General features: G+C 36.3%; 57 protein-coding genes, 1 tRNA gene and 1 other annotated feature. Of the genes, 46 read left to right on the top strand and 12 right to left on the bottom strand.

Going from position 1 to position 57,671, the window contains the following annotated elements; genetic code table 11:
- Positions 1-263 precede the first annotated feature (263 nt).
- Complete coding sequence (locus tag IGK81_RS08075; RefSeq protein ID WP_010737815.1) at positions 264-482, top strand: hypothetical protein; 219 nt, start codon at positions 264-266, stop codon at positions 480-482.
- 224 nt (positions 483-706) lie between these two features.
- Here IGK81_RS08075 and IGK81_RS08070 read toward each other — a convergent pair whose 3' ends face one another.
- From IGK81_RS08070 to IGK81_RS08055, 4 genes are all read right to left on the bottom strand, one after another.
- Positions 707-2,509, bottom strand: coding sequence for a glycerophosphoryl diester phosphodiesterase membrane domain-containing protein (locus IGK81_RS08070; RefSeq protein WP_034698405.1), 1,803 nt, complete (start codon positions 2,507-2,509; stop codon positions 707-709).
- Between the two features lie 92 nt (positions 2,510-2,601).
- On the bottom strand, positions 2,602-3,198 hold the full coding sequence (locus IGK81_RS08065) for a TVP38/TMEM64 family protein (RefSeq protein WP_034698402.1): 597 nt from the start codon (positions 3,196-3,198) through the stop codon (positions 2,602-2,604).
- Between the two features lie 413 nt (positions 3,199-3,611).
- Entirely contained in the window at positions 3,612-3,947 is a 336-nt protein-coding gene (locus tag IGK81_RS08060) for a hypothetical protein (protein WP_025480148.1), read from the bottom strand.
- The gene (locus IGK81_RS08055) at positions 3,916-5,244 is read right to left on the bottom strand and encodes a DUF1576 domain-containing protein (RefSeq protein WP_034698395.1); all 1,329 of its coding nucleotides are present in this window, start codon (positions 5,242-5,244) and stop codon (positions 3,916-3,918) included. The genes IGK81_RS08060 and IGK81_RS08055 overlap by 32 nt, the downstream gene beginning before the upstream one ends.
- A gap of 254 nt (positions 5,245-5,498) precedes the next feature.
- Between IGK81_RS08055 and IGK81_RS08050 the strand changes: the two genes are divergently transcribed.
- The 3 genes from IGK81_RS08050 (at position 5,499) to IGK81_RS08040 (ending at position 8,326) form a co-directional block, all read left to right on the top strand.
- Positions 5,499-6,065 (top strand): TetR/AcrR family transcriptional regulator, encoded by a 567-nt coding sequence (locus tag IGK81_RS08050; protein ID WP_010737811.1) that lies wholly within the window; start codon positions 5,499-5,501, stop codon positions 6,063-6,065.
- 196 nt (positions 6,066-6,261) lie between these two features.
- Positions 6,262-6,349, top strand: a tRNA-Ser gene (locus IGK81_RS08045).
- Between the two features lie 612 nt (positions 6,350-6,961).
- Positions 6,962-8,326 (top strand): DUF6056 family protein, encoded by a 1,365-nt coding sequence (locus IGK81_RS08040; RefSeq protein ID WP_034698384.1) that lies wholly within the window; start codon positions 6,962-6,964, stop codon positions 8,324-8,326.
- A 78-nt stretch (positions 8,327-8,404) separates the two neighbouring features.
- Here IGK81_RS08040 and IGK81_RS08035 read toward each other — a convergent pair whose 3' ends face one another.
- Complete coding sequence (locus IGK81_RS08035; protein WP_431393297.1) at positions 8,405-9,352, bottom strand: glycosyltransferase family 2 protein; 948 nt, start codon at positions 9,350-9,352, stop codon at positions 8,405-8,407.
- Positions 9,353-9,941: 589 nt separating this feature from the next.
- Between IGK81_RS08035 and asnB the strand changes: the two genes are divergently transcribed.
- On the top strand, positions 9,942-11,837 hold the full coding sequence (gene asnB, locus IGK81_RS08030; RefSeq protein WP_034698382.1) for an asparagine synthase (glutamine-hydrolyzing): 1,896 nt from the start codon (positions 9,942-9,944) through the stop codon (positions 11,835-11,837).
- Positions 11,838-11,945: 108 nt separating this feature from the next.
- Here asnB and IGK81_RS08025 read toward each other — a convergent pair whose 3' ends face one another.
- The gene (locus IGK81_RS08025) at positions 11,946-12,392 is read right to left on the bottom strand and encodes a DUF2188 domain-containing protein (RefSeq protein ID WP_034698380.1); all 447 of its coding nucleotides are present in this window, start codon (positions 12,390-12,392) and stop codon (positions 11,946-11,948) included.
- Positions 12,393-12,598: 206 nt separating this feature from the next.
- Between IGK81_RS08025 and rpmG the strand changes: the two genes are divergently transcribed.
- The gene (rpmG, locus tag IGK81_RS08020; RefSeq protein ID WP_002320810.1) at positions 12,599-12,763 is read left to right on the top strand and encodes a 50S ribosomal protein L33; all 165 of its coding nucleotides are present in this window, start codon (positions 12,599-12,601) and stop codon (positions 12,761-12,763) included.
- 168 nt (positions 12,764-12,931) lie between these two features.
- Complete coding sequence (locus tag IGK81_RS08015; protein WP_010737807.1) at positions 12,932-13,435, top strand: dihydrofolate reductase; 504 nt, start codon at positions 12,932-12,934, stop codon at positions 13,433-13,435.
- A 78-nt stretch (positions 13,436-13,513) separates the two neighbouring features.
- Here IGK81_RS08015 and IGK81_RS08010 read toward each other — a convergent pair whose 3' ends face one another.
- The gene (locus IGK81_RS08010) at positions 13,514-14,470 is read right to left on the bottom strand and encodes an ABC transporter substrate-binding protein (protein WP_034698376.1); all 957 of its coding nucleotides are present in this window, start codon (positions 14,468-14,470) and stop codon (positions 13,514-13,516) included.
- Between the two features lie 142 nt (positions 14,471-14,612).
- On the opposite strand from IGK81_RS08010, the gene IGK81_RS08005 reads away from it, so the two are divergent.
- The 11 genes from IGK81_RS08005 (at position 14,613) to IGK81_RS07955 (ending at position 24,131) form a co-directional block, all read left to right on the top strand.
- Positions 14,613-15,446, top strand: a complete 834-nt coding sequence (locus tag IGK81_RS08005; protein WP_172595703.1) for an ABC transporter ATP-binding protein — start codon at positions 14,613-14,615, stop codon at positions 15,444-15,446.
- Complete coding sequence (locus IGK81_RS08000; protein WP_034698373.1) at positions 15,443-16,432, top strand: FecCD family ABC transporter permease; 990 nt, start codon at positions 15,443-15,445, stop codon at positions 16,430-16,432. Before IGK81_RS08005 ends, IGK81_RS08000 begins: the two co-directional genes overlap by 4 nt.
- On the top strand, positions 16,429-17,424 hold the full coding sequence (locus IGK81_RS07995; RefSeq protein ID WP_034698369.1) for a FecCD family ABC transporter permease: 996 nt from the start codon (positions 16,429-16,431) through the stop codon (positions 17,422-17,424). The genes IGK81_RS08000 and IGK81_RS07995 overlap by 4 nt, the downstream gene beginning before the upstream one ends.
- Before the next feature lie 362 nt (positions 17,425-17,786).
- Entirely contained in the window at positions 17,787-18,332 is a 546-nt protein-coding gene (locus IGK81_RS07990) for a 5-formyltetrahydrofolate cyclo-ligase (RefSeq protein ID WP_010737802.1), read from the top strand.
- Between the two features lie 13 nt (positions 18,333-18,345).
- Entirely contained in the window at positions 18,346-19,044 is a 699-nt protein-coding gene (locus IGK81_RS07985) for a rhomboid family intramembrane serine protease (RefSeq protein ID WP_010737801.1), read from the top strand.
- 20 nt (positions 19,045-19,064) lie between these two features.
- A complete protein-coding gene (locus tag IGK81_RS07980) occupies positions 19,065-19,277 on the top strand; it encodes a YqgQ family protein (RefSeq protein ID WP_010718842.1) in 213 nt (70 codons plus the stop codon).
- Positions 19,277-20,242 (top strand): ROK family glucokinase, encoded by a 966-nt coding sequence (locus IGK81_RS07975; RefSeq protein ID WP_010718843.1) that lies wholly within the window; start codon positions 19,277-19,279, stop codon positions 20,240-20,242. The genes IGK81_RS07980 and IGK81_RS07975 overlap by 1 nt, the downstream gene beginning before the upstream one ends.
- Before the next feature lie 14 nt (positions 20,243-20,256).
- Positions 20,257-20,652 (top strand): rhodanese-like domain-containing protein, encoded by a 396-nt coding sequence (locus IGK81_RS07970; RefSeq protein WP_010737800.1) that lies wholly within the window; start codon positions 20,257-20,259, stop codon positions 20,650-20,652.
- 438 nt (positions 20,653-21,090) lie between these two features.
- Positions 21,091-21,801 carry a hypothetical protein gene (locus IGK81_RS07965; RefSeq protein WP_034698366.1) on the top strand — a complete coding sequence of 237 codons (711 nt, stop codon included), beginning with the start codon at positions 21,091-21,093 and terminating at the stop codon, positions 21,799-21,801.
- 150 nt (positions 21,802-21,951) lie between these two features.
- Positions 21,952-22,317, top strand: coding sequence for a DUF488 domain-containing protein (locus IGK81_RS07960; RefSeq protein WP_010737798.1), 366 nt, complete (start codon positions 21,952-21,954; stop codon positions 22,315-22,317).
- A complete protein-coding gene (locus IGK81_RS07955) occupies positions 22,314-24,131 on the top strand; it encodes an FAD/NAD(P)-binding protein (RefSeq protein WP_034698363.1) in 1,818 nt (605 codons plus the stop codon). The genes IGK81_RS07960 and IGK81_RS07955 overlap by 4 nt, the downstream gene beginning before the upstream one ends.
- A 126-nt stretch (positions 24,132-24,257) precedes the next feature.
- Here IGK81_RS07955 and IGK81_RS07950 read toward each other — a convergent pair whose 3' ends face one another.
- The gene (locus tag IGK81_RS07950) at positions 24,258-24,425 is read right to left on the bottom strand and encodes a DUF3042 family protein (RefSeq protein ID WP_010718848.1); all 168 of its coding nucleotides are present in this window, start codon (positions 24,423-24,425) and stop codon (positions 24,258-24,260) included.
- Positions 24,426-24,658: 233 nt separating this feature from the next.
- Between IGK81_RS07950 and galE the strand changes: the two genes are divergently transcribed.
- The 16 genes from galE (at position 24,659) to IGK81_RS07870 (ending at position 39,445) form a co-directional block, all read left to right on the top strand.
- The gene (gene galE / locus IGK81_RS07945) at positions 24,659-25,648 is read left to right on the top strand and encodes a UDP-glucose 4-epimerase GalE (protein ID WP_034698360.1); all 990 of its coding nucleotides are present in this window, start codon (positions 24,659-24,661) and stop codon (positions 25,646-25,648) included.
- 7 nt (positions 25,649-25,655) lie between these two features.
- The gene (galT, locus tag IGK81_RS07940) at positions 25,656-27,140 is read left to right on the top strand and encodes a UDP-glucose--hexose-1-phosphate uridylyltransferase (protein WP_034698357.1); all 1,485 of its coding nucleotides are present in this window, start codon (positions 25,656-25,658) and stop codon (positions 27,138-27,140) included.
- Positions 27,141-27,178: 38 nt separating this feature from the next.
- Positions 27,179-28,159 (top strand): LacI family DNA-binding transcriptional regulator, encoded by a 981-nt coding sequence (locus tag IGK81_RS07935; RefSeq protein WP_010718851.1) that lies wholly within the window; start codon positions 27,179-27,181, stop codon positions 28,157-28,159.
- Positions 28,160-28,290: 131 nt separating this feature from the next.
- Entirely contained in the window at positions 28,291-29,013 is a 723-nt protein-coding gene (gene tsaB, locus IGK81_RS07930; RefSeq protein WP_010718852.1) for a tRNA (adenosine(37)-N6)-threonylcarbamoyltransferase complex dimerization subunit type 1 TsaB, read from the top strand.
- A complete protein-coding gene (rimI, locus tag IGK81_RS07925) occupies positions 28,997-29,536 on the top strand; it encodes a ribosomal protein S18-alanine N-acetyltransferase (protein ID WP_010737793.1) in 540 nt (179 codons plus the stop codon). The genes tsaB and rimI (IGK81_RS07925) overlap by 17 nt, the downstream gene beginning before the upstream one ends.
- A gap of 9 nt (positions 29,537-29,545) precedes the next feature.
- A complete protein-coding gene (gene rimI, locus IGK81_RS07920) occupies positions 29,546-30,013 on the top strand; it encodes a ribosomal protein S18-alanine N-acetyltransferase (RefSeq protein ID WP_010737792.1) in 468 nt (155 codons plus the stop codon).
- On the top strand, positions 30,010-31,038 hold the full coding sequence (gene tsaD, locus IGK81_RS07915) for a tRNA (adenosine(37)-N6)-threonylcarbamoyltransferase complex transferase subunit TsaD (RefSeq protein ID WP_010718855.1): 1,029 nt from the start codon (positions 30,010-30,012) through the stop codon (positions 31,036-31,038). The genes rimI (IGK81_RS07920) and tsaD overlap by 4 nt, the downstream gene beginning before the upstream one ends.
- Before the next feature lie 493 nt (positions 31,039-31,531).
- A complete protein-coding gene (locus IGK81_RS07910; RefSeq protein ID WP_431393301.1) occupies positions 31,532-32,113 on the top strand; it encodes a hypothetical protein in 582 nt (193 codons plus the stop codon).
- A 31-nt stretch (positions 32,114-32,144) separates the two neighbouring features.
- Positions 32,145-32,813: a class D sortase gene (locus IGK81_RS07905; RefSeq protein ID WP_034698559.1), complete on the top strand. Its 669-nt coding sequence runs from the start codon at positions 32,145-32,147 to the stop codon at positions 32,811-32,813.
- 212 nt (positions 32,814-33,025) lie between these two features.
- Positions 33,026-33,880 carry a hypothetical protein gene (locus tag IGK81_RS07900; protein WP_051641758.1) on the top strand — a complete coding sequence of 285 codons (855 nt, stop codon included), beginning with the start codon at positions 33,026-33,028 and terminating at the stop codon, positions 33,878-33,880.
- 19 nt (positions 33,881-33,899) lie between these two features.
- Complete coding sequence (locus IGK81_RS07895) at positions 33,900-34,697, top strand: YveK family protein (protein ID WP_034698350.1); 798 nt, start codon at positions 33,900-33,902, stop codon at positions 34,695-34,697.
- Positions 34,698-34,725: 28 nt separating this feature from the next.
- Entirely contained in the window at positions 34,726-35,394 is a 669-nt protein-coding gene (locus IGK81_RS07890; protein WP_025480509.1) for a CpsD/CapB family tyrosine-protein kinase, read from the top strand.
- Between the two features lie 81 nt (positions 35,395-35,475).
- On the top strand, positions 35,476-37,305 hold the full coding sequence (locus tag IGK81_RS07885; protein WP_431393303.1) for a polysaccharide biosynthesis protein: 1,830 nt from the start codon (positions 35,476-35,478) through the stop codon (positions 37,303-37,305).
- Positions 37,306-37,384: 79 nt separating this feature from the next.
- Positions 37,385-37,843: a hypothetical protein gene (locus IGK81_RS07880; RefSeq protein WP_412003864.1), complete on the top strand. Its 459-nt coding sequence runs from the start codon at positions 37,385-37,387 to the stop codon at positions 37,841-37,843.
- Positions 37,828-38,664 (top strand): O-antigen ligase family protein, encoded by an 837-nt coding sequence (locus IGK81_RS07875; protein ID WP_228022436.1) that lies wholly within the window; start codon positions 37,828-37,830, stop codon positions 38,662-38,664. The genes IGK81_RS07880 and IGK81_RS07875 overlap by 16 nt, the downstream gene beginning before the upstream one ends.
- A complete protein-coding gene (locus tag IGK81_RS07870) occupies positions 38,657-39,445 on the top strand; it encodes a glycosyltransferase family 2 protein (RefSeq protein ID WP_034698341.1) in 789 nt (262 codons plus the stop codon). The genes IGK81_RS07875 and IGK81_RS07870 overlap by 8 nt, the downstream gene beginning before the upstream one ends.
- A 92-nt stretch (positions 39,446-39,537) precedes the next feature.
- Here IGK81_RS07870 and IGK81_RS07865 read toward each other — a convergent pair whose 3' ends face one another.
- On the bottom strand, positions 39,538-40,239 hold the full coding sequence (locus tag IGK81_RS07865) for a Crp/Fnr family transcriptional regulator (protein ID WP_010718864.1): 702 nt from the start codon (positions 40,237-40,239) through the stop codon (positions 39,538-39,540).
- A 474-nt stretch (positions 40,240-40,713) separates the two neighbouring features.
- Between IGK81_RS07865 and arcA the strand changes: the two genes are divergently transcribed.
- From arcA to argS, 4 genes are all read left to right on the top strand, one after another.
- A complete protein-coding gene (arcA, locus tag IGK81_RS07860) occupies positions 40,714-41,943 on the top strand; it encodes an arginine deiminase (RefSeq protein ID WP_010718865.1) in 1,230 nt (409 codons plus the stop codon).
- An 88-nt stretch (positions 41,944-42,031) separates the two neighbouring features.
- Complete coding sequence (gene argF / locus IGK81_RS07855; protein WP_010718866.1) at positions 42,032-43,051, top strand: ornithine carbamoyltransferase; 1,020 nt, start codon at positions 42,032-42,034, stop codon at positions 43,049-43,051.
- 116 nt (positions 43,052-43,167) lie between these two features.
- Positions 43,168-44,118, top strand: coding sequence for a carbamate kinase (arcC, locus tag IGK81_RS07850; protein ID WP_010718867.1), 951 nt, complete (start codon positions 43,168-43,170; stop codon positions 44,116-44,118).
- Positions 44,119-44,261: 143 nt separating this feature from the next.
- Positions 44,262-44,461, top strand: a binding site (T-box leader).
- 73 nt (positions 44,462-44,534) lie between these two features.
- Positions 44,535-46,226, top strand: a complete 1,692-nt coding sequence (argS, locus tag IGK81_RS07845) for an arginine--tRNA ligase (RefSeq protein ID WP_034698338.1) — start codon at positions 44,535-44,537, stop codon at positions 46,224-46,226.
- Positions 46,227-46,376: 150 nt separating this feature from the next.
- On the opposite strand, the gene IGK81_RS07840 is transcribed toward argS, so the two are convergent.
- Positions 46,377-46,856, bottom strand: coding sequence for an arginine repressor (locus IGK81_RS07840; protein WP_010737782.1), 480 nt, complete (start codon positions 46,854-46,856; stop codon positions 46,377-46,379).
- 387 nt (positions 46,857-47,243) lie between these two features.
- On the opposite strand from IGK81_RS07840, the gene rpsB reads away from it, so the two are divergent.
- The 8 genes from rpsB to IGK81_RS07800 all read left to right on the top strand — a co-directional run bounded on the left by rpsB (position 47,244) and on the right by IGK81_RS07800 (position 55,771).
- On the top strand, positions 47,244-48,026 hold the full coding sequence (rpsB, locus tag IGK81_RS07835; protein ID WP_010718870.1) for a 30S ribosomal protein S2: 783 nt from the start codon (positions 47,244-47,246) through the stop codon (positions 48,024-48,026).
- 96 nt (positions 48,027-48,122) lie between these two features.
- The gene (gene tsf, locus IGK81_RS07830; protein ID WP_010718871.1) at positions 48,123-49,004 is read left to right on the top strand and encodes a translation elongation factor Ts; all 882 of its coding nucleotides are present in this window, start codon (positions 48,123-48,125) and stop codon (positions 49,002-49,004) included.
- 221 nt (positions 49,005-49,225) lie between these two features.
- Positions 49,226-49,948: a UMP kinase gene (gene pyrH / locus IGK81_RS07825; RefSeq protein WP_010718872.1), complete on the top strand. Its 723-nt coding sequence runs from the start codon at positions 49,226-49,228 to the stop codon at positions 49,946-49,948.
- A 3-nt stretch (positions 49,949-49,951) separates the two neighbouring features.
- Positions 49,952-50,509, top strand: a complete 558-nt coding sequence (frr, locus tag IGK81_RS07820) for a ribosome recycling factor (RefSeq protein ID WP_010718873.1) — start codon at positions 49,952-49,954, stop codon at positions 50,507-50,509.
- 229 nt (positions 50,510-50,738) lie between these two features.
- Positions 50,739-51,548, top strand: a complete 810-nt coding sequence (locus tag IGK81_RS07815; protein WP_010718874.1) for an isoprenyl transferase — start codon at positions 50,739-50,741, stop codon at positions 51,546-51,548.
- Positions 51,545-52,345 (top strand): phosphatidate cytidylyltransferase, encoded by an 801-nt coding sequence (locus IGK81_RS07810; RefSeq protein WP_010718875.1) that lies wholly within the window; start codon positions 51,545-51,547, stop codon positions 52,343-52,345. Before IGK81_RS07815 ends, IGK81_RS07810 begins: the two co-directional genes overlap by 4 nt.
- A 384-nt stretch (positions 52,346-52,729) precedes the next feature.
- On the top strand, positions 52,730-53,998 hold the full coding sequence (rseP, locus tag IGK81_RS07805) for an RIP metalloprotease RseP (RefSeq protein WP_010718876.1): 1,269 nt from the start codon (positions 52,730-52,732) through the stop codon (positions 53,996-53,998).
- Between the two features lie 69 nt (positions 53,999-54,067).
- On the top strand, positions 54,068-55,771 hold the full coding sequence (locus IGK81_RS07800; RefSeq protein WP_010718877.1) for a proline--tRNA ligase: 1,704 nt from the start codon (positions 54,068-54,070) through the stop codon (positions 55,769-55,771).
- Between the two features lie 196 nt (positions 55,772-55,967).
- On the opposite strand, the gene IGK81_RS07795 is transcribed toward IGK81_RS07800, so the two are convergent.
- Together IGK81_RS07795 and IGK81_RS07790 are read right to left on the bottom strand one after the other, a co-directional pair.
- The gene (locus IGK81_RS07795) at positions 55,968-56,762 is read right to left on the bottom strand and encodes an SDR family NAD(P)-dependent oxidoreductase (RefSeq protein WP_034698335.1); all 795 of its coding nucleotides are present in this window, start codon (positions 56,760-56,762) and stop codon (positions 55,968-55,970) included.
- Positions 56,763-56,778: 16 nt separating this feature from the next.
- Positions 56,779-57,621, bottom strand: a complete 843-nt coding sequence (locus tag IGK81_RS07790; RefSeq protein ID WP_034698333.1) for an aldo/keto reductase — start codon at positions 57,619-57,621, stop codon at positions 56,779-56,781.
- Between the last annotated feature and the right edge of the window lie 50 nt (positions 57,622-57,671).

Below are 57,671 nucleotides of genomic sequence, written 5' to 3'. Positions count from 1 at the left end.
ATCATGAAATTCCCTCCTCACAGAATAGTTTAGATGCTTTTTCGGAGGTTTACACGAACAAAAGGCTAACAGTTTCAAACAAATCTGTCACTTATAAATTACAATTATATCTTGGTATTAGTTATGTGAGAAAAAGGGGAAACTAGATTGAAATCGTGTAATTCTAAGAAAAAATATAAAAAAATTCAATAAATCGTTTTCAAATCTTCTTTTTTTTGTTATTATAAATTAAAGATTAACAAAATAAAGGAGGGAATTGAGAAATGTTAAAATTAGAAATAGGCAAGTCATACATATGCAAACCGATTGGAGTGAACTATGAAGTGATTGGTTGCGTGGAACGTACATATACTAATACGGCTGTTATTTTTGTAGAAAGCTATGATCAGAGAGATCGGTTGGCTGTTTACGATAGTAAGTTTCGTCTACTAGTTAAACTGGACGAAATTTATACAGTAGCAGAATCTGCTTTGGTTTCATAAACACTTTTTTTGAGAAATATCGTAAACTTCTCTATAATTAGAGGAGAGAGAAGGGAGCGAAAAAACATGCAAAAAAGAAAGAGTTCAGGTAAAATGGGCATTATCTTAGCAGTTATTTCTGCTATTCCGGCAATCTTAGCAGTGGTTCGTGCGGTGAAAAGCGCGAGAGAAAGATAAAGTAATTGAAAAAGAACCCCATGGATTCAATCCATGGGGCTCTTTTTTTAACCAACACCTAAAACGAAATTCAATAATTTATCTGAATAGGTGATCTCTTCATCCATTGCTTTGATATTTTCATTTAAGATAGTCATTTGATCAGTAATGATCCCATCAACACCATAAAACATCATACGACTGATTCCATCTGAGTCGTTAACCGTCCAGACATACACTTTTTTACCATCTTGATGAGCTGAATCAATAAAATTCCGATTGATCGTACTATACTCCATCGTCAAAAAGTCGGCCGGAGTAACTGGTGGTCCAACAATATTGAATGGTAGGATGTAGCCTACATAAAAATTAGGATTGGCATTTTTCAGATCAGATACCGTCTGATACGTAAGACTTTGTAGAATATGCTGATGAGTTAAAATGTTTTCTTCATATTTTTTGACAAAGCGATCAACGATATCTTTAGAATCATTTTTTGAATTTTTGATTTCGATTAAAAGTTTTTGATTTAATTCATTGGCTCTCTTTAAATAAGTATCAAAGGAAACGACAGGTTCTTTCGCACCGTTTTCAGTTACTTTTAACTTTTCTAATTCTTTCAAGGTTAGATCTTGTGGTGCTTTATTTATCCCTGTTAATTTTTTTAAGTTAAAATCATGCATGACAACGAATTGACCATCTTTGGTTTCTTGTACATCCATCTCCACATAATCAGGATGGTAGGTACGACTTGTTTTTTCTAAAGCAGCTAAAGTATTTTGGGCACTGTTACCTCCACTGACACCACGATGAGAAATCGTTACAGGTTTCGTTTGAGAAGCAGAAGTCAAATAATCCATATTGTAGAGACAAACACCTACACCAAAAAATACAGCAAATAAAACTAAGCTTGTATTTTTAAGAACAGAAAAACGTTTGTTAGGAGATTCTAAACGAAACCAGTTAGGAGTCTCAGGAAGAAAACCTTCATCATCCATGAAATCAATAATAATGTAAAAAATTCCGACTGTTGACATAACGATGTTGAATAAAAGGATAGCTTGAAGAATCGTCATTGCAAAAACAGCGCTAATCAATGAATAATTAGGGAAAAATTGTTCTACAATTATTTGTGCGAGGAGCACAATTAAATAGCCGGCAAATGAAATGAGTAAAATACTACCACCAATAATGATGAACTGTCCAAGGATTGCAAAAAAACGTGATTTGGTTAAATACCAACTTTCTTTAACCGCTTGTTTAAATGGTCGATCACGTAGAATCATTTCTGGTAAGGCAAAAATGAGACGGATACCAATGTAAGCTAAAAAGATATAAAACAGAATGAAGCTGCTAACCACGATCCAACGATTAGTAAAAATAAAATCCATGATAAAAGCTGGGATTTTAACTTTAGATAGTAAATCAGAATTAAAACTTAACCCACTAATCGGTAAAATAAGTACGAAATAAGCTAAGAAAAAAAGAAAAGTCAATGGGCGTATTTTTTTTAATTGACGAAACGTTGCTTGAAGTAACTGTTTCAACGAGATAGGTGTTTGTTTCTTAATAAAGTAAACACTCATCAATAAAAAAGTAAACTCAAAATAAACTAGGAGTAAGATAGTTAATAAGACAGCAGTCAAAGACAATAAGACACCTGGGTGCTGTGAAAGGATCGTAGAGATATTATCACTAGATATATAATCAATGGCTCCTCGATTCAAGATGAATCTGGTCGTACTATTCAATAAGGGTAAACAAATAAATAAAATAAATAAATGCATAATCAAAACATCACGAAAATATGCTTGAGTTCCTTTAAGAAAGTCCCAAGCATTTCCTAAACTTCTTTTTAAATAAATTAACATTCAATCACCTACCATAAATATTATAACGTAAAAATAAAAATAAGTGGACAGATTGCGCAAATACTTAACGCAGTACGCCCACTTATAATAAACTATCCTAGTAATCCACTTAAGAAATGTCCACCATAAATCAAAGCCATGCTGTATAAGAAAATCGAGAGGGGTTTCGCCAATAAAATGATCCAAGTATATTTTTTTACAGAAATATTTGTTAGACCAGCCATTAAACAAAGCGCATCATCAGGGGCCACTGGTAGAAAAATTGCTAAAGCAAATAACTTTTCAAAGCGATTCTGGTTATCGAGCCAACCAACATACTTGTTATACGTCTTGTCACTGACCATAGATAAAATAAATGGTTTACCATACCGCCGACCAAGTAAAAAGATGATGATCGAACCGATACAAATCCCTACATAATTATAAATAAAACCAGCATAAGGTCCAAAAATTAATACACCGGCTGCTGTACTTATCCCTCCAGGAATGATTGGAATAACAACTTGCAGGATTTGGATTAAGATGAAAATAATAGGACCTAAGATAATTGAATCTCCAACTAATCCTCTTAAAGAATTTAAATCTTTAAATACACCCAAATTGATAAAATAAATCGTTAAGGCTATCGAAATTACTAATCCAATGATAGATATAAAATTGATCAATTTCCGTGATGCCGCAATGTTCAACGTCTATCAACTCCTTTGATACGTTTTCTTATATTACTAATGTACTTTATTAGTGACTCTTTGTGCCACTATTTTAAATGACAGTTATCAAACAATTTTGTAAGTTGTAATAAGTATAATTTAAAAACGATTCAAAAACATCCAACTAAAGATGTATTTGAAGTATTATTTTTGTGCCTGTAGTTTTAGGAAAAATATCCTCTATTAAATGAAAAATCGGCGTTCAAGTATTAAATCTTTAAAATAAGCTGAGGAAACTAAAAGAAGAAGTTTTTGCTTTACCTCTGATGCGTTTCTAGCTTACTTACGTGGATAGAATACTCTGAACGCCATAACTATATGAAAGCTAAAGGGAATATCTCAGGGGAGTGAAAATCAGTGTCTCATTTTGTCTTTTCACTAAGCCTGTTGAATCAAAGGATTCGTCTAAATACTTTTATATTTAAGATGGGAAGTTCGTACATGAGTTCCACATCATCAATCAGACTTCCAAGTAATCGGAAATCTGATTGATCCAGAAAAACATTTCCAAGCTCTTGGTAATATAGATCCATAGTAGGATTTCTTGGTTCATTGAGCATTTCCGCTAACTCATGCAAATCAGAAGGAGGTGAATAACAAGTTCCTTGAATTTCAATATATAATCCTTCGGGTGTTGATTCTAGCCCAATCCTTATTTCAGTGATCTCGTGAGAATAAAGATAGGTTAAAAATTCACTAATGATTCTTTTTGATAATTCTTTTTCCAATGCCATCCTTTTCCTTTCTGCCAACAGTCAGGCTGTCTAAGATCGGTACAAGAAAACCTGCAACGAATCCAGTTGAAAATCCACTATTATATAGGCTTAATCCGCCATGTAATGCACTGACGTTATGGACTAAGACAATATGCAAAAATCCAGCTAAAATACCAAAAATACTACCATAAAAACCACTAATAGGAGCAAGTGCAGTACCAAATATCGCTGCTACGATCATTGTTGTTTGAGAGGCATCATGGATAGTAGCCAGATATGAAGCAAGATAAATCCCTATAAGTATGGGGAAACTGTTCTTTAGATGACAACCGAAGGCACTGAATCCAACTGAAGATAGGATTGCCCCAATAATCGGGCCGTTGAATTCACCACCAATAAGAAGAACATAGATGGAAAGCATTAGCCCTACTAACCCCATGTTTAGTAAGGTGGCACCGATACTTGAGATCGCCATAAAATCAGTAGTTACTTTTCCTGAAGTTTGAAAAATGTCATGTAAACCAGTGAGCTTCCATGAATTAATAAAAAAACCAAATAGCGTAGTTAAACTAAAAAAAAGAAAAATGACTAATGTAAGTTCTTGATGGTAGCCTGTTGAAACGAACGATTGAACTTCAATTGAAAAATCAAATAACCGAAGGATACCAGCCACGACCATGGCGATCAATCCAGAAGTAAAACCAATATTATACAAATTGAATCCACGATGAAAAATAAGGGTATGCGATGCCAAAGGAGGGAGTAAAAAACCAACGAGTATACCAGTCAGATTACCAAATAAAATACCTAAGCCCAATGGTAAGTTCATACCGAAAGTGATATAACTAACTACAGGTGACAAGGCGCTAGCAAATAAGCCAACCATAATATACTGTGAAAATGGTTTATGTACAAAACGTGCATAGAGATAGACACCCAAAATAATGGAAAGAGAGTTATACAGATTTTTTCCAAAAAAAGAAAAGCCTGTGATGGTTAATACAGAAGCAAAGATTAGTCCATTTAGATAGACTTTATGATGATAGCAAAGAAGTACGGACAACAAAGTCAGAACACCAACATTGATAAATGCGCTTCCAAAACCACCTATTGCCAAATAATCGGTCATCAGATTACTAGGAGAAGTGAGGATATTGTTGAGTCCCTCAATAGTTTCAACCGGATGTCCAGAAACAAGCCCGATTATTAGAAAAAACAAGCCAGTAAATGTTAAATAAAAATACTTATTTTTTTGAGATGGCTTTTTTTTGATGGGGTGAATATAAATAACGTCGTTTTTATTAACCATTACATACCTTCTTTGTCGTTTTCTTTAACTATAACGTGAAAGAAATCTTTTGGTCAACTAACAGTTACAGAAAAATCAATTTTTGTAAGGGGAAACAGTATTTTTGTTTATTCTTAAATAATATTGTATCATTGTTAAAAATAAATAAGAAAAAAACTTAAAATATAACGTTTTGAGTAAATTATTTGCCAAAAACTGTGTATATCGGTTACAATAAAACAACATATACTGCAGTAAGAAGTGGGGGAGTTTTAATGAGAAGAAAAGTCTATACTAAAGATCAAATTCTAAAAGCTGCTTATGATGTTGTTGCAAAGGAAGGTTTTAAAGGGTTTACTGCGAGAAATATTGCTAAAAAAATGGGTATATCCACACAACCTATTTATTTAGAGTTCAAAAACATGGAGGATCTAAAAAATACTTTATTAGACTCAATTTTTGAACAACTCAAAGAAAATGTTTTTCCAGTTGAACGTACTGGAGATAAAATTATTGACCTAGGATTAAACTATATCTACTTTGCAAAAAAACATCATAGTCTTTACATGGCATTATATATCGACGAACATGGCGACGGACAAAAAATGCATGATTTTTCTTATAACTATTTCCGTGAAATCGTCAAACAAGATCATCGATACAACCAGTTGTCAGATGAATACGTTGATGCATTACACACTGGAACCTGGGTTGCAGTTACCGGAATTGCATCTTTAATGTCTTCAAACATCATGCACCCAACTGAAGAACAAATTATTTCGTTCATCAAGCGAACGATTGATTCTATTCTTTCTTTAGAAAATCCTGAAACAATTAGTTAGATCTACTTATGAAGTGTGATAACACAAGGTTCATTCCAATACTCTTTCTTACTTCAAATTGGGCACTATTTAAGAAGGAGCAGAAAATGATTCTTGTGTTTTTTTGTCTCCTCATAAAATAAATATGCCGGTTTTTGATTTCTATCGGGAAATAGGCTTGACTTTTTACTAAAAAAAGTTTAAAAATAATAGGTATGGAAGGTTGGCAGAGTGGTAATGCACCGGACTCGAAATCCGGCGAACCGGCTAATACCGGCGCGCAGGTTCAAATCCTGTACCTTCCTTTATATCAACAGTTAGACACGATTTAGGTCGTGTCTTTTTTGTTGTGTTTTTTAATCTGAATTATTTTTTGACTCCCCCGAAAGACTATTCTGATGGTGCGACATTAAACCCACACTTTACTCAAAAAATAAATCAATAGTGTTTAAGCTGCAGCTTCTTGGAATAAGCTTGAATTTTTCAAACATGGAAAGATGTTTAAAAAATTCTTTCTTATTGTCATTGGAGCTACCCAAAGTTTTCATAACCTCTTTTTGTATTCCGAATTTCCGTCAGATGCCTATCGATAGTTATTGTAACTTTTGTCTCTTCATGAACGATATCATTTAGAATGGAGAATTTATGAATGTTTCAAAAATTATGCGGTGTTATTTGTTTGGAGTACTTATTTTTCTTGTAAAGTTTTATTAACAAGTAATGAATCTTCTTTTAGCCGAATATGGTTGATCAAACGCTTTGGAAAACCAATGAATGAAACCTGTTAATTGTTATGTTTATTTTTGATAAAGTGACCATTTTATTCATTATTTAAAAATAAAAGGATGAAAAAAATATAGGAAACAGAAGCCTCTGTGTTATAATTGCTGGGATAAATTATAAAAAGGAGTTTAATAATGTACTGGAATAAAAAAAGAATTAATAAAGAATTATTTTTTTTGCTTTTAGTTATTTGGCTTGTTTTTTTATTTTTCAATCTATATATGCCATCATTTAGAGCAGACGATTTAGTTTACTCAAATAGATTAGACCAACTAGGGTATTTAGGAGCTTCGATCGAACATTATAAAACTTGGAGTTCGAGAATTATCATAGAGCTGTTTATGATGTTTTTCTCTAAACATTTTCTGCTGTGGAAATTTATCAATTCAATCATCATGTTGGGCACGGTCCTGATGATTTGTAAGTATGTTTTTGAAAAATTGGATGGTAAGAACGTGTTGCTAGTTACATCTGTCTACTGCTTAGTCCCACTTACCGTGATGGGGGAAACAGGCTGGGAGTCGACAACTTTGAATTATCAATGGTCCGTTTCATTTTGCTTATTCGCTTTTTTCCCATTCTTCCAACGCTTGAAAGGAAGAGCTATCACTCCTAGTATTTATTGGTTTAGTTTGCCTTTCCTGATATTTGCTGCTAACCAAGAACAAGTGAATGCGTGCTTTTTTACTTTAACGGCCATTATAACTGGCTATTTATTATATAAAAGAGCATATCATCGCTTATTGATTCTCCCATTGCTCATAAGTTTTATTGAGTTACTATTTTCGTTGACAACACCGGGGAATGCCATCAGGACATCTCAAGAAATTAGTAAGTGGTTTCCTCAATATGATCAATTTGGGTTTATTACTAAATTGGATTTGGGTATTTCTTCTTTTGGAAAGCCTTTTTTTCTAGATACAAATGTATTGTTCTTAATTTTGTTCTTATTTGTTTTTTTACTTTCTTATAACAAGTGCAAAAATTATTATGGCCGCTTATTATCTGCTATACCTTTTTTCTTGAATCTGATTATCTACCTAGGGAATACGATGGGTGAAAGTTTTATACACATACGTGGCAATAGTCGTGCACAAATATGGGATAGCAGTCACTTAACAAAGCTATTTACCGATACTGGAACGAATCTGTCACTTACTCGTCCTGGATCATGGATAGCGACTTTACTTGTTTTAGGTTTATTGGCTTGTTTACTCCTAGGGATTTACTTAAGTTTTGAAAATAAAAAAACAGCATCTTTTCTTATGTTGTTAATGATGATGGGCGCTTGTTCAAGAATAATTATGGGATTTTCTCCTACGATCTGGGCTTCAGGAATGAGAACTTATTATATTTTATATATTGTTGTAGGAATTTTAGTGTTAATGCTGGTAAAAGAATTGTTGAAAACCTGGAATCCGCAAAAAGCAGAACTCGTACAATTTAGTTTGACTATGCTGGGGATTGGGACCATTGTTTTGACCATCATAAATAGATGAAAATAAAAAAAGACTCAAGTTGTAGGAAATCCAACAGTTAGATCACTAACTATTGAGATCGTTACAACTTGAGTTTTTTTATTTCTCGCTTTGATAGTTTTTTGGAATAATTTTTTCAGTCTCTCTGATAATATACACTGGACGTTGTTTGGTTTCTAAAAAGATTTTTCCAATGTATTTGCCAATTATTCCAAGACACAATAATTGGATACCTCCGATAAACAAGAAAATCGAGACCATGGAAGGCCAGCCAGCTGTAGGATCACCATACAACAGGGCACGTAAAATAATAAATAAAATAGCAAGACCTGAACCAATACATGATAATGCCCCCACGAATGAAGCAATTGTTAATGGTGCATCTGAAAAGTTGACGATTCCATCAATAGAGTAATTAAATAATTTCCAAAAAGACCAAGAGGTTTCACCAGCTACTCGTTCACGGTTTTCAAAGGAAATATACTTGGTTTTAAAACCAACCCAACTGAACAAGCCTTTCGAAAAGCGGTTGTATTCAGTTAATTCCAAGATAGCATCAACCATTTGGCGAGTCATTAAACGGAAATCTCTCGCTCCGTCAACCATTTCAGTATCACTGATTTTATTGATTAGCTGATAAAATTTCTTAGCAAAAAAACTACGGATCGGTGGTTCACCGTCACGAGTCGAACGACGAGTACCGACGCAATCAATATCAGATTGCATAATTGTTTCAATCATTTCTGGTAATAGATCAGGTGGATCTTGTAGATCAACATCCATTACAGAGACAAGGTCGCCAGTAGAAGCTTGTAAACCAGCATATAAAGCAGCTTCTTTCCCAAAATTTCGAGAAAAGGAAATAAAGCGTACATATTCATGGTCATTAGCTAATGCTTTGATTGCTTGTAATGTATTATCTCTTGAACCATCATCAATAAACAAATATTCAAATTCATGTATTCCCTTAAATTTTTCGACCTCGTTAAAAAAAAGAGGAACTGTTTTTTCTTCGTTATAGCATGGAACCACAATTGATACTTTCATAACATTACCCTTTCCAATAAAGATCCTTCATAATAATAACATGAATGAATCAAAAAAAATATAGTTTTAGAGATAAGTAAACGAACAAAGTCTTCTTAGCTATGTTCGAAGAAATAGAAAAGAAAATATAAACCAGATACTATGCGAGATGAGGTCAGATCTAGTTAGGTTTATTTGTAAGTGGAAAATATATTCTTGTTTTTAAACGAGATTGTTCCAACGGAATTTCTTTCACGACAAGAAGGTTTAAGAGTAAAATCAAACAAGTCTTATTGGAAATCGCTCGTAACTTAATTAGAGCGGATTATTTAGTAAGGACTAAATTTTGATTGGTTAAATGATAGAGATGATTAAATAATAATGAATATTTTTCAAGTCTTTGCTAAACAAAATAGCTTCCTTAGTCAAAACATGTTAAATTAATTAATAGGACTACTTTTTTTATAGTAGAACTCAAAAATATTCACTGTTATTTCATGTGACGAAACTGTAAGAGAGCTATTATTTCAAGATTTAATAGCCTCTATGATAAGATGCTTATGGACGAAACAAAGTAATAGTAATTATTATCTAGGATGTGAAAAATAAAATGTGTGGAATTGTAGGATTTATTAACGACAAAGACAATAAAAAAGCAATCGTAAACGACATGATGGATCGAATCGTTCATCGGGGACCGAATAGTTCGGGTGATTATATTGACCAGCATGTTGCTTTAGGATTTAGAAGATTAAGTATTATCGACTTAGAGGGTGGAAAACAACCTATCTATAATGAAGATCGAACAAAAGTCATCATTTTTAATGGGGAAATCTATAATTACCAACCTCTTAGAGAAGAGCTGATTGCAGCTGGACATATTTTTCAAACACATGCGGATACAGAAGTATTGTTGCATGGTTATGAAGAATGGGGAACTGATCTATTACAAAAGGTTCGGGGTATGTTTGCCTTTGCAATCTGGGACAATAAACGCAATGAATTATTTGGTGCTCGGGATCATTTTGGAATCAAACCATATTATTATGCGGAAATGAACGGCACATTTATGTTCGGATCAGAAATCAAAAGCTTTTTACCACATCCAGATTTTCATAAAGAATTGAATAAAGAAGCCTTGAAACCTTATATGACATTTCAATATTCACCATTAAATGGAGAAACCTTTTTTAAAGGGGTTCACCGTTTGCCAGAAGGTCATTATTTCACTTACAAAGATAATAAGTTAGCGATTCATCAATATTGGGATGCTAATTTTGAAGAAAAACAAAACTATTCACGGAAAGAATGGATCGATAAGATTGATGAAACAGTTGAAGCATCGATTAAAGCACATACGATCAGCGATGTAGAAGTTGGCTCATTCTTATCTAGTGGGGTAGATTCAAGCTATGTGACTTCTGTATTAAAACCTGATCATTCTTTTTCAATTGGGTTTGATGATAAAACATATAATGAAGCTATTGAAGCTAGAAAGTTAACAGAACTTTTGGACTTAGATAATACAGCAGCTGTCATCGATGGAGATATGTCATTTAAAGCTTTTCCTTTGATTCAATACCATTTGGATGAGCCAGATTCGAATCCTTCATGTGTCCCACTTTATTTCTTAGCAAACTTGGCTTCGCAAAGTGTTCGAGTTGTCCAATCAGGTGAAGGGGCAGATGAACTATTTGCGGGATACCAAACTTATGGGTTCCATACGAATTCAAAAGTTATTCGTGTCATTGCTCAAGGGTTGAAGAAACTACCAAAAGGAACACGTTATAACTTGGGACGAAAAATTGGCAAGATGAAAAACTTCCACGGTAGAATCCACTTATATGAATCTTTAGCTCCTGCGAAAGAATATTTTATTGGTCATGCCCGAGTGTTTGAAGAAAACGAAGCGTCAGATATTTTAAAACAAGAATACCAAAAGGCTCCTTCCGTTCAGGAGATTATGGCAGTCCATTATGCTAAAACTGAAAAAATCGAAGATGAAGTGAACAAAATGCAATACGTTGACCTTCATCAATGGATGCCAAAAGATATTTTATTAAAAGCGGATAAATTATCAATGGCCAGCTCACTTGAAGTACGCGTACCGTTACTTGACATCGAAGTGATGAGATTGGCAGAACAGATCCCAAGTAAGTATCTGTTAAATCAAAATAATACCAAAGATATTTTCCGACAAGCAGCAAATAAACATTTGCCAGAAGAATGGTCTAACCGTGTAAAACTTGGTTTCCCAGTACCAATCAAAGCTTGGTTGAAAGAAGACCATGGCTATCAACAAGTCAAAGAATTATTTGAGGCTGATTTTGCCAAAGAATTCTTTGATCAAGAAAAAATTATGAAGTTGTTAAATGACCATCATGAAGGGCGTCATGAAGAACAACGAAAAATTTGGACGATTTTCAGCTTTTTAACTTGGTATAAAGTTTTCTTCGTTGACGAAGAAATCCCTAAGGCTGAAGCAATCGATTATGTAACAGTCTAAAAAGTAATCAGTTAGCGAAGCAAAAGAACATCCCGCTTCGAGTGGATTGATTTTATTCCTTTTTAACAGTGAACAACTCCTCCTTTATTGTGGAGGAGTTGTTTTTTATTAATAGTTTATTTCTCTTTCTTTCGTTCCGTCTTTTTTGTAGATAATTAATGATGTGTTTTTGTTTTGAGCAATTTCTTTCCCTTTTTCAATCGCTTTTTCTTTCGTATCAAAATGATTACTTGCTTTTTTAGCTCCTTCTGATTGGACAATCCACTTATCTTCTTCAAATTTTACGATCACGTTGGCTGTCAATAATTTAGAAGCTCTTGGATTTGTGTCGTGAGAATCATGCTTTGTTGGATTTTTTTCTTGAGAAAACTCTTTTTTTTCAGTAGAAGTAGCATCTTCTGACCATTCTTTGGCTTGTTTGATAGCAATCGGAATAGCACGATCATCAGGATAGCCTTCTGCAAGCAAGGCGTTACCGATATCGATTGCTTTCTTTCGTGTTAACTCTTCTAAATTTTTCATTGCAGGCGGATAATCTTTCATATTCCAAGGCATAAAATCTTCCTCCTCAAAAATTATTTATATTTCAAGTGTAAGCGCAATAGTTGGAAAAGGAAAAGATTTTGTTTAGCAAGTAGTTATTTAGATAACTTTCGTCAAGTAGTTTTACTTAACAAATTTTGTAAAAAGGCTAGCAATCTAGTGGAAATCATGGTAAGATAATCAAGTCTGAGAGTCATCTTAGAGGATTCTAGTAAAAAATGGGAGGGAAAAACATGCGCGTAAACATTACTTTAGAGTGTACTTCTTGTAAAGAACGTAACTACCTAACAAGCAAAAACAAACGTAACAACCCTGATCGTTTGGAAAAACAAAAATATTGCCCACGCGAACGTAAAGTTACTTTACACCGTGAAACTAAATAATTAGTTCAGCGTAAGTCTAGAATCCTTTTTAGGAAGCTAGACTTTTTTTAATAGTGAAGGTTGAATGAAACCATAAACCTGACAAGCGACTCTTTTTCTTGTAACAGGGTCGTTTTTCTTGTATGATTGAAATCGTTTGTTCAAATTCAGTTTGAGAGGATGAAACACATGTTTATTTCAATGTGGGCACAAGACAAGAATGGTTTGATTGGAAAAGATGGCCTGCTTCCTTGGAGGTTACCAAACGATATGCGTTTTTTTCGGGAACATACGATGGATAAAATATTAGTGATGGGGAGAAAGACATATGAAGGCATGGGCAAATTGTCTCTTCCTTATCGGCATATCATTGTGTTAACTACTCAAAAAGATTTTAAAGTAGAAAAAAATGCGGAAGTCCTTCATTCGATTGATGAACTTTTGGCATATGCCAAGGATATACCTGAAGATATCTATGTGTCAGGAGGAAGTCGAATTTTTCAAGCTTTGTTACCAGAAACAAAAATCATCTGGCGAACATTAATTGATGCAGAGTTTGAGGGGGATACATTTATTGGAGAAATCGATTTTACAAGTTTTGAATTAGTGGAAGAACATGAAGGAATTGTCAACCAAGAAAATCAATACCCTCATCGATTTCAGAAATGGCAAAAAATGAGCAAAGTGGTTTAGCACATAGTTAAATAAAAAAAGACGTTCACTCCAATTTGTAAAGAAAGGAAGGTGAACGTCTATTCTTGTTCAGATGATTTATTTCAAATTATTTTTGATATCATTGACCATATTTTGACTAGCTATTGGACCATTATAGAGCCAACTAGATTCAGGACCAAATTCTAAGACATGATTTTCTTTGACCGCTTTTAAATTTTGCCAAGTTGCTTCATTAAACATCGCAGCTTTTTCATCACTGTTGACTAAGATGAGATAGTCTGCATCTAACTCTGCTAATTTTTCTGCAGAGACAGCTGACCAATCTGAAGTTGCACTTTTAGAGATTTCAGTAACTAGATTTGGCACACCAAATTTTAGATCACCGTAAATGATTCTTCCACTTGAACGTGTTTCACTAACCATAAATGCTGAGTTATTCGTTACCCATAAAACAGCAGCCGTTTTGCCGTTGATTTTATCTGCGAGTTCTTGTCTAGTGGCTTTCACCTTTTTTTGGTAATCAGTAATGATTTTTTCTGCTGCTTGTTCTTTATTTAATGCTTTTCCGATATCTTTTAGTTGGGTTTCCCAAGTGACATCATTCCCATTTTTTACGACATAGGTTGGCGCAATTTTGTTGTATTGCTCGTATTTACCTCCTTCAACTGTAGCCGAAGAAGAGATCAATAAAAGATCGGGTTCATAACTTAAGACTTTTTCATACGGAAGATCATAAGAGATCGTGGGAACATCTTTTAATTCTTTTTGTAAATAATGTTGAATCGATCCACTACCAACTGTCCATTGAGCAACAGGTTTTTCACCTAAAGCGATAAGATAGTCTTCGAGGTAACTCCCGATGATTCGTTTTGGTTGATTAGGGATCTCGACTTTATGACCCAAGGCATCAGTCACTAGGTGAGTTTTTGCAGTTGTTTCATTACCTGCTGTGTCAGTTGAATTGGATGAATTATTTGAAGAAGAGCAGGCGCTAAGTAAACCAAGCAGCAACACTGTGGCCCCAATGGTAAAGATATTCTTTTTTAGTTTCATTTTTTCCTCCTGTAGGGATTTTCATTGATAATCATTCTCAATTGATATTATTCCTGACAATAGTGGTCATGTCAACTATTTTCGGGAATGAGCCATTTAGAGTAAAACTTGACGAATTTGTGAAGGAGCTTCATAATTGAGAATGATTTTCAGGGAAAGGATGAAAAATTTGACGACGATTGAAGCTGTTGATATTACAACGGGTTACTTAAATAAACAAGTGATTGAAAAAATGTCTATCAAGATACCAGAAGGAAAAGTGACAAGTTTGATTGGTCCTAATGGCAGTGGTAAATCAACTTTATTAAAAAGTTTTACTCGACTGTTACCTGTCAAAGAAGGAAAGATTATCGTAGATGGATCTGAAATTTCTACATATAGTCCTAAGATGTTAGCGCAAAAAATTGCACTGTTAGCCCAAAGTAGTGAACACCCTTTAGGCATGACTGTCGAAGAGGTGGTCTCTTATGGTCGTTATCCTTATCAAAAATTTTTTAGTGGATTAAATGAAGAAGATCTACATGCTATCCAATGGGCGTTGGAAGCGACGCAACTAACTAAGTTGAAAGAAAGAGAGCTTTCGAGTCTATCAGGTGGACAAGCGCAACGAGTTTGGATTGCGATGGCTTTAGCCCAAGAAGCGGATATTTTGATTTTAGATGAGCCAACCACTTTTTTAGATCCTGCGCATCAATTGGAAATCTTACATTTACTGAAAGAGATCAATCATATCAAACAGACAACCATTTTAATGTCGATCCATGACATCAATCACGCTTCTCGCTTTTCTGACTATTTAATTGGGATGAAAGCAGGACAAATAGTGGTTCAAGGCACACCTGATGAAGTAATCACAACGTCATGGATGAGGGAAATCTATGAAATTGAAGCGCAGATCATCGAATTGCCTGAAACGAATAAACCCGTTGTTTTGTCTTACGATTTAATCAATGATCGTAAGGAGGATGAACAATGAAGACAAAGAGGAAACGAATGATTCTTTCCCTATTGTTGCTAGGAGTAGTTAGTATATTTTTCTTTGCGTTAGCCAATGGAGCGGCGGTTGTCGACTTTTCTAATTTGTGGCAAGCGATTTTTAAATTTGACGACTCAGTTCAATCGCAGTTGATTATCCGAACGATTCGGTTGCCTCGAGTGCTGGGGGCTTTCTTAGTCGGAAGCTGTTTTGCTCTTAGTGGCGCATTGATGCAAGGGGTGACGCGGAATCCTTTAGCTGATTCAGGGTTATTAGGAATTAATGCAGGAGCATCACTTGCAATGGCTCTTTGTTTTGCGTTTTGGCCACATGCTTCTGCTTTTTCTGTTTTTTTACTGTCATTACTTGGTTCGTTGGTAGTTACATTATTTGTTTTTGGTTTCTTACGTTTTTCAAAAATGGGGATGAATCCACTTCAATTGATTTTAGCAGGTGTTGCGATCAGTACTTTTTTTACAGCTATTAGTCAAGCGCTGACACAACTATTCAATTTGCAACAAGACTTGGCGTTTTGGTTCGTGGGAGGCGCTGCGAACGTCACATGGCATCAATTGGAAATTTTGGCTCCAATTTACCTGTTGACAGTTAGTGGCTCCTTTTTGTTAGGTCGCTCCATCTCGTTGGTCAACTTAAGTGAGTCACATGCCTTGGCATTAGGAGGCAACCCTGGACGGATCAGATTTTTTGCATTTGTATTAGTGGCGGGGTTAGCTGCAATGGCGGTGTCGTTAGTTGGACCAGTTTCATTTATTGGATTGATGGTTCCACCAATCGTCCGAGGAATTATTGGTTCCGATTATCGGTATGTTTTACCAGCCTCTTTTTTAGCAGGTGGAGGATTAGTGATGTTGGCGGATTATGTTGCACGAATGATCAATCCGCCATTTGAAACGCCATTCGGCTTAATAATTTCCTTGATCGGTGTACCGTTTTTACTACTCCAAGTAAGGAGGGAACAAGGATGAAAAGAAGTTACCAATCACTAGTTGTTTTATTTCTTTTATTAGTTGTTAGTATAGTTGCAAGTTTAATGATTGGCACACCATTTATTCCATTTGATCAATTAGCTGAGGTGTTTCAAGGGAATGGTTCGGCAATCCAAGAGTTGATTGTTTATGAATTTCGTGCCCCTCGTCTATTAATCAGTCTTCTTGCTGGTATGTGTTTAGGTATTTCAGGCTTTATCTTGCAGGGAGTTACCAGAAATAGACTAGCTGATGCTGGCATATTGGGCATTAACGCTGGAGCAGGTTTTTTCGTTATGATTTATTTGGGCTTTTATGCCAACCAAACTTTTCCGTTTTTACTATTGATCGTGGCTTTTCTAGGCGGCTTGCTTGCAGCTTTACTTGTGTACTTGTTTGCTTATACGAGAAATAGTTTTTTAGGGATGAACCGGCTTTTACTATCAGGAATTGCAGTCAATGCTGGATTGTCGGCATTGATGCTTTTATTTACGATTAAATTGTCGAAAGAAAACTATGGTTTTGTTAATGCCTGGTTAGCAGGTTCACTTTGGGGAGCTAGTTGGCCATATGTTTTCTCATTGTTACCTTGGGCAGTCATTTTGCTTCCTTTCGTGCTGATTTACAGTCGACGAATTGGTTTATTATCTTTTGGTCAAGAAAGAGCGCAAAGTCTAGGATTAGACGTGCAGAAAAGTCAAAAAATCCTATTGATACTCGCTGTTGCTTTAGCCTGCGGAAGCGTTGCGGTAGCTGGCAGCTTATCTTTTGTCGGTTTGTTAGCTCCTCATTTGGCTAAATTTGTCGTCAGAAGAGAAAATCAACTGTCCTTGATCTTGAGTGGATTATTTGGGGCATTTTTTGTAACGATTGCAGATGTTCTTACACGAGTGATTCTACCAAGTGGTGAGATTCCTACTGGGATTTTAATTGCGGTCCTAGGAGCTCCATATTTCTTATATTTATTATTTTCCAAACAAACGATTGCTTAGAAAATAAATACGGGGAAGAAACGATTGTGTTGAGTAAGCAGTGTTTCCCAAAGTAGTTTCTCGTTATTTTGAGACTACGATTATTCTGTCTATTCAAATGAAAAGAGTGAATCAGAGGTCGTGAAGGCATCGGAAAGCTCCAATGACAATAAGAAAGAATTTTTTTTTAACAGCTTCTCATGTTTTGAAAAATTCAGGCTTATTTCAAAGAGCTGATGCGTGAACACCGTTTACTCGTTTTTAGAATAAAGAGTGAGAGTGATGTCTTAAATTCTGTTTATAAAACTCTTTTTATTTAAAAAGTTAAATTGCTATTTTTACTATTTTCCGCTACCATTTTAACGAGAGGTGGATTGATACGTTTGAGTCATATTAAAGAAAAACTTAGAAAACTTGGCATTGAAAATTTACAAAAGATTGCTAGAAGTGAACAGAAGCAGCAAAAAGAGCAAAAAATTTACCAACAACTCTTTCAAAGTAATGAATGGCAGCAAGCAAAAGTGGTTGGTTTGACGATGGCAAATGAGATAGAAGTGGCTACGACCCCAATTATTGAAAAGGCATGGGAAGAGGGTAAAACCATACTTGTTCCTAAGACATTGCCTGAACGTCAAATGTGTTTTTTTAAAATTGATCCGGATACCCGATTTGAACGCACCGCTTTTGGCGTACTGGAGCCATTATCTGATCATTCTTTTTCACCGGACGCTATCGATTTGCTGATCGTTCCAGGGGTTGTTTATCATCAAAATGGTTATCGGATTGGTTTTGGTGGAGGCTACTATGATCGCTATCTAGCCAATTATCCGAACCAGACATGTAGTCTGGTTTTTCAAGAACAAATAAACAATCAATGGGTACCAGAAAGTTTTGATAAAAAAGTGCAACACTTGTTTATCGATAAATAATAAGGAGGGTTACATGAATTATCAACAGAAATTAAAATTAAACGCTTGGCTAAGAAGACCAATTTTGACTTATTTGTTTTTAGCGATACAAACCATCGTGTTTGCAATGATGGAGTTCTTTCCATTTTTAAATATTCCAGCATATTTAGGCATGTTTGGGCCGTCTATTGTAGTTGGAAATGAATGGTGGCGGTTTATTACACCGATTTTCATTCACTTTGGACTGGTGCATTTTGTCATGAATTCTTTGATTTTATATTTTATGGGAGACCAAATTGAAACACTCTACGGTCATTGGCGTTTTTTCTTGATCTACTTGTTTAGTGGTATCCTTGGGAATGCAGCGAGTTTTGCATTCAACGATCTTGGCGTTCTATCTGGTGGAGCAAGTACTTCTTTGTTTGGTTTGTTTGGTGCGTTATTCGTTCTTGGATTTCATTTCAAAAATAACTCTCAGGTTCGCCAATTGATTCGTCATTACATGTTGTTTATTGTTATCAGTTTTGTATTTGGTTTGACGGATACCTCAGTCGATATCTGGGGGCATCTCGGTGGGATTGTTGGTGGCTTGCTTATAGGAAATATCATCGGCCTACCACAGAAAGTGACCAATTACTCGATTCATCAAAAAATCCTATCTACGCTTGTTTTTGGATTTCTTTTGATAATATGTGTTTTATTGGGTTTAAAAAACTACGGATTACTTGTATAATGTGAAGGAAGTGCTTTGAGATGGAGAGCTTATATGACGTGCAACAACTGCTCAAACGATTTGGCATCTTTGTCTATGTTGGGTCACGTATCTATGATATTGAATTAATGACGATTGAATTGAAGAATCTTCATGACAGTCGTTTGATCGATCATGATACATACATGACAGCGTGGCGCATACTAAAACGAGAGCACCGAGTGGAAGAAAGCCGAAAGAAAGGAAACTTGTAATGGACAAAAAAATTATTGGGATTGATTTAGGTGGAACAACAGCAAAATTTGCAATTCTAACACCAGAAGGAGAGATTCAACAAAAATGGAGCATCGATACCAATATATTGGATGACGGTAAACATATTATTCCGGAAATTATCGAGTCAGTAAATCATCGTATCAAATTATATAACATGAATGCTGAAAATTTCATCGGAATCGGTATGGGAACACCAGGAAGTGTCGATAGTGAAGCAGGTACAGTGATCGGAGCCTACAATTTAAATTGGACTGAACTTCAATACGTAAAAAAACAAATTGAAGAAGGAACTGGAATCAAATTTGCTATTGATAACGATGCGAACGTTGCTGCTTTAGGTGAGCGCTGGAAAGGTGCAGGGGAAAATGATCCTGACGTTATTTTTGTTACCTTAGGAACGGGTGTCGGTGGCGGAATCGTTGCTGCTGGGAACTTGATCCACGGCGTTGCTGGTGCAGGTGGCGAGATTGGACACATTACAGTGGACCCAGAAGGTTTTGAATGTACATGCGGTAAAAGAGGGTGCTTAGAAACAGTTTCAAGTGCAACAGGTGTAGTTCGCTTAGCACGTTTCTTAGCAGAAGAGTATGCCGGAGATTCAAAATTAAAAGCAATGCTTGACAATGGAGAAGAAGTAACAAGTAAAGATATTTTTGAAATGGCACAAGCAGACGATCCATTTGGTCTGATGGTCGTTGATCGTGTTTGTTTCTACTTAGGATTAGCTTGCGGTAATCTAGGGAACACTATGAACCCATCAAGTATTGTTTTAGGCGGCGGAGTATCTGCTGCCGGGGAATTTTTACGTAGTCGTGTTGAAAAATATTTCAACCAATTTACGTTCCCTCAAGTACAACAATCAACAAAAATCAAATTAGCAGAATTAGGAAATGAAGCTGGCGTGATCGGTGCTGCTTCATTAGCCTTGAAATTTGCGGAATAACGTGGAGGAATGACATGGTTTTATGGGTAATTAACATCATTTTGCTATTGATTATTCTTGCTATTGTGTTTTGGGAAGTTTATCTACGAGTAATGGCAAAACGTTCTGCAAAAACACTGGAAGAAGAAGAATTTCGTGATGGGATGCGTAAGGCACAAGTCATTGATGTTCGTGAAAAAGACGTGTTTGATGCAGGACATATTTTAGGGGCAAGAAATATCCCTTATACTGTTTTAAAAGATTCATTAGGATCTATCCGAAAAGATCAACCGGTGTATATCTACGACCAAAAGAAAAGCTTAAGTATTCGTACAGCGAATAAGTTAAGAAAAGCTGGCTACCAAGATATCTATATCTTAAAAGGTGGATATGATGGCTGGTCTGGCAAGATTAAAAGTAAAAAAGTATAGAACGTCATGACGTCATATTATCGGTCAATCCTGATGAGTCGTGTAAAGTCAAATCTGGGTCAGAATGAACCTCATTCTGTCTCAGATTTTTTGTTATTTCAATTGGAAGGAAAATGGGGCTGAAGGATCAACTTTGATTCTGTAGTAACCCCCAGAAGTTAGATTTTGGTCTTACTTTTTGGGATTGATACATTCATCAGTTCCACAAATGATAGAGCCAATTTATCAGAAGTTTTTGTATATAAAGTAACAGATACTTTTTAGAAAATTGCATGACTGATTATTCGATTAGGCAACGGGAATAAAAAGGATTCATTAGATCGCACAAGATAAAATACTAAATTTTATTCTTTCCAGAAATAAAAGTTCTATCTCCATTGCGTACGTCATGTATGATGATGATTCAATGATAAATCAAACAATGGGGGAGAAAAGGCAATGCCAGAAATATCTAATGAAACTTTCACTGAGCAACAACCTGCAGGAATAGTAAAAAAAGAAGAAATAACAGAAAAAAGAAAAAAGGAACTTGATAAACTTGTTGGAACGATTGAGGTTTCACTAGCTGGTAAATTAAAAGGAAAGACATATGAGGAGATCGTTGAATCGGTTGTGTCTAAGATTATAAATAAGAAGGTAAAGCAATCTGAACTTGGGAGAGTATTATACTCACTAGATCTTTCTGCCCAATTATATCAGCAGGTCGTAAAGGACTATAACATAAAACGCTTAATCAGCCATGATGGTCCAAGCCAAAGTAAAGTCTCTATAACCAATTCTGTGGTTATAGAAAATATAGAAAGCGCAATAGATTCTCCACAAATAATAATAGAAGATCAATCGGTCGAACAAAAAGATAGTTCAAAACCAGAAAACATTCAAGAACAAAAAACAAGTAAGTTGACAACTGAAAAGCTAACGTTCAGGAAAAGGATTAAGAAGTGGGGTCAATCGTTAAACATTTTCAGAAAGAGTAACACAGATAAACCAGAGAATATAACAAATCGTCAAGGAATTGAAATGGATAAGGGTGGGGTACCTTTAAAAAAAATATTGAGACGACAATCGAGCGAAACTAATGATGCTTGTCATAATAATAATCAATGCCAACACATTGTTCCTCTAGAAAAGGGAGATAGGAATCACTAGCAAGTATCCATAGAGCGTGCAAAATTGAAATTTAGTATTTAAGGAGTACTAACAGAAATCAAGCCACGATTTTTTGCTATGACATAATCAAAGGAGAATCTAATCATTTATGCTATGATCAATGTATAAGCAATGAAAGAAGTGGAGAAAATGATCAAACTGAAAAGAGTGTACAGTGCGCGCGAAAAGGGTGATGGCTTTAGAATTTTAGTTGATCGAATATGGCCAAGAGGGATATCAAAGGAAAAAGCACAGATTGATCTATGGTTAAAGGAGATTGCACCAAGTACTGAGTTGAGAAAATTCTTTGGACATCTTCCTGAGCGTTTTCCTGTTTTTGAAGAAAAATACCTAGAAGAGTTAATGACAGATCAAGAAAAGCAATTGGCAGTCAAGCAGTTAGCTGAACTCTGTCAAAACTATCCAATCGTGACCTTAGTTTATGGTGCAAAGAATGAACAGCAAAATCAAGCCGTGGTGCTAAAAGCGTTGATGGAAAGGAAGCTGAATCGATGATTATTGGCATTGTTGGGGCAGGCCCCAGAGGACTAAGCATGGTAGAACGATTGATCCGAAACAATCGGGAAAACCAACATATCCAGATCTGTTTATTCGATCCTGATGGGCCTGGTGGTCGAGTCTGGCGGCTCGATCAACCAACAGAGTTATTGATGAACTCAGTCTCTCAGCAAGTTACGCTTTTTACAGATGAAACATTAACAAGTGGCGGAGAGATTTCACCGGGGCCTAATTTATATCAATGGAGCCAAACAGAGGCGAAAAAGTATATCGAAAAGCAACAGTTTGTGAATAAAGAATTTTTTTTGGCAGAAGCCGAGCGCTTACGTGCCAATGAACCAGCTACCAGATGTTTTTATGGCTTGTACCAACAGTGGTTTTATGAACAATTAAAAAAATTAGCACCGCATTCATTCACTATCGTTCGATCCTTAGTGAAAGAGATTGATAAGATAAAGACAGGTTTTTACTTGAAAACAAACGAACAGCATTTAGTAGTAGATCAGTTAGTGATGACTACGGGACATTGGGAAAATAAAGTATCCAAAGACGAGAAAAGGTTTTATGACTATGCTGAAAAAGAGCAATTGTTCTACCAACCGCCAGCAAATCCAGCTGATGTTTCCGTAGAAACTATTCCGCCAAAAGCCACAGTGATTCTTAGAGGATTAGGTCTAAGTTTTTTTGATTATGTAGGTTTACTTACCGAGAATAGAGGAGGTAAGTTTGAAAAACAAGGAGAGAAATTGGTATATTTGCCGTCTGGACGTGAGCCGATCGTATACTGCGGGTCTAGAAAAGGGTTACCCTATTTTCCTCGAGGAAAAAATGAAAAACGGGGAGGAGCAATGGCTGTTCCTAAATTGATCACCAAAGAAAATTTAGTGAAGCTTTATCAAAATCAACAACTAACTGGGAAACTGTTTTTCGACTTGCTAAAAAAAGATGTCGAACTTTTTTATTATAAGAAATTAATTGAGGAAAAACATCTAGCTATTTCACCAGTATTATTTGAACAAATCTTTTTAACACGTGATCAAAGTGATTGGCAAAAACAATTTCCTGAATTACAGCCTTATCAATGGGAGTGGGATTTTTTTGAAACGCCTATCTATCATGAGAAGCATGACTTTCAAAAAGAAAGTCGAAGGTTTATTGATTATCAAATCAATGAATCAATGAAAGGAAATTGTACTGGGGCGCTTGCTTCAGCTTTTGATGCGTTAAAAGATTGGCGTGATCCTGTCCATCTGGTCATTGAATGGGGCATCTTCACTGCCAAAGAATACAGAGAAGTATTATGGGGTTGGTTTACTAAGCTCAATGCTTTTCTCACGATCGGTCCGCCAGTTGTTCGGACAAGAGAATTAGCCGCTCTGATTGATGCGGGTATTTTCACAATCGTTTCCCCACCGCTGGAAATCAAAACAGAGGCCGGTTTCTTTATCGTAGAAAACGAGGGACAACGGATTGAAAGTCGCTACTTGATTGAAGCCCGACTCCCGCAGACTGATTTGACACAAACAAAAAACCCAGCATTAAATAGCTTGAAAAAACATCAGCTGATTCGTCCTTTTACTTATCAGGACACGACTGGCGTGTATGAAACTGGTGCAATTGATATCAAACTAAGCACCAATCAAGTCTGGAACAAACAGGGAGAGCTAGAAGAAAATTTATATTGTTTAGGGATTCCGGTCGAAGGTGTGGATTGGTTGACAGCTACAGTCTCACGACCATATACCGATGCTTGGAATTTGAGGCAAATCGATAAAGTGGCACAGCTGATTCTTGGAAGGACAACCAATTGAAGCAAAAAACACAACCGACTCTAAAGGCTAGATCATTCATCTAACTTTTAAGATCGGTTGTGTTTTACTAATTAATAATGATTCTTTGGGTTATAAAAGGGATGATTTTCTTGAATCGTTTAAAGATTAGCGAGCTACACGTTTACGCATCGCTTTTTTACGATTTTCTTCGATCATTGTTTCTTTTTCATCAATGGGATCGATTACTGTTTTTTTAACTGAAGCTACCAATCCAGCAACAGCTGCCGCTGTTGCAAGACTACCGACTAAAATTCCAGATACAAATTTTTTCATTAAATCCACCTCGTTTATTAGTTGTTGCTTCTATTATGTAACAAATTGAAAAAAAAGGCTAGTCTGACGTCTATTTATTGGAAACCTTTACAAATTTTCCTTGAAAATATTTACTAAATGTTTTATTATAAATTTACTAAATAAATAGCAAAGGCAACAGAAACAAAAGGGTCATAGTTTCAAACGATTCAAAACGTACTTTTTGCTGCTTTTGTAAAAAAAGGAGTGTTTTCATGGCAATCTTGGTATTGGGTGGCGCAGGTTATATCGGTTCACATGCTGTTGATCGGTTGATCAATCAAAACTATCAAGTGGTAGTAGTGGATAATTTATTAACGGGGCATCAAGCAGCAATTCATCCTAAAGCACAATTTTACAAAGGTGACATTCGGGATAAATCTTTTTTACAGTCTGTTTTTGAAAAAGAAACGATCGAAGGAGTCCTTCATTTTGCAGCTAGTTCATTAGTGGGAGAGTCTGTTGAGAAACCATTGAAGTATTTTAATAACAATGTCTATGGTATGCAAATATTGTTAGAAGTGATGCATGAATATCATGTGAAGAATATTGTCTTTTCATCTACAGCAGCCACTTATGGTGAACCTACAGAATCACCAATTACCGAAGCAACTCCTACGAATCCAAAAAATCCGTACGGTGAAAGCAAATTGATGATGGAAAAAATGATGAAATGGTGTGACCAAGCCTATGGCATGCGATATGTAGCATTGCGTTATTTCAATGTAGCAGGTGCAAAAGCAGATGCATCGATTGGGGAAGATCACACACCAGAAACGCATTTAGTTCCTATTATTCTCCAAGTAGCTCTAGGTCAACGTGATTCTTTGGCGATTTACGGTGATGATTACGATACACCCGATGGAACATGCATCCGAGATTATGTTCAAGTGGAAGATTTGGCTGATGCCCATATCTTAGCTTTAGAATATTTAAGCGCGGGGAATGAAAGTAACTTCTTTAATCTAGGGAGCAATCAAGGCTACTCCGTCAAAGAAATGCTTGAAGCGGCTAGAGAAGTAACAAATCGAGAAATTCCAGCTAAGGTGGCACCACGTAGAGCCGGAGATCCAAGCCGGTTGGTCGCTTCCAGTGCTAAAGCTGAAGAAATCTTAGGTTGGCGACCAGCTTACACAGATGTAAAAGAAATCATTAAAACAGCCTGGGATTGGCATGTGAGTCATCCCCATGGTTATGAGGAGTAGAGAGAAGATGACAATCAGTCAAACGATTTGTGATTTTACGACACTAGCAATTGAAGCTGGTGGCTGGATGGAAATGGATCGAATTTATTTACAAAATCGAATTTTGGGAATGATCGGCGAAGAGGCTTTGGAAAACACTGAAGTGCGCCCTGTTTCAGAAGAATCGGTGGTGTTACTTGATCGGTTAGTCGAACAAGCCAAAAAAAATGAAGTGGTTACTGATTTACCTGCTGAAATCGAAATCTTTGAAGCACAATTAATGGATTTTTTAACACCACCACCATCAGTAGTCAATGCGTTTTTTGCACAACATTACGCAACAAATCCAGAAGAAGCAACAGACTACTTTTATCAATTGAGTAAAAGAAATGATTATATCAAAACCAGAGCGATTGCGAAAAATATCAGGTATACGTATCCTTCAGAATATGGCGAATTAGAGATTACGATCAACTTATCCAAACCTGAAAAAGATCCTAAGCAAATTGCTGCCGAAAAACATGCCAAAAAAGTTGATTATCCTGAGTGTATGCTTTGTATGAACAATGAAGGCTATAAAGGACGTTTAAATTATCCAGCTCGCACCAATCATCGAATCATCAGAATGAATCTTGATGGGGAAAGTTGGGGATTTCAGTATTCTCCATATGCTTATTACAATGAACATTCGATCATCTTGTCAGAAGAGCATCGTCCTATGAAGATTACGAAAGAAACATTTTCACGTTTATTAAAAATCACAGAGGTTTTACCACACTACTTTGTTGGTTCAAATGCAGATCTGCCAATTGTTGGAGGATCGATTCTGTCACATGATCATTACCAAGCAGGGCGCCATGAATTTCCAATGGCTAAAGCTCCAATCGAACGATTAATCAAATTATCGGATTATCCTCAAGTAATCGCAGGTGTTGTCAAATGGCCGATGTCTGTCATTCGTCTGCAAGCGACGGGGAAAGAAATCCTAGTGGAAGCTGCTAATAGTATTTTAGAAAAATGGCATCAATATTCAGATCCCGCGGTAGCAGTGACGGCATTTTCTAAAGATGGTACGCCCCATCATACGATTACACCAATTGCTAGAAAACGCGAAAATTATTTTGAACTCGATTTAGTGTTACGAGATAACAATGTCTCTGACGAACATCCAGAAGGGATTTTCCATCCTCACCGAGATATCCAGCATATTAAAAAAGAAAATATCGGTTTGATCGAAGTCATGGGATTAGCTGTTTTACCACCTCGTTTAAAATCAGAAATGGCAGAAGTAGAAAAGTATTTGCTTGGACAAGAAAATAAGATAGCTGAGTATCACATGGAATGGGCGAAGGGCTTGAAAGCCGACCATCCAAATGTGACAACTGAAACAGTAACAGAGATCGTTCAGCAAGCTATTGGTAAAGTTTTTGCTCGTGTGTTGGAAGATTCAGGGGTATTCAAACGCGATACAAAAGGTCAAGAAGCTTTCCAACGCTTTACTGCAACGCTTTAAGAAGAATGCCCGAGTGGAATAGATAGGAGGAGAAACAAGTGGCAACGATTAAAGATATTGCAAAGTTGGCAGGGGTTTCTCCTGCTACTGTGTCAAGAGTCTTAAATGATGATCAGGAGTTATCAGTTAGCCTAGCAACGAAAAGAAAAATTTTTGAGGCTGCTGAAGAGCTGAATTACACGAAGCATCATAGAAACACATCGTTGAATCAAAAGTCGTTGCGTTTGATCCAATGGTACAATGATCAAGAAGAATTAGAGGATCTCTATTATCTTGCTATTCGTTTGGGAATAGAGAAAAAGGCAGAGGAATCAAATGTGACTTTGCTAAAGGAAACGTGGGACGCTATCAGTGATAGACCGACAAATGGAACGATTGCTCTGGGAAAATTCGACGAGCAGCAGTTGATTGAATTGAAGCAGACACAAAGCAATCTGTTATTAGTTGATTTTGATGGAACACCCTATAACATTAATTCATTAATCGTTGATTTTCAAACAAGTATCCAAAAAGTGATTGATTATTTTTTTAACCAGGATAAAAAAGCGATTGCAATGCTTGCTGGTAGGGAATACACCAAAAAAGGACATCAACGGATTGATGACCCAAGGATTGCCGCCTACCAACAAATTATGGCTGGTAAAGGATTGACTACAACGATCATTGAAGCAGATTTTTCAGTTGAATCTGGCTATCGGAAAGTCAAAGAATACTTAGATAGTGGACAGTATTCGTTTGAGGCGCTGTTTGCAGCAAATGATACACTAGCAATCGGCGCATTGAAGGCAATTAACGAAAAAGGTCTGAAAGTACCTGAGGATATCTCATTGATCGGATTCAATGATATTAGTGTAGCAAAATATGTTTCCCCAGCTCTTTCGACAGTCAAAGTTCACACGGAATGGATGGGGGAACTGGCGGTAGAGACCGTGTTACAAATGATGAATGAAAAAGCACCTGTTTCGAGAAAAATCATTGTAGAAACGGATCTTATCTTGCGTGAGTCTACAAAAAACTAAAGAACAAATCAAGAGAAAGTTGCGAATGATTGCAACTTTTTTTCTTTTTTTCTGAAATGAATTGTCTTTTTCTTAGCAAGAAGTATGCTACAATATAAAACGATAGAAGTTAGTAGAAAGGATGCATCAAAATGATTACATTAGGGATAGACACCGCTAATCAAACTTTAGCGATCGGCGTGATTGAAGATGATACTGTCTTAGGACAAATCCAAATCAATAAACAAAAAAATCATAGCGTTAGTTTGATGCCGGCTATCGATCAGTTATTCTCAGCACTCGGATTAGCACCAACCGCTATCGATCGAATTGCTGTTTCCGATGGACCAGGTTCATACACCGGTCTAAGAATCGGTGTAACTACTGCAAAAACACTTGCATATACATTGGGTAAAGAACTTGTGGGGATTTCAAGTTTACAAGCAATTGCTGCTAATTGCCGGAACGTAAATGGATTGATCGTGCCTTTATTTGATGCAAGAAGAAAAAATGTTTATGCTGGTGTGTACCGAAGACAAAATGGAAAATTAGAAACAGTTCTTGAAGATGTACATATTTCAATTGAAGAACTGCTTAAGCAACTGTCTCAGTTCGATGAACCTATCTTATTTGTCGGAACAGATACGCAAAAATTTACGAATGAAATAAAGGAAGTATTACATGAAGCAGAAATAAATAAGGTGCTTGAATGGGATCTTCCTAATGGCTGTACGATTGCAACATTAGGGGCCAATCGTGAACCAGTAAGAGATTTAACCAATTTTGTACCACGTTATTTGAAAAAAGTAGAAGCAGAGGAAAAGTGGTTGGAAACCCACACTCCTGGAGACGAAAGATATGTTGAAAAAATTTAAAGCATATGCTAGAAGTTTATTCTATGAAAAAAAAGAATTTGCTACTAAGATAATTGAAAATCAAGGGAAAAGCTATCGAATAAAAGAGCTGATACCTCGAGATATCAAAGATTTATTATCGATTGAACGCCAGGTATACAATGGCGAATTACCATGGACAAAAAGTGCCTTCCTTTCTGAATTAAATTCACCTTTTCAAAATTTATACTTAGGAATACTAGACGGTGAACAGTTAATTGGATTTATAGGTGCGAGAATTTTTGGCTTGGATTGCCATATTACAAATATTGCGGTTATTCCTGTGTACCAACGAAGAAATATCGGTACATTGTTAATTGACGAAATTGAAAAATTTGCTATAATGAATCGCTGTGACACACTCTCTTTAGAGGTGAGAATGAGTAATCAAGATGCCCAAAGACTCTATCGGAAATTAGGATTTCAATCGAACAAAGTAAAAAAAGGGTATTATACCCAAACAAATGAAGATGGATTAGAAATGATCAAATATTTAGAAAAATGAGAGGTACAATTGATTTATACTAAGAGTGACTTTGAAGATGAACAGTTAGCGTCTTGTTTATGGGCGCTTTGTGAGGAAGCATATGAACATGGTTCTCCTTGGACCAAAGACCAATTTTTAATGGATATCCAACAACCACATACGCAATATTACTTATTGGTGGAAAATTCGCTACTCCAAGGATTCATTGGCTATTCGAAAGTTATCGATGAAACGGAGATCACGAATATTGCTGTGGCAAAAAAACTGCAAAAAAAAGGGTATGCACGTCAGTTATTACGCTTTTTATTAGACCGAGAAAAACAAGCAGGAACATATAATGTTTATTTAGAAGTACGAACGTCTAACCTAGCAGCTCGTCATCTTTACCAATCAGAGAAATTTAGAGAACTAGGGAAACGAAAATCTTATTATCATGATCCAGTAGAAGATGCGATCATTATGAGTACAAAGTTAAAAACGGAGACGATGAAATGAAAGAAGAATTGATTCTGGCAATTGAATCAAGTTGCGATGAAACGAGTGTCGCAGTTGTGAAAAATGGTGATGAGATTTTAGCCAATGTCATTGCTTCACAGATTAACAGCCATAAAAGATTTGGCGGTGTTGTTCCAGAGGTAGCAAGTCGCCATCATGTAGAGCAAATCACCTTATGTATCGAAGACGCTTTGGCGGAGGCAGGCACTTCTGTTGAACAACTGAGTGCTGTAGCGGTTACTTATGGTCCTGGTTTAGTTGGTTCGTTACTGATTGGGATTTCTGCCGCTAAAGCTTTTGCTTGGGCGAACAATTTGCCTTTGATACCTGTGAACCATATGGCAGGTCATATTTACGCTGCACGCTTTCAAAAGCCTTTTGAATTTCCGCTACTAGCATTGCTTGTCAGTGGTGGACATACAGAATTGGTCTATATGAAGGAAGACGGGAACTATCAAATCATCGGTGAAACGAGAGACGATGCCGCTGGAGAAGCTTATGACAAAGTTGGTCGTGTCTTAGGTTTGAGTTATCCAAGCGGAAAAGAAATCGATCAGTTAGCGCATCGTGGTGAAGATACCTACCATTTTCCAAGAGCCATGATTCATGAAAGTAATTATGATTTTAGCTTTAGTGGTTTAAAAAGCGCCTTTATCAATTTAGTACACAACGCCCAACAACGTGGAGAAACTCTTGATACAAATAATTTAGCTGCTAGTTTTCAAGCGAGCGTTGTGGACGTTTTAGTCAATAAAACCCTTCGTGCTTGTAACGAATACCCAGTCAAACAATTGATTGTAGCAGGTGGAGTTGCAGCCAATCAAGGATTGCGTGAAACGCTCGAAGAGGCATTGAAAAAAGAACATCCAGAAATTGAACTGCTGATCCCTCCATTAAAACTTTGTGGTGATAATGCAGCAATGATTGGAGCAGCTGCGCATGTAGAATTGAAACAAGCCAATTTCGCTGATCTTCGTTTAAATGCGAAACCTAGTGTGGTATTGAATCAAGGAGGAAATGAGTAAAATTCACCTCATTTTCGTATACATGGCAAGAGCGGTGGAGAAAAACTTACTTTGTAGTAAGTGAAATCGATTGATTAATGAAATATGAAAGTTAGAATATCATTTTTGTTTTTACATCTATTAAAGAGCTTGGGACAATCTTTTATTTGTTCCAAGCTTTTTTTGACTTAAAATTTCTAAATTTGGAAATTTTTGTTCTATTGGTCAAATCGTTATATTAATAAGAGATCTCGCGATAATACGGATTAGAGATTAAGAATACAAATGACGTAAATACTATGTTCTCAGCAAAAACACTTATTATAATAACTATTTTTAAATAGTAATTGTTATTTTGCGAGTAGTGATTTTATTACGATGGTTATTTGTTTTGAAGGCATTTATTTAATTGTCTTAAGAAATAACATATGCTAATATGGATGGTAGAAATGCTTTTATGTGTTATTTTTTAATGGTTGTTTAATTATTTTGATAGGAAAAGGAGAGTTAGAAGATGAAATATGTGTTACAGAGTATGGTTTTAATTTTAGGTAGTTTCTTTTTTACGTCTTATGTTGATGCTGCCGGGGCGATTTCGCAAGATGAGCAAATGATCATCCAAGAATTGACTCAACCTATTTTAATTCAAGGCAAAGAATTTCAAATGCCTCAAACATATATTACACAAACTGAAAATTATTTAAAACAAAATGATTTATCCAAGTCACAAGTGGATACAGCAGTAAAAAATATCCAAAATGTGAAGCAAAAACTGACTAATTTAGACATTGATTTGTCATCGGTTCATACGATAAATGATTTAATAAAAATTATCCCTAGGGAAACAATTTTGGAAATTCAGCAATTGATTTCATCAACAGCGGATGCTTTAGGATTAGTCGTTTTAAGTTGGAATAAAGGGTATGTTGAGCTAGGCGCACAAAACTCTGATGGCTCGATTTCAGCAGTGTTCAACTCGAAACAACCGATTAAACAAACGGGAACATTCCCTATCTCAAGCATTCTTGCAATTGGATGTTTAATGATGACTGCGACAGGTGCATTCATCGTAGGAAAGAAAGTCAAACTTGCATAAAAAAAAGAAAAAATTAAAAAGAATAGGCGGAATGATTTTTACCCCTATCTTTTTTTTAATCATGGGTTATTCGCTAATGTATATTATTGGGCGACCTGTCATTCAGTTTACGACTTCTTCCTTGCGATTGTTTCTGCTTTCGGATATTCCAAAATATGAAAAAAAGACACAACCATCAGCTAAAGGTATGTCAACTAGTGAGTTAGAAGAAAAACGGAAAACAATTGAGTTGGAAGGAGAGAACATTCCCTCCAGTAAAATCAATTATCCAAGAAGCGGGTATCAATATGGACAGGTTGATGTTGCTTCTGTAAATTTGAATGTGCCCTTATATTATGGAGACTCAGATGATATTTTACGAGAGGGTGCTGGACAATACATGGGGTCTGTGTATCCAGGTGAACATGGGACTACATTGATTGGTGGGCATAATAGTAGTGAATTTGGAAAATTAAGTGCTGTCAAAATTACGGATAAGATTAACATTTCCACTAGTTATGGTGAGTATGTTTACCAAGTATACGAAACAAAGATTTTAGATAAAAATGCGAAATTGATTAGTCAACTTCTAGTTCAAAAACAGCAAGGGAAACTGATTTTGTATACTTGTTATCCAGTCGATAGTATTGGAATGACGGATCAAAGATTATTTATTCTAGGCGATCTCATTAAGGGGCCAATGATCCAACCAGATAAATAATGAATTGAAAAATTGCGCTACTAATATGTTAAGCAAAACGCTTTGAAAAGAGGTGGATTTACCAAAAAAGAATCAAATGATCAATCGAATAATCGCTTGTTTGGCTCACTAAAAATGAAGTTAGTGGATAAAAAATTTCGAAGTGGGGCAATTTAAGCTGCAATGAGTTTGTGAAATTTTATGGTCTTTTCTTACATTTGGTAAAAATAGTTATGAAAAAAAGAAAACAATGGCGAAAAGTGCCAAAAATGATTCTTGCTTTTATCTGTTCGCTTAGTTTATTTGCAATTTTTGTCTTGGGCATTCTTAAGATTACTTTATTCAATCAAAATTTTATGATCCGTGCAGTGGAATCCTCACATTATGGGGAAACGATCACTAAAGAGATCAATCACACAATTGCTGATGTAGGAAGAGGTGCCAATATCTCCCAAAAATGGTTGAATCAGACAGTTTCAGAAAGCTTAGTAAATGATAATATCAAACAATATATTCATAGTATCTATGCTGGCTCAACCTTTCAATTAGAAGGGGAGAAGCAAATAGAAGAGACAGTCCAAAGCCAATTAGAAAGTTATGGAAAAGAAAAGAATTACCCAAGAAATGCAGAATTTGAAACCACAGTAAATAAACTAAAAAAAGTGAGTATTGAAACAGTTCGGCGTGATATCGAAATCCCTTATTTTGCGTTATACGGCAAAAAAATAATGGCTTATACATCCACCCTTAACCTGTTGCTCATTTTTGCAGTCGCTTTTTTTGGAATCTTATTTTCCGCAATCATTTCGCTTAACAAACCTTTCTTTCATTTAATTATACGTTACCTTGCTTATGTGATCGGTGGAGCTGGATTAATGGTAGGGGCTTTACCGACCTATTTGTATGTAACTCGATTGATTGAACGATTGGGTATTCATTCTGAAGCTCTATACTTATTTTTAACGACTTATTTGAAAAATTTTCTCTTTATGTTTATGAAATTTGGTCTTTTCAGTATCCTGTTGAGCTTGTTCCTATTTGGCGTAAGTGAGTTTTTCAGAAAGAAAATAGTTCGACGTGAAAAATAGAATAGAAAGGGGCGAAAAGATGGAAGCGGTTATTAATTTGAATGAGATACTAAGCTGGTTAAAAAAGCGGATACTGTTGATCATTTGTTCATTGATCGGCGGTTTCGCCGTTGCGACTGGAATAACTTATTTTGTTATTACACCAACATACAGTTCATCGGCTGAATTGATCGTTCAATCGAAAAACGAAATCGTCAACCATAATTTACAATCAGAAGTACATGCAAATGTACTCTTGATTAATACATATAAAGACATGATTTTAGGAGATATCGTACTTAATGAAGCAACCGAATACTTAGAAAATAAATTTGCTTATTACTTAACGAAAGATCAATTGAGAAAGAATATTCAGATTATTCAATCTTCAGATTCACAAATGTTCCATATCAAGGTGATGTCAGATGAAGCTGAAAAAGCTGCGAATATAGCAAATGTTCTTGCTTATACTTTTGAAGAAAAAGTAAAAGAAGTTTTAGACGTAAATAAAGTAACGATCACATCAATTGCGCAAGCAAATCAGCTACCGGTTTCACCCAATAAACGGTTGAATCTTTTTCTTGGTGCATTTTTAGGTTTACTTCTAGGGATCGGGATGGCTGTCTTGTTAGAAATATTGGATAAAACAGTAAAGGATGAGCATTTTCTCGCAACAATGGGGTATCCAGTCTTAGGGATAATTAGTGAAATGAGTAATAAGGAAATTGAAAGTGGGCAATCGATTCAACTCACAACATACTCTCGACAAGGAACTCATACACATAGACAACGAGCGCGTACACATCTAAGCAGAGAAAATCGGTTCACACGAAAATAGATGAGGAGACTAATACGTGAAAAATAATATGAAAAAAAAGGGTGTTCCTCTGATTAGTGCTAGTAAACAATCGTCCATGATCTCTGAACAGTATCGAACGGTTCGATCAAATATCCAATTTAGCTCATTTGATCAGGATATAAAGACAATCGTCGTTACTTCAGCAGGTCCAGAGGAAGGGAAGTCAACTGTTTCAGCGAATCTAGCGATTGTTTTTGCAAATAGCGGGAAGAAAACACTCCTAATTGATGCAGATTTAAGAAAGCCAAGTGTAGAAAGTACATTTCGTTCAACCTCGAACAGTGACGGACTAACTAACCTGTTAAAAAAAAGAAATGAATCAGCTTTCGTATTCATTCATGAAACAAATATTGCACATTTGTGGACAATGACCAGTGGACCAAAACCTCCCAATCCTTCTGAATTACTCGAGTCAAGCCGAATGAATGAAATCATTGATGAATTAAGCGTAAATTTTGATTTGATCATTTTTGATTTACCGCCTGTTGTGCCTGTGACGGATGCACAGATACTAGCTTCAAAAACAGATGGTACAATCATTGTCGTGAGAGAACGAAAAACGCTAAAGCAAGAATTGTTCAAAGCAAAGGAACTATTGACGATCGCTCAGGCAAATATCTTAGGGATTGTCTATAATGGAGTAAAGAAGTCGAAAGATATCAACTACTATTATTGAGGTAGTAGATGGTGTGTTAAAATGATTGAAAGAAAATGTTGATCAAGATCGTGCATATCAAGTACTAAAGAAGGTGATTTATTGATTAAACCAACTAGAAAAATCAAAGCGATTAGTTTGGTGCTACTCGATAGTTTTCTGATCATACTTGCTAATTACATCAGTTTTATATTTATGGTTCCATTTGTTATCATCAATAGAGATTATTTGGCAATAACACTCATTTCATCAGTTGTTTGTTATCTGTTCTATGGTGGAATCTTTAAAGTATTTACAAGAATCAATCGTTATACGAATCTTAATGAGTTGTTAGGGATCTTTGCGGCACTCACTTTTATGTTATTTTCAATTTTTCCTTTGTTTTACTTGTTTAACCAGGAGCTCATGTACCAGATTAGTTTGCGATTAGTTGTTTTTTCTTACATAATGGCACTTTTATTGATTGCTAGTAGTCGGTTAGGCTGGCGGGTCTGGGTTGAATTGAAAAATAAAAATGGTCGTTCGAATGAAAAAAAAGTACGAATCTTGATCATTGGTGCTGGAGAGGGTGGACAATTACTGTATCAAAGTTTTTTAGGTTCTCAAATTGTGAATAATATTGAAGTTGTGGGCTTTGTCGATGATGATTGTAACAAATGGGGAACTTATCTTTTAGGTAAAAAAGTACTGGGAAATACCCGTGAAATAAATCAATTGATCCAGACATTCCGTATCAATATGGTTACGATAGCGATTCCTTCGTTACCAAAAAAAAAGATCCAACAGCTTGTTCAATCCATTGAAAATAAGAATATCAAGGTAAATATGGTTCCCTCTTTTGAAGAAGTAGCTACCGGAAAAATCAATGTTTCGCAATTAAAAGAAGTAGATGTGATCGATCTATTAGGAAGAGAGGAAGTTTCCCTTGACCTAGAAAGTATCAGCTATCAATTAAAAGGACAAACGATTTTAGTAACTGGGGCTGGGGGCTCGATTGGTTTAGAGATTTGTCGGCAAGTTTTGGCATTTGAACCAGCAAAGTTGATTTTACTTGGACATGGAGAAAATTCGATTTATTCGATTCATCGAGAATTAACTACATTAGATCCTCAGAGGAAAGTAGAGATTCTACCAATCATTGCTGATATTCAAGATAGAGAACGCATCTTTTATTTGATGGAAAAATACCATCCCACGATTGTTTATCATGCAGCCGCACATAAGCACGTTCCGCTGATGGAATATAATCCCACAGAAGCAATTAAGAATAATATTAACGGAACAAAAAATGTGGCGGAAGCAGCTAAAAAAAATCATGTTAAGAACTTTGTGATGATTTCTTCTGATAAAGCAAATCGCCCACCAAATGTGATGGGAGCAACAAAAAGAATCGCAGAAATGTTAATCACAAGTCTGAACCAATCTGGTGAGACCAAGTTTTCGGCTGTCCGTTTCGGGAATGTACTTGGGTCTAGAGGTAGTGTTATTCCACTGTTTAAAGAACAGATTTTAAGAGGGGGACCGATCACTGTCACCGATTTTCGGATGACCCGCTACTTCATGACGATCCCTGAAGCGAGCAGATTAGTTATTCAATCAGGTGCATTGGCTAAGGGAGGAGAAATTTTTGTTTTGGATATGGATAAGCCGATCAAGATCGTGGATCTAGCTAAGAATATGATCCATTTGAGTGGTTATACAGAAGAAGATATCGAGATTGTTGAAACAGGGATACGTCCTGGGGAAAAATTATATGAAGAATTGCTATTAGAAAAAGAAAAGAAAGAAACGCAAATTTTTGAGAAGATTTTTGTTGGGGACATTAAAGGCTTTTCTTTAAAAGAAGTCACCCAGCTAATTGAACAGTTACCAGAAGATGAAAGCGAAGCAGCCAAGAAAGTTATAGCGTTTGCAAATGCTTCTAATGAATGAAGAAAAGATAGAAATGATGATTGGAAAAATAAATCAATCAGTGAATTTTTGCTGTTAAAGGCACACGGGGAGATAGAAAATGAAAACAATTGAAGCACATGGGTACTCATCAATTGATGAATTAACGAAAAGCAACCAAAAAATTTTAGGAAGGTTATTTTACCTATTGGGATTTACACTCTGTATTTCGCGTGTTTTTTTCGGGATCAATATGTCAATAAGTGATGTATTTATGGTGCTATTAGTTGGCTACCTTCTACTAATGAAAAAAGTGGTGTTCAGTAAACAATTAGTACTATTTTTTATTGGGGTTATTTGTTGGCGGTTATTGTCCACGATATTGTTAAGTTCATGGGTGGATACTTCTGTTTCGCTTTTTTCAGTCATCATGACGGGACAAAAATTTTTCGTCAATCTCCTTTATTTGATTCTAACGATCTCGATCCTTCATATAAATCCAGTGTTGAAAAAAGATTTTTTATCTGGGGTAAAAGTCGGAACACTTTTTTTGGCTGTCTTAGTATGTTCATTTTTCTAGTAGCTCCAGCAAGTTTGAAATCATTTGTTTTGTTCGGTGATCTACGTTTGAAAGGATTCATGAATGATCCTAATTATTTTGCTTATCTTCAAACATGTGGCTACTGTATCTGGTACTTAAGACCATTTAAAGGTAAGTGGAAGAACCTGATTGCATTCATGGGTTATACATTCTGTATTTTGTTATCTGCTTCCAAAACAGGGGTTGTAGCGTTTTTAGTAATCAATTTGTTATTTCTAATTCAAAAATTATTTAGGAAAAATATCAACGTCAAACATCTTGTAATGACAATCATGACAGCGAGTGTATTGATTATCGGTACGCATTTTCTTTTTGCTGATTATGTAAGTAATTTAATTGCACGTTTTCTTTCCATTCCGCAATTTGTCCGATTTGAGGGAGTCTTCACTAATTTTTATGGCGCAATCGTTGCTGGAGGTTCCGGTAGAACAGAAGCTTGGAAAACAGCACAACTTTTGTTAACGCGGACTCATTTCATGGGTATCGGTTTCGTTGACTACTCTTCAGTTGCTTTATCAGTTAGTGGAAGCCCGACGATTGCTCATAATACTTTTTTACAAATAGCTGTTGAATGGGGAATAGTCCCAGCAATGATGGGAATGTTGTTGGTATTTGGTCAGTTTGTCAGAAAATTATTGCTGAAAAAATGGTTGCTGTGTCTCTTAATATTAGCGAATATTATTTTTTCTTTTAGTATTTCTTTACAAAATTCACGATTACTATGGATCTTAGTAGGTTTACTCGTTGTGAAAGAACAGGGATCTCTAGTAAATGGAAAAAAGGAGCAGTCAAATGATTAGTGTGATTATTCCCACTTTCAATGCAGAAAAATCGATTGAGCGAGCAGTCAATTCTGTACTAAGACAAAGCTATCAAGATTTTGAAATCATTATTGTCGATGATCGATCAACAGATCATACTTGGGAACTTTTAACGAAATTAAAAAAACAAGATCAACGTATCAGAATCTATCAAAACGCTAGAAATTCTAAAAGTGCTTATACTCGCAACCAGGCAATCAAACATGCACGGGGGAACTACATTATGCAACTAGATGACGATGATTATTGTCACGTGGAACGTATGGCAAAGCAAGTAGCGTTTTTGGAGGCTCATCCAGAATTTGGTTTTGTTGGCAGTAATGCCTATTTATGGGATCAAGAGGGTGTCTATGGTGAACGGATGGTCAAAGAACGACCTGAAATAAAAGATCTCTTGAAAACGAGTCCGTTCATCAATCCATCGGCTATGTTTAGAAAACACATCTTAGAATCTGTAGCGGGTTATCGAGTTTCAAAAGATACTGTTAGAGGACAAGATTATGACCTATATATGCGGTTATATGCGAAGGGACACAAAGGTTATAATTTACAAGAAAACTTAGTTTATTACTATCAAGATAAAGAGTATTATAAAAAAATTTCCTGGAAAAATCGCCTTGGGGAAAGTCGGTTGAAATATCGTAATTTCAAAGAATTACAGGTTGCTAAAGTTCATTATCTGTATGTCTTGAAACCACTAATAGCGATAATGATTCCTAGACACCTCCTATTTTGGCATCAGCACCGCAAACAAGGATGAAAAGGTTTCTTTGTCTCCTTTACAAATAAATCAGGCTTAGACAAAAAATAAAACATACTAAGATAAGGGCAGCCTCATCTTAGTATGTTTTTTTATTCTCTTAAAGCAGGCGTCACAGCAGTTTTACAAAAAGTAAACCGTTTCTTTTGGTAATCTAATAAACCAGAATCTTTTAACTGTTTGATTACTTGTCCAGCAGTCTCTCTCGTTGTCCCACTATTAACCGCTAATTCTTTTAGTGTGATAGGGTATGGAATTTCGACATGGCCATCTGTGGTTGGTATGCCAAGCTCTTCTTTTAAAATGAATAAGTTTTGTTTCACTCGATCAAAAGCGCTAGAAGTTAAACCGATCTGTATCCGCAGTTCGTGCATCGCTACTACTTTTGAGATTTTATGGATCATATAGAGTAATTGTTTTGGATTGTTTTTCGCAATTTTTTCATAACAAGATACTGGGAAAGAGAAAGTTTCGATGTCTGTCATTGCTTGAGCAGTGTATGAATAAATTCCTTCTTCAAAAATACCAGACATTGGGAAAAGGTTATTTGGATTGACATAATCATAATAATAATAAGTAGCACTTTCATCATATCGTTCTAGACGAACCAATCCTGATGTTAAAATGTAGAGACGTTGTCGTTCATCTCCTTCATCAAATAAAATTTGTCCTTTTTTATAAGAACGAAGGATCGTATGCTCTTTAATGAGCTCAAATTCCTCGTCAGTAAAGTTTTCAAAATCAGGTTGATAGCGTAACTTTGAAAAATGATAATCAATTCTATTTATACGCATAAAACTCCCACTCCTTACTTTCAGCTACATACTATATTGTGACTGGTTTTGGCTTAAATGTAAAGTTTTAACCTAGAAGAAAAATCATGGTTAAAAAAGCAATTTTATTCTTTGTGATCAGTCTTTTTTGTTATTATGAATAATTTATACAGATAGATTGCATAATTCTTTTTAATGATTGGTATTTTTGTATAAAAAACACAATTATTACATAAAGCAAGCGCTATCAACCTTGTGAAATATCGAAAAAGAAAATATTCAAAAATAATTTTTTAATGAATAAATATTTTTTTGAGAGAGTTTTCAGTATAAAAAAAGTGATAAAAGTTAATAAAAAATGTAAAAACGTTTATTTATTTAATTGTCTTCTAATAATGTGAAATTGCTCTCGTTTTAGATGAGAAGAAATTATGAAAGTGGTTACAAAAAGGCGGTATTCTATGTATGTAATCAAAACGAAGGAGGCAACACAACATGGATAAACCTATTCACGTTTTCTCTGAGATAGGGAAGTTAAAGACAGTTTTATTGAAACGACCTGGACAAGAAGTGGAAAATTTAACACCAGATATTATGGACCGTCTGTTGTTTGATGATATTCCATATCTGCCAATCGCACAAGAAGAGCATGACTATTTTGCAAAGACATTGCAAGATGAAGGCGTCGAAACTTTATATCTAGAAAAATTAGCTGCAGAAGCAATTGATGCCGGCAATGTCAAAGAACAATTTTTAAATAAAATGTTAGACGAATCCCACATTGCATCTTCTGCTGTAAGAGATGGTCTTCATGAGTTCCTTCTATCAATGGAAACCCAAGAAATGGTAGATAAAATTATGGCGGGTGTCCGCACGAAAGATATTTCAGTTCGTTCAAACAGTCTGTATGATCTTTCTTCAGATGACGACTATCCATTCTATATGGACCCAATGCCAAACCTTTACTTTACACGTGATCCTTCCGCATCAATGGGAAATGGGATGACTGTTAACATGATGACATTTGAAGCACGTCGTCGTGAATCAATGTTTACTGAATACATCTTGAAACATCACCCACGTTTTGCGAACAAAGGGGTTGAAGTATGGTTAGATCGTGAAAACCCTGATCACATCGAAGGTGGAGATGAATTAATCCTAAGTGACAAAGTCGTCGCTGTAGGTATCTCACAACGAACAAGCGCTAAAGCAATCGAAAAATTAGCACGTAATTTATTTGCTAAACATGCAGGCTTTGAAAAAGTCCTAGCAATCAAGATTCCTAACAATCGAGCAATGATGCATTTAGATACTGTGTTTACCATGGTTGATCATGATAAATTCACGATCCATCCAGCAATCCAAAGTAAAGAAGGAAAAATGGATGTCTTTACGATCGAACAAGCAGGCGATGACATCAAGATCGCCCATTCTGATGACTTACAAGCGTCATTAAAAGCTGCGTTAGGTTTGGATGATTTAGTCTTGATCCCAACTGGTAATGGTGATGCGATCGTTGCTCCTCGTGAACAATGGAATGATGGTTCTAACACCCTAGCAATCGCACCAGGTGTTGTCGTAACGTACAACCGTAACTATGTATCAAATGAATTATTACGTAGCTATGGCATCAAAGTATTGGAAATCAATTCAAGTGAGTTGTCACGCGGTCGTGGTGGTCCACGCTGCATGAGCCAACCATTAGTACGTGAAGATTTAAAATAATATGAATGCTAGTGGCAGTCTAACTGTCAGCTGCCACTAGATTTCCTCTTTAAAACAAAAACAAACAACCTAAAGGAGAATTTTAGTTATGAAAGAGTCAGTATTTCAAGGAAGAAGTTTATTAGCAGAAAAAGATTTTACAAAAGAAGAATTACAATATCTAATCGATTTTTCTGAACACTTAAAAGATTTGAAAAAACGTGGCATTCCACATCACTACTTAGAAGGTAAAAACATTGCACTTTTATTTGAAAAAACGTCTACTCGTACACGTGCAGCTTTTACAACTGCAGCAATCGATTTAGGTGCGCATCCTGAATATCTAGGTGCCAATGATATCCAATTAGGTAAAAAAGAATCAACAGAAGATACAGCTAAAGTATTAGGTCGAATGTTTGACGGAATTGAGTTCCGCGGCTTTAGCCAAAAAATGGTGGAAGAACTAGCAGAATTTTCTGGTGTTCCAGTATGGAATGGTTTAACAGACGAATGGCATCCAACACAAATGATCGCAGATTTCTTAACAATCCAAGAAAACTTTGGAACAGTTGAAGGAATCACAGTGGCATATTGTGGTGACGGACGTAACAACATGGCGAACTCTTTACTTGTGACTGGGGCTATTTTAGGTGCAAACATGCGTATCGTAGCACCAAAAGAATTACAACCAGAAGAAGAAATCGTCAAAATGGCAGAAGAATTTGCTGCTAAATCTGGTGCACAATTAATGATCACTGATGACGTGGATAAAGGTGTTGACGGTGCTGACGTACTTTATTCAGATGTTTGGGTATCAATGGGTGAAGAAGATAAATTTGAAGAACGAATCAAATTGTTGAAACCTTACCAAATCAACATGGAAATGATCGAAAAAACGCACAATACTGACCGTTTGATTTTCTTACATTGCTTACCAGCATTCCATGATACTAACACAATCTATGGTGAACAAATGAAAGAACGCTTCGGCATTACTGAGATGGAAGTTACTGATGAAGTCTTCCGCAGTAAATATGCACGTCAATTCGACCAAGCAGAAAACCGCATGCACTCAATCAAAGCGATCATGGCAGCAACACTTGGTAACTTGTTTATTCCTCGTGTGTAACGGTTAATCACATTCATCTCAAGAACAAAACGAGTCAGCTTTAATGGACCTCATCATGGGCTGGCTTGTTTTGTCATTGAGAAAATTCAGAACTCTCTGGAGAAAGGAAGACAAATATGGCAAATCGTAAAGTAGTTGTCGCATTAGGTGGTAATGCGATTTTATCAACAGATGCAAGTGCAAAAGCACAACAAGAGGCATTGATGGAAACAGCAAAATACTTAGTAAAATTCATTGAACAAGGGGATGAGTTGATCATTTCTCACGGGAATGGACCACAAGTAGGGAATTTGCTGATCCAACAACAAGCAGCTGACTCAGAAAAGACACCAGCGATGCCTTTAGATACTTGTGTTGCAATGACAGAAGGATCAATTGGGTACTGGTTACAAAATGCAATGGGTGAAGTGTTGAAAGAAAAAGGCATTGATAAAGATGTGGTTTCACTTGTTACGCAAGTCATCGTTGATGAAAACGATCCATCATTTAAAAACCCAAGCAAACCAGTAGGACCATTCTATACCGAAGAAGAAGCCAATGAACAAATGAAAGCTGATTCAACAGTAACCTTTAAAGAAGATGCTGGTCGTGGCTGGCGTAAAGTAGTGGCTTCTCCTAAACCAATTTCAATTAAAGAAGCACGAGTGATTGAAACGCTAGTAGAACAAGGCGTGATTACAGTCTCTGTTGGTGGTGGTGGAATTCCTGTTGTGGAAACGGCAACTGGTTTAGAAGGTAGAGAAGCGGTCATCGATAAAGATTTTGCTTCTGAAAAATTAGCGGAAATCATCGATGCAGATCTATTGATCGTTTTAACTGGAGTAGATAATGTTTATGTAAATTATCAAAAACCAGATCAAAAGAAACTAGAAACTGTTTCAGTTTCAGAAATGAAGCAATACATTGATGAAAATCAATTTGCACCAGGAAGTATGCTGCCAAAAGTCGAAGCGGCAATTGCCTTTGTTGAGGCAAAACCAAAAGCTAAAGCGATTATTACTTCTTTAGAAAATATCGAGAACCTTCTCGCATCTGAAGAAGGAACGATCATCGTAGCGGATAACTAAGAATTCTTTTTCTTAGGAAATGAACTATGTTAAAAAGTGTCCAGTTGGTATTTCTTCTCCTTTAGACCTTCTGGACATTTTTTATAAGAAATCCCTAGCCAGCAGTTTTTTTTTCTGCTATAATTCAATTAATATAATAATTTCATAGTTTGTTGAACAAGAGAGTAATTGTATTTACTTGATCAAAGCGAGTTTGGGTGTGGTGAAAGCCAAACGAGAGGATACAATGAAGCGCACTTGGAGAACTCTGTCTAAGACAGACGGCTATCAACCGATATCAGATGAAGCTGGTCCTAGCAAATAGGACAACTGGAGTGGTACCGCGGGATATCTCGTCTCTAGTGATCATAGTTATCTATGATCACTAGAGATTTTTTTGTTTTCAGCAAACAAAAGTATTTATAGGAGGAATGTAAATGAATAACAAAGATATTGTATCAAAAGCGATCTATGACGTTGTCAAAGACGATCTTACAATGGAACAAGTAGAAAAACTATTAGAAAATCCAAAATCTGCAGACCATGGGGATGTAGCCTTTCCTGCCTTTTCATTAGCGAAAATCTATCGAAAAGCCCCTCAACAAATTGCAGCTGACCTAGCAGAAAAAATCGATTCAACAAACTTTGAAAAAATCGAAGTGGTTGGTCCTTACTTAAACTTCTTTATGAATAAAGCGATGATCAGTAAAGAAGTTTTGGCTTCTGTCGTGAAAGAAAAAGAACATTATGGCGACAGCTCCATCGGAAATAACGGAAACGTACCAATCGATATGTCTTCTCCTAATATTGCAAAGCCGATTTCAATGGGGCATTTGCGTTCTACAGTTATCGGGAACTCCATCGGATTTATCATGGAAAAATTAGGCTACAACCCGATTCGTATCAATCATTTAGGAGATTGGGGCACACAGTTTGGGAAACTGATTGTGGCTTATAAAAAATGGGGTTCAGAAGAAGCAGTACGTTCTGAACCAATCAATGAATTGTTGCGTCTGTATGTTCAATTCCATGAAGTGGCTGAAACAGAACCAGAATTGAATGATGAAGCACGTTCATGGTTTAAACGTTTGGAGGAAGGCGACAAAGAAGCCATTGAATTATGGCAATGGTTCCGCGACGAATCTATGAAAGAGTTCAATAAAATCTACGATCTATTAGAAGTTCGTTTTGATTCTTTAAATGGTGAAGCTTTCTATAACGATAAAATGGATGAAATCGTAGAACTTTTAGAAGAAAAACATTTATTGCAAGCAGATAAAGGTGCTGAAATCGTTGACTTATCAGCTTATGATTTGAACCCAGCGTTGATCAAGAAATCAGATGGTGCAACACTTTATATCACTCGTGATTTAGCAGCAGCTCTTTACCGCAAACGCACCTATGATTTTAAACAATCATTGTATGTTGTCGGAAACGAACAAAGTTATCACTTCAAACAATTGAAAGCTGTTCTTAAAGAATTAGGCTTTGATTGGTCAGATGATATGCATCACATCCCATTCGGATTGATTACTCAAGGTGGTAAAAAACTATCAACACGTAAAGGGAAAATTGTTTTACTTGAAGAAGTGCTAAATGAAGCCATTGACTCTGCTAAAGAACAGATCAGTGAGAAAAATCCTGATTTAGAAAATAAAGATGTGGTAGCTAAACAAGTCGGTGTTGGCGCAGTTATCTTCCATGATTTAAAAAACGATCGCCTAAATACATTTGACTTTAATTTAGAAGAAGTTGTACGTTTCGAAGGTGAAACAGGACCTTATGTACAATATACACATGCTCGTGCTGTCAGCTTGTTAGCAAAAGCCGATTTTACGCCATCGACAGATCAAGAATACGCCTTGAATGATGAAAACAGCTGGGAAGTTGTAAAATTGATTCAAAAATACCCAGAAACTGTTTTACAAGCAGGTGAAAAATACGAACCGTCTATTATTGCGAAACATGCAATCAAGTTAGCCCAAGCATTTAATAAATATTATGCACATACTAAAATTTTAGTTGAAGATGACCAAAAAGAAGCGCGTTTAGCATTAGTTTATGCTGTAACAGTCTTGTTAAAAGAAGATTTACGTTTGCTTGGCTTACACGCACCAGATAAAATGTAAGAAAAGTAACGTACACAAATAAACCGTCCCTTACGAAAGGCTTACTTATAATAGTAGCTTTCGTGAGGGGCGGTTTATTTTATATAGAAGTGATTGGGACAGATATCATCCATTCATTGATTCATGCTGCGTTGATTAAATTTAGTTGGCTTAAAAAAGTGTTGTTTCTTTGGGAGCATGTAAGAAGGCTTCCACCAATTTTGCTTCTTCTTCATCTTTGGAAATGATAATGGTTGTATCGAACCCGGCAATCGTACTGACGATATGAGGTGGTTTGATATCGTCTAAAACGGCAGCGAAAAGATGTGCGTTGTCTGGTAAGGTATGGACGACCGTCAGAAAATGGACCCGTTCCACTTTTAACACGATGTCTTCGATCATTTGGACTAACCGTTTTTCATCATCTGTTTTTGCTTCGAGTCCTTTTTTTCCTTGAAAAAGAACAAAATGGGAAACGCCATTTTCATCTGGTACTTTTACGATTTTTAAGTCACGAATATCTCTGGAAATCGTAGCTTGTGTCGCTGTTACACCATAATTCTCCAGTTTGGCCAAGAGTTCTTCTTGTGTACGGATCGTAAATTCCCCGATCACTTGTTTAATAAGTAAATGTCGCTCAGATTTACGCATATTCTTTCTCCTTTACGAAAGATTTCACATGTATCATATCAAAAAAAAATCGAGTTGCCCAATATTATTCTGATTTATGAGATAACTCTAGGAATTATGATCATTTGTTAATGAGAGAGTAAAGCATAAAAGATGAGAATAAATGCAGAGGCAACTAGAGATTTCTCTTGATATTTACTAGCAAGTCAGGTAAAATATTGAATGTTGAGCAAGAATGTCACCTTAGCTATTGCTATACAGGTAGGTTACTTGTATAATGTTTAAAGATGCTTTTTGCATCAACAAATCCACATTCCTGTTGGATCGTTGATAGGTGCTTGAAAAAGTTTGTCAGCGAGGTGAAAGACAGGGAGAGGAAAAATAAAAACCAAATCGGAGGAAACAAAAATGGCAGTAATTTCAATGAAACAATTACTAGAAGCCGGCGTACATTTTGGTCACCAAACTCGTCGCTGGAACCCAAAAATGAAGAAATATATCTTCACAGAAAGAAACGGAATCTACATCATCGACTTACAAAAAACTGTTAAGTTAGTAGATGCAGCTTATGACTACATGAAGAGCGTTGCAGAAGAAGGCGGCGTAGCTTTATTCGTAGGTACGAAAAAACAAGCACAAGAAGCAATCAAAGATGAAGCAACACGTGCTGGACAATACTTTGTAAACCATCGTTGGTTAGGTGGAACATTGACTAACTGGGATACAATCCAAAAACGTATCAGCCGTTTGAAACAAATCAATGCAATGGAAGAAGATGGAACTTTTGAAGTTCTACCTAAAAAAGAAGTTGCTGGTTTGAACAAACAACGTGAACGTCTTGAAAAATTCTTGGGTGGTATCGCTGATATGCCAAGAATTCCAGATGTAATGTACATCGTTGACCCACGTAAAGAGCGCATTGCTGTTCAAGAAGCGCATAAATTAAATATCCCAATCGTAGCTATGGTTGATACAAACTGCGACCCAGACGAAATCGACGTAGTTATCCCTTCAAATGACGATGCAATCCGTGCCGTTAAATTGATTACTTCAAAAATGGCTGATGCATTTATCGAAGGTAACCAAGGGGAAGACCAAGTAGTTGAAGAAGACTTTGTAGTAGAAAACAATGCTACTTCAATCGAAGAAATCGTTGACGTTGTAGAAGGCGACAACACTTCAGCAGAATAATTTTTAAATGATGGAGCTGTTTCAAAGGCTAGGCGACAAGCCTCACTCTCCTTTGAAACAGCTTTTTTTAAAAAGAAACTATAGGAGGATACAATAATGGCAGATGTAACAGCTAAAATGGTAAAAGAACTACGCGAAATGACAGGCGTAGGTATGATGGATGCGAAAAAAGCATTAGTTGAAGTAGAAGGCGATATGGAAAAAGCAGTAGATCTTTTACGTGAAAAAGGAATGGCTAAAGCAGCTAAGAAAAATGATCGTATTGCAGCTGAAGGATTAGCTTCAGTAGCAATCAAAGGAAATACTGCAGCAATCGTTGAAGTTAACTCAGAAACAGACTTTGTTTCTAAAAACGAAATGTTCCAAGATCTAGTGAAAGAAATCGCTGAACTTGTTGCGGAAAACAAACCTGCAGACATGGAAGCTGCAATGAAGATCAAAACAGAAAAAGGTACGATCGAATCTGACTTGATCGAAGCAACACAAGTAATCGGAGAAAAAATCAGCTTCCGTCGTTTTGAAGTAGTTGAAAAAGAAGATAACGCTGCTTTCGGTGGTTACTTACACATGGGCGGACGTATCGCTGTATTGACTGTTTTAGATGGAACAACTGATGAATCTGTAGCAAGAGACGTTGCTATGCACGTAGCTGCAATCAATCCTCGCTATGTAAACGAAACTCAAATTCCTGAAGCTGAATTAGAACATGAAAAAACTGTTCTTACAGAACAAGCTTTAAACGAAGGTAAGCCTGCTAATATCGTTGAAAAAATGGTAGAAGGACGCTTGAAGAAATTTAAAGCAGAAATCGCTTTGGTTGACCAACCATTCGTTAAAGATCCTGATATGACTGTTGAAAAATATGTTGCTTCTAAAGGTGCTACAGTGAAAACTTTTGTACGCTTTGAAGTTGGCGAAGGAATCGAAAAACGCGAAGACAACTTTGTTGAAGAAGTTATGAACCAAGTGAAAAAATAATTCTGAAAATCGAGTATATGTTATCTAATGTTGATTCATTTTGCGAGTCACTTTTTAAATGTTGGATCAACATTAGATAGTATGCTTATTTGGAATTAAAAAGGAGCAGCGACGTATGTCACAGCTCTTTTTTTTAGGCATAGGTACAAATGGTTAGACTTTTAGTGGCTAAATTACCTGAATATGGTAAAATAGCAATAGAAAATATTGGAGGAATGAACATGGTCACACCGAAATATCAGCGTGTTGTCTTAAAATTAAGTGGAGAAGCTTTAGCTGGGAATGAAGGCTTTGGAATCAAACCGCCTGTTATTAAAGAAATCATCCAAGAAATCAAAGAAGTGCACGAATTAGGCGTTGAAATGGCAATCGTGGTAGGCGGCGGCAATATTTGGCGCGGACAAATCGGTGCTCAGATGGGAATGGAACGTGCTCAAGCTGATTACATGGGGATGCTGGCAACTGTAATGAATGCTTTAGCGTTGCAAGATACTTTGGAAAATGTTGGTGTGCCAACACGTGTCCAAACATCAATCGAAATGCGACAAATTGCTGAACCATATATTCGCAGAAAAGCAGAACGTCATTTAGAAAAAGGCCGAATCGTGATTTTTGCAGGTGGAACTGGGAATCCATACTTTTCAACAGACACTACTGCAGCATTACGCGCAGCTGAGATTGGCGCTGATGTTATTTTAATGGCTAAAAACAATGTTGATGGTGTTTATTCAGCTGATCCAAAATTAGATTCAAATGCTGTGAAATTTGAAGAATTGACTCATTTAGAAGTGATTGCAAAAGGGTTGCAAGTAATGGACTCTACCGCTAGCTCACTAAGCATGGACAATGACATCCCATTGCTTGTCTTTAATTTAAATGAACATGGAAATATCCGTCGTGCAATCTTAGGCGAAAATATCGGAACAACTGTAAGGGGGAAATAAAAAATGGCAGATGCAATTATGACAGAAGCAAAAGAAAAGATGCAAAAAGCAGCACAAAATTTACAACGTGAGCTTGGACAAATTCGTGCAGGACGTGCCAATGCAAGTTTACTTGATCGAATCACAGTTAATTATTATGGTGCACCAACACCTTTGAACCAAATGGCTTCAATCCAAATCCCGGAAGCACGTGTTTTAATGATCACTCCATTTGATAAGAGCATTTTACAAGATGTTGAAAAAGCAATTATGGCAAGTGATATTGGAATCAGTCCAACCAATGATGGGAATGTCATTCGTTTAATTATTCCTCAATTAACTGAAGAACGTCGTAAAGAATTAGCAAAAGATGTAAAAAAAGAAGCAGAAAATGCAAAAATCGCTGTTCGTAACATTCGTCGTGATGCAATTGATGAATACAAAAAACAACAAAAAAATGGCGATATCACAGAAGATGATCTACGTGGATTAGAAAAAGAAGTACAAAAACTAACCGATGAAAGCATCAAAGAAGTAGATAAAATCGCTAGTGACAAAGAACAAGAATTACTGGAAGTTTAATCATAAAGCTTGGTAGAATCAGTCTTTTATCAATGCCGTTTATGTATTTTTACACCTACTAAAAAGCCTTGGACGATTTCTTGTCCTAGGCTTTTTTTATAGCAAAAGTTAAAAAATAAGAAAAAAGTCGTAGAAATAACTAAAAAAAGTAATCCAGCATAGGAAATCACGTGATAAATTGATATAATACTAAAGATAGTGGTAACTTTTAAGTATAGGAGGAAAAAGAATGTTACGTTTTTTTCCGCAAAAAAACAAGTATATTCAAGAAAAAAGTGATTTTCATTTTGCGGCTGAAGGTCCCATTCCTCAGCATATCGCAATCATTATGGACGGAAATGGTCGTTGGGCCCAAAATCGACGTTTACCTCGAGTTGCTGGGCATAAAGAAGGGATGGAGACAGTTAAAAAAGTAACCAAACAAGCTTCTCGTTTAGGTGTGAAAGTTTTAACCCTCTATGCTTTTTCAACAGAAAATTGGAAACGACCAAAAGATGAAGTCCGTTTTTTGATGCAACTTCCAGTGGATTTTTTTGATACATTTGTTCCAGAATTGATCAAAGAAAACGTTCAGGTTCGTGTCATGGGCTATGAAGAAGTATTACCTGAACATACACAAGATGCTGTTCGTCGAGCAATTGAGCAAACAAAAGATAATACTGGAATGATCCTTAACTTTGCTTTGAATTATGGAAGCAGAGCAGAGATTGTGACAGCAGTCAAAAAAATTGCTGAAGAAGTCAAAAATGAAGAAACTGCGATTGAAGCTATTGACGAAGAACTGATTGCAGATCATCTCATGACTGGTTTTTTGCCAACCGAATGGCGGGATCCTGAATTGGTTATTCGAACAAGTGGGGAAGAAAGAATTAGTAACTTCTTGCTTTGGCAACTTGCATACAGCGAATTGTATTTCACAAAAGCTTTGTGGCCTGATTTTGATGGGGCGCATCTAGAAGAAGCAATCGCAGCATTTCAAAACAGAGACCGTCGTTTCGGTGGCGTGAAGAAAACAGAGAAAGAAGGAGATCAGTCATGAAGCAACGAGTGATCACAGCTGCTATTGCCCTGGTCCTATTTATACCAATTATATGGATCGGTGGAATCACAATCGAATTTGTAGCAGCTTTGTTAGCAGTCGTCGGTGTCTATGAGTTATTCCGTATGAAGGGCTTGACGTTGTTAAGTTTTGAAGGAATATTATCAGCGATTGGAGCAGTTATTTTAGTTCTACCAAAAGAACGTTGGTTTTTCTTTTTACCGGAGAAGACAAGCACGTTTATGCTCTTTTACTTGATCGTCATGATCTTGTTAGGGACATCAGTTATTTCAAAGAATACCTATACGATTGATGAAGCGGGGTTCCCGGTAATTACTAGTTTATATGTAGGTATTGGATTTCAAAATTTCGTCAATGCAAGAACAGAAGGTTTGGCAGTCTTGCTCTTTGGATTATTTGTCGTTTGGGCAACTGATATCGGTGCTTATATGGTTGGAAGACAATACGGAAAACATAAGTTAAGTCCAGATGTTTCACCAAATAAAACAATCGAAGGAGCATTAGGTGGTATTGCTAGTGCATTAGTCGTTGCTTTGTTGTACTTCTTGTTCTATCCAGCCAAAGAATTATTTGGACATGGGCTGTTCTTCATGCTCCTTGTAACGATGCTCTTATCGATCGTGGGACAATTTGGTGATCTCGTTGAATCTTCGATCAAACGTCACTACGATGTCAAAGATTCTGGGAATATTTTACCAGGGCATGGCGGGATACTAGATCGTTTTGATAGTTTGCTTTTTGTCTTTCCAATCATGCATTTATTTGGATTGATTTAGTGATCATCAAAGACTTGAATGAGCACTTGCCTAATCGTCTACTCATTTATAAATAACAATAGTTTAATAGGATGTCAATGAGTTGTTAACTAAATATGGGTATGGGAATGAAGCATTATCTTTTTTCAAATCAATATGCGAGCTTTATGTTCACATCTTACTCAAAAAAGAATACGTGGTGTCTTAGAAGTTGTTCGTTCAGAAAATAAGCCGAATAATCCAGAAGAAAAATAGTTTTGGATTATTCGGCTTATTTCTAAAAATTGATTATTTCCAGCGCCACCTCTTTTCTTTAAAAAAACTAGGGCTATTGGTGAATAGCTATTAATATGGTAAAATTAAGATGTTTTATTTAACCTAAAAAAAAGTAAAGGAGAATGTAAAATGAAAACAATTATTACATTTATTATTGTTTTTGGCATTTTGGTCATTGTTCATGAATTTGGACACTTCTTCTTTGCGAAACGATCAGGAATTCTCGTTCGAGAGTTTGCAATTGGTATGGGACCCAAAATTTATGGGCATCAAGCTAAGGACGGAACTACCTATACACTACGTTTATTGCCAATCGGAGGTTATGTGAGGATGGCAGGAAACGGGGACGATGAAACAGAGATGGCTCCGGGAATGCCGTTATCTCTTTTATTAAATTCTGATGGTATCGTAGAGAAAATCAATTTAAGTAAAAAAGTACAGCTTACAAATAGTATCCCGATGGAATTGATTCGTTATGATCTTGAAGAAGAATTAACGATTACTGGCTATGTCAATGGCGAGGAAGAACAAGAAGTGACTTATTCTGTCGCGCATGATGCTTCGATCATTGAAGCCGATGGCACAGAACTTCGAATCGCTCCAAAAGACGTGCAGTTCCAATCAGCCAAATTATGGCAACGGATGTTGACGAATTTCGCAGGACCAATGAATAATTTCTTGTTAGCTATTTTGTTATTTATTCTGCTTGCTTTTATGCATGGCGGAGTTCAAGTCACTAACACGAATCAAATTGGCGAAGTCTTACCTAATGGTGCAGCACAAACTGCTGGTTTAAAAGAAAATGATAAAATCTTGGAGATCAATGGTAATGCCATTCATTCTTGGGGAGATCTAACGGCTACGATCACCGAGAATCCTGGGAAAAAACTCAATGTTGAAGTCGAGCGCAATGGTCAGAAACAAACCCTTTCAGTAACACCAGGCGTGGTAGAATCGAATGGAAAAAAATATGGGCAATTAGGAATCAAAGCACCAATGAAAACGGGATTTTTTGACAAAATCATTGGAGGAACACAACAAGCTTTCAGTAGTTCATTAGAAATTTTTAAAGCACTAGGCTCATTATTTACAAACTTTAGTTTAAATAAATTGGGCGGTCCTGTAATGATGTTCCAATTATCTTCAGAAGCTGCAGATCAAGGAATATTAACGGTCATTAGCTTGATGGCCATTCTTTCGATGAATTTGGGAATCGTTAACTTATTACCAATTCCAGCGCTTGACGGAGGAAAGCTTGTCTTGAACGTCGTGGAAGGGATTCGTGGAAAACCAATCAGCCAAGAAAAAGAAGGCTTTATCACATTAGCAGGCTTCGGTTTATTGATGCTTTTAATGGTATTAGTCACATGGAATGATATCCAACGATTCTTTTTCTAGAAAAAGTTTATAAATAGGGTATAATTACAAACGATAAATGATTATATGAGAAATGAAGGAGTATATAGAATGAGACAATCAAAAATGTTGATTCCAACATTACGAGAAGTTCCAAATGATGCAGAAGTACTAAGTCATCAAATTTTATTAAGAGCAGGGTATATTCGCCAAGTTTCAGCTGGTATTTATTCTTATTTGCCTCTTGCTAATCGTGTATTGGAAAAATTAAAAACGATCATGCGTGAAGAATTTGAAAAGATTGGCGCTGTCGAAATGTTGATGCCAGCTCTCTTACCTGCGGAATTGTGGGAAGAATCTGGTCGTTATGAAACTTACGGCCCCAATTTATATCGTCTCAATGATCGTAATGATCGCAAAATGATCTTAGGTCCAACTCATGAAGAAACATTTACTGAATTGATTCGCAATGAAGTCAATTCCTATAAAAAATTGCCGTTGAACCTTTACCAAATCCAGACAAAATATCGTGATGAAAAACGTCCACGGTTTGGGTTATTACGTGGCAGAGAATTTATTATGAAAGATGCTTACTCTTTCCATTCATCAGAAGAAAGTTTAGATGAAGCGTATAAAGATTATGAAAAAGCATATACTGAGATTTTCAAACGTTGTGGGTTAGATTTCCGAGCAATCATTGGTGATGGTGGCGCAATGGGTGGTAAAGATTCAAAAGAATTCATGGCGATCTCAGAAATCGGTGAAGATACGATCTGTTACTCAACAGAAAGCGATTATGCCGCTAACTTAGAAATGGCGACAAGTTATTATGTCCCTAAAAAATCACATGAAACACAACTTGAATTAGAAAAAATTGCGACACCAGATGTAAAAACGATTGAAGAAGTAGCGAACTTCTTTGAAACTGAGCCACAAAAAATCATCAAATCTGTTTTATTTATGGCAGACGAAAACCCAGTATTGGTATTAGTACGTGGGGATCACGATGTCAATGATGTGAAACTGAAAAACTTTTTAGCGGTTGATTTCTTAGAAGAAGCAACAGAAGAAGATGCTCAAAAATACCTAGGAGCAGATTTCGGCTCTGTTGGTCCAATCGGTGTAGCAGAAGAAGTAAAAGTCTACGCTGATCGTCATGTCCAAGACTTAGCGAACGCTATTACTGGAGCGAATGAAACTGGGTTCCATTATGTGAATGTCAACCCAGAACGAGATTTTGAAGTGATCTCATATGAAGACCTTCGCTTTGTTCAAGAAGGAGATCCATCACCTGATAATAATGGTGTATTGGCATTTACACGTGGAATCGAAATCGGACATATCTTTAAATTAGGCACACGCTATAGTGAATCAATGGGCGCAACCGTATTAGATGAAAATGGACGTGAAAAATTTGTCATTATGGGTTGTTACGGAATTGGCGTAAGTCGTCTGCTTTCAGCAATCGTTGAACAAAATTCAGATGAAAATGGCATTAACTGGCCTAAAGGAATCGCGCCTTTTGATTTACATGTTGTTCAAATGAATCTAAAAGACGAAAACCAAACGAACTTAACCGAAGAAGTTGAACAAACGATGTTGGCTGCTGGTTATCAAGTACTCGTTGACGATCGTAATGAGCGTGCAGGTGTGAAATTTGCAGATTCTGACTTAATTGGCTGTCCAATTAGAATTACAGTAGGTAAAAAAGCGGTGGATGGTATCGTTGAAGTCAAAATTAAGAAAACTGGGGAAATGGTTGAAGTTCGCAAAGAAGAGCTAGCAAATACGTTACCCATTCTTTTAAATCAATAAAATACAGTCAAGAAAGAAAATTCTTGCTTGAAATGAAAGACAAGCCTAACAAATAGTTGGGCTTGTCTTTTTTCTAATGAGACTGAGGCAAGTTTTGGCTCGGTATCCTTCGTTTTTTGTTTCTCACATTTGTTCGAATGAAAAATCATACTGGCTCTTTAGTAAGAAGAAATTGATTTGTGTTACAAAATCGTTCTTAATAAATCGTTGGCACCAATCCTCCATCAAGTCGCAAGGCAGCGCCAGAAAAAGAAGTTGCATAGGGGCTAGAAACAAATGTAACAAATCGCCCGATTTCTTCTGGTCGGATCAAGCGTTGGATCTGTGAGAGTGGACGATGATTTTTCATAAAATCTTGTTCCCATTCATATTCAGGCAATTGGCTGTCTGCGTACATTGTTGTTAACATTTCTTGAACGCCCTCTGTCAAGGTGGAGCCAGGCATGATCGTGTTGACGGTCACTTGAGAGCCAACAGTCAATTTGGATAAACTTTTTGCTAAAGAAAGATTCATCGTTTTGGTCATACTGTATTGAGCCATTTCACCTGAAGGCATCACTGCTTCTTCACTCGCAATAAAAAGGATACGACCAAAATCTTGCTTCAACATTTTAGGTAAATAATTTTTGGCTAATGCATTTCCAGCAAGAACATTGACATGGAAAAAATGTTCCCAAATATCATCTGTGATAGCTAAATAATCCATCGGTTCAAAAATCCCCATATTATTGATCAAAATATCTACTGTAGGAAATTGCGTAAACAGTTCTTGCCGTGCTTCTGGATCTGCTAAATCAAATGGCGCACGCTGAGGGTTAGTTTGGGGGAATTTTTCTTTTAATTCAGTGACCACTTGATCAACAAGCGGCGCGTGACGACCATTGATGATGACATCTGCACCTTCTTTTGCCAATTCAATCGCAATGGCCTTTCCGATGCCTTTTGTTGAGCCAGTGACTAACGCAACCTTATGAGATAAACCTAGTTCCATCTTACATCTTCCTCCTTTATTTAAAATCGAATGTATCAGGATTTGGTCCTACCCGAAAATGCTCGTTCAGTGCATTCAAAACCGTCATTTCATCTTCAGAAAGAACGAAATCAAAAATGTCAGCATTACTTTTCATTCGTTCGGGCTTAACTGACTTGACCACTAATAAGATGTCTTGCTGGACATCCCAACGTAAGATTACTTGGGCTGGAGTAATATGATGCGCTTCAGCAATCTCTACTATAGTTGGGTGATTCAATAGTTTCCCTTGCATCAAAGGGGACCACGCTTGGATCTTTATTGCATGTTTTGCGCAGAAATTGCGTAGTTCAGTTTGAGATAACTTTGGATGTAGTTCCACTTGGTTGAGAACGGGAATGACATTCGCATGTGTCAATAATTTTTCTAAATGAGTGATTTGAAAATTGCTAACACCAATCGCTTTGATTTTCCCCGCTTGATATAATTTTTCCAAAGCACGCCATGACTCTAAAAATGCATCTTCGCCAGGCCAATGGATTAAATAAAGATCTAGATAGTCTAGTCCTAGACGTGCTAAACTGGTTTCAAAAGCTTGGATTGTTTCGTCATAGGTTAAATGATCGTTCCAGACTTTGGAGGTTACGAATAGTTCTTCTCGAGAAATTCCAGCAGCTTTCAGCCCTTCTTTGATTCCGATTCCTGTACCAATTTCATTATCATATATTTGAGCAGTATCAATCAACCGATAGCCCTTTACAATGCCTTCTTTGACTACTTCAGCAGTTTGGGTATCAGGGATTTGAAAGACACCAAGTCCTATCCCTGGAATTTCTATTTGGTTATTTAACATGATTCGATCATTCAATGAATGGATCATCTATACTCCTCCTTTAATTTTCAATAGATATAATGTATACTAGATAGGCT

The sequence above is a fragment of the Enterococcus sp. DIV0703 genome (assembly GCF_051711065.1).
GTDB lineage: Bacteria > Bacillota > Bacilli > Lactobacillales > Enterococcaceae > Enterococcus_B > Enterococcus_B hirae.
This window is presented reverse-complemented; position numbering and strand designations above follow the sequence as displayed.

Excerpts from the sequence above, each read along its gene's own strand:
- IGK81_RS08075 (WP_010737815.1), top strand. The coding sequence starts at position 264 with ATGTTAAAATTAGAAATAGGCAAGTCATACATATGCAAACCGATTGGA.
- IGK81_RS08070 (WP_034698405.1), bottom strand. The coding sequence starts at position 2,509 with ATGTTAATTTATTTAAAAAGAAGTTTAGGAAATGCTTGGGACTTTCTT.
- IGK81_RS08055 (WP_034698395.1), bottom strand. The coding sequence starts at position 5,244 with ATGGTTAATAAAAACGACGTTATTTATATTCACCCCATCAAAAAAAAG.
- IGK81_RS08050 (WP_010737811.1), top strand. The coding sequence starts at position 5,499 with ATGAGAAGAAAAGTCTATACTAAAGATCAAATTCTAAAAGCTGCTTAT.
- IGK81_RS08040 (WP_034698384.1), top strand. The coding sequence starts at position 6,962 with ATGTACTGGAATAAAAAAAGAATTAATAAAGAATTATTTTTTTTGCTT.
- IGK81_RS08035 (WP_431393297.1), bottom strand. The coding sequence starts at position 9,352 with ATGAAAGTATCAATTGTGGTTCCATGCTATAACGAAGAAAAAACAGTT.
- asnB (WP_034698382.1), top strand. The coding sequence starts at position 9,942 with ATGTGTGGAATTGTAGGATTTATTAACGACAAAGACAATAAAAAAGCA.
- IGK81_RS08025 (WP_034698380.1), bottom strand. The coding sequence starts at position 12,392 with ATGCCTTGGAATATGAAAGATTATCCGCCTGCAATGAAAAATTTAGAA.
- rpmG (WP_002320810.1), top strand. The coding sequence starts at position 12,599 with ATGGGAGGGAAAAACATGCGCGTAAACATTACTTTAGAGTGTACTTCT.
- IGK81_RS08015 (WP_010737807.1), top strand. The coding sequence starts at position 12,932 with ATGTTTATTTCAATGTGGGCACAAGACAAGAATGGTTTGATTGGAAAA.
- IGK81_RS08010 (WP_034698376.1), bottom strand. The coding sequence starts at position 14,470 with ATGAAACTAAAAAAGAATATCTTTACCATTGGGGCCACAGTGTTGCTG.
- IGK81_RS08005 (WP_172595703.1), top strand. The coding sequence starts at position 14,613 with ATGATTTTCAGGGAAAGGATGAAAAATTTGACGACGATTGAAGCTGTT.
- IGK81_RS08000 (WP_034698373.1), top strand. The coding sequence starts at position 15,443 with ATGAAGACAAAGAGGAAACGAATGATTCTTTCCCTATTGTTGCTAGGA.
- IGK81_RS07995 (WP_034698369.1), top strand. The coding sequence starts at position 16,429 with ATGAAAAGAAGTTACCAATCACTAGTTGTTTTATTTCTTTTATTAGTT.
- IGK81_RS07985 (WP_010737801.1), top strand. The coding sequence starts at position 18,346 with ATGAATTATCAACAGAAATTAAAATTAAACGCTTGGCTAAGAAGACCA.
- IGK81_RS07980 (WP_010718842.1), top strand. The coding sequence starts at position 19,065 with ATGGAGAGCTTATATGACGTGCAACAACTGCTCAAACGATTTGGCATC.
- IGK81_RS07975 (WP_010718843.1), top strand. The coding sequence starts at position 19,277 with ATGGACAAAAAAATTATTGGGATTGATTTAGGTGGAACAACAGCAAAA.
- IGK81_RS07970 (WP_010737800.1), top strand. The coding sequence starts at position 20,257 with ATGGTTTTATGGGTAATTAACATCATTTTGCTATTGATTATTCTTGCT.
- IGK81_RS07965 (WP_034698366.1), top strand. The coding sequence starts at position 21,091 with ATGCCAGAAATATCTAATGAAACTTTCACTGAGCAACAACCTGCAGGA.
- IGK81_RS07960 (WP_010737798.1), top strand. The coding sequence starts at position 21,952 with ATGATCAAACTGAAAAGAGTGTACAGTGCGCGCGAAAAGGGTGATGGC.
- IGK81_RS07955 (WP_034698363.1), top strand. The coding sequence starts at position 22,314 with ATGATTATTGGCATTGTTGGGGCAGGCCCCAGAGGACTAAGCATGGTA.
- IGK81_RS07950 (WP_010718848.1), bottom strand. The coding sequence starts at position 24,425 with ATGAAAAAATTTGTATCTGGAATTTTAGTCGGTAGTCTTGCAACAGCG.
- galE (WP_034698360.1), top strand. The coding sequence starts at position 24,659 with ATGGCAATCTTGGTATTGGGTGGCGCAGGTTATATCGGTTCACATGCT.
- galT (WP_034698357.1), top strand. The coding sequence starts at position 25,656 with ATGACAATCAGTCAAACGATTTGTGATTTTACGACACTAGCAATTGAA.
- tsaB (WP_010718852.1), top strand. The coding sequence starts at position 28,291 with ATGATTACATTAGGGATAGACACCGCTAATCAAACTTTAGCGATCGGC.
- rimI (WP_010737793.1), top strand. The coding sequence starts at position 28,997 with ATGTTGAAAAAATTTAAAGCATATGCTAGAAGTTTATTCTATGAAAAA.
- tsaD (WP_010718855.1), top strand. The coding sequence starts at position 30,010 with ATGAAAGAAGAATTGATTCTGGCAATTGAATCAAGTTGCGATGAAACG.
- IGK81_RS07910 (WP_431393301.1), top strand. The coding sequence starts at position 31,532 with ATGAAATATGTGTTACAGAGTATGGTTTTAATTTTAGGTAGTTTCTTT.
- IGK81_RS07905 (WP_034698559.1), top strand. The coding sequence starts at position 32,145 with ATGATTTTTACCCCTATCTTTTTTTTAATCATGGGTTATTCGCTAATG.
- IGK81_RS07900 (WP_051641758.1), top strand. The coding sequence starts at position 33,026 with ATGAAAAAAAGAAAACAATGGCGAAAAGTGCCAAAAATGATTCTTGCT.
- IGK81_RS07895 (WP_034698350.1), top strand. The coding sequence starts at position 33,900 with ATGGAAGCGGTTATTAATTTGAATGAGATACTAAGCTGGTTAAAAAAG.
- IGK81_RS07890 (WP_025480509.1), top strand. The coding sequence starts at position 34,726 with ATGAAAAAAAAGGGTGTTCCTCTGATTAGTGCTAGTAAACAATCGTCC.
- IGK81_RS07880 (WP_412003864.1), top strand. The coding sequence starts at position 37,385 with ATGAAAACAATTGAAGCACATGGGTACTCATCAATTGATGAATTAACG.
- IGK81_RS07875 (WP_228022436.1), top strand. The coding sequence starts at position 37,828 with ATGTTCATTTTTCTAGTAGCTCCAGCAAGTTTGAAATCATTTGTTTTG.
- IGK81_RS07870 (WP_034698341.1), top strand. The coding sequence starts at position 38,657 with ATGATTAGTGTGATTATTCCCACTTTCAATGCAGAAAAATCGATTGAG.
- IGK81_RS07865 (WP_010718864.1), bottom strand. The coding sequence starts at position 40,239 with ATGCGTATAAATAGAATTGATTATCATTTTTCAAAGTTACGCTATCAA.
- arcA (WP_010718865.1), top strand. The coding sequence starts at position 40,714 with ATGGATAAACCTATTCACGTTTTCTCTGAGATAGGGAAGTTAAAGACA.
- argF (WP_010718866.1), top strand. The coding sequence starts at position 42,032 with ATGAAAGAGTCAGTATTTCAAGGAAGAAGTTTATTAGCAGAAAAAGAT.
- arcC (WP_010718867.1), top strand. The coding sequence starts at position 43,168 with ATGGCAAATCGTAAAGTAGTTGTCGCATTAGGTGGTAATGCGATTTTA.
- argS (WP_034698338.1), top strand. The coding sequence starts at position 44,535 with ATGAATAACAAAGATATTGTATCAAAAGCGATCTATGACGTTGTCAAA.
- IGK81_RS07840 (WP_010737782.1), bottom strand. The coding sequence starts at position 46,856 with ATGCGTAAATCTGAGCGACATTTACTTATTAAACAAGTGATCGGGGAA.
- rpsB (WP_010718870.1), top strand. The coding sequence starts at position 47,244 with ATGGCAGTAATTTCAATGAAACAATTACTAGAAGCCGGCGTACATTTT.
- tsf (WP_010718871.1), top strand. The coding sequence starts at position 48,123 with ATGGCAGATGTAACAGCTAAAATGGTAAAAGAACTACGCGAAATGACA.
- pyrH (WP_010718872.1), top strand. The coding sequence starts at position 49,226 with ATGGTCACACCGAAATATCAGCGTGTTGTCTTAAAATTAAGTGGAGAA.
- frr (WP_010718873.1), top strand. The coding sequence starts at position 49,952 with ATGGCAGATGCAATTATGACAGAAGCAAAAGAAAAGATGCAAAAAGCA.
- IGK81_RS07815 (WP_010718874.1), top strand. The coding sequence starts at position 50,739 with ATGTTACGTTTTTTTCCGCAAAAAAACAAGTATATTCAAGAAAAAAGT.
- IGK81_RS07810 (WP_010718875.1), top strand. The coding sequence starts at position 51,545 with ATGAAGCAACGAGTGATCACAGCTGCTATTGCCCTGGTCCTATTTATA.
- rseP (WP_010718876.1), top strand. The coding sequence starts at position 52,730 with ATGAAAACAATTATTACATTTATTATTGTTTTTGGCATTTTGGTCATT.
- IGK81_RS07800 (WP_010718877.1), top strand. The coding sequence starts at position 54,068 with ATGAGACAATCAAAAATGTTGATTCCAACATTACGAGAAGTTCCAAAT.
- IGK81_RS07795 (WP_034698335.1), bottom strand. The coding sequence starts at position 56,762 with ATGGAACTAGGTTTATCTCATAAGGTTGCGTTAGTCACTGGCTCAACA.
- IGK81_RS07790 (WP_034698333.1), bottom strand. The coding sequence starts at position 57,621 with ATGATCCATTCATTGAATGATCGAATCATGTTAAATAACCAAATAGAA.